The 57,671-nt window shown below is 47.6% G+C and carries 39 protein-coding genes (1 of these 39 running past the window's edge); 17 read left to right on the forward strand and 22 right to left on the reverse strand.

The genetic code is table 11. The features are described 5' to 3' along the window. The first annotated feature begins 73 nt into the window (after positions 1-73). On the forward strand, positions 74-388 hold the full coding sequence (locus SFV55_RS02350; protein WP_320027844.1) for a YbaB/EbfC family nucleoid-associated protein: 315 nt from the start codon (positions 74-76) through the stop codon (positions 386-388). Between the two features lie 103 nt (positions 389-491). Further along, positions 492-1,721 (forward strand): LamG-like jellyroll fold domain-containing protein, encoded by a 1,230-nt coding sequence (locus tag SFV55_RS02355; RefSeq protein WP_320027845.1) that lies wholly within the window; start codon positions 492-494, stop codon positions 1,719-1,721. A gap of 41 nt (positions 1,722-1,762) precedes the next feature. Here the strand turns inward: SFV55_RS02355 and SFV55_RS02360 are convergent, their stop codons facing one another. The 3 genes from SFV55_RS02360 to SFV55_RS02370 form a co-directional block, all read right to left on the reverse strand. Then, positions 1,763-6,439, reverse strand: coding sequence for a gliding motility-associated C-terminal domain-containing protein (locus tag SFV55_RS02360; protein WP_320027846.1), 4,677 nt, complete (start codon positions 6,437-6,439; stop codon positions 1,763-1,765). Between the two features lie 310 nt (positions 6,440-6,749). After that, positions 6,750-7,592, reverse strand: a complete 843-nt coding sequence (locus SFV55_RS02365) for a thioredoxin family protein (RefSeq protein ID WP_320027847.1) — start codon at positions 7,590-7,592, stop codon at positions 6,750-6,752. An 82-nt stretch (positions 7,593-7,674) separates the two neighbouring features. Beyond that, positions 7,675-8,199, reverse strand: a complete 525-nt coding sequence (locus SFV55_RS02370; protein ID WP_320027848.1) for a helix-turn-helix transcriptional regulator — start codon at positions 8,197-8,199, stop codon at positions 7,675-7,677. A 333-nt stretch (positions 8,200-8,532) separates the two neighbouring features. On the opposite strand from SFV55_RS02370, the gene SFV55_RS02375 reads away from it, so the two are divergent. After that, complete coding sequence (locus SFV55_RS02375; RefSeq protein WP_320027849.1) at positions 8,533-9,057, forward strand: RNA polymerase sigma factor; 525 nt, start codon at positions 8,533-8,535, stop codon at positions 9,055-9,057. A 122-nt stretch (positions 9,058-9,179) separates the two neighbouring features. On the opposite strand, the gene SFV55_RS02380 is transcribed toward SFV55_RS02375, so the two are convergent. The 10 genes from SFV55_RS02380 to SFV55_RS02425 all read right to left on the reverse strand — a co-directional run bounded on the left by SFV55_RS02380 (position 9,180) and on the right by SFV55_RS02425 (position 23,486). After that, a complete protein-coding gene (locus SFV55_RS02380) occupies positions 9,180-10,505 on the reverse strand; it encodes a TolC family protein (protein WP_320027850.1) in 1,326 nt (441 codons plus the stop codon). Further along, positions 10,480-13,554, reverse strand: a complete 3,075-nt coding sequence (locus SFV55_RS02385; protein WP_320027851.1) for an efflux RND transporter permease subunit — start codon at positions 13,552-13,554, stop codon at positions 10,480-10,482. The genes SFV55_RS02380 and SFV55_RS02385 overlap by 26 nt, the downstream gene beginning before the upstream one ends. Next, positions 13,551-14,657, reverse strand: a complete 1,107-nt coding sequence (locus SFV55_RS02390) for an efflux RND transporter periplasmic adaptor subunit (RefSeq protein WP_320027852.1) — start codon at positions 14,655-14,657, stop codon at positions 13,551-13,553. Before SFV55_RS02390 ends, SFV55_RS02385 begins: the two co-directional genes overlap by 4 nt. 284 nt (positions 14,658-14,941) lie before the next feature. Further along, on the reverse strand, positions 14,942-15,817 hold the full coding sequence (locus tag SFV55_RS02395; protein ID WP_320027853.1) for a LytTR family DNA-binding domain-containing protein: 876 nt from the start codon (positions 15,815-15,817) through the stop codon (positions 14,942-14,944). Positions 15,818-15,871: 54 nt separating this feature from the next. Continuing rightward, the gene (locus tag SFV55_RS02400; protein ID WP_320027854.1) at positions 15,872-17,062 is read right to left on the reverse strand and encodes a serine hydrolase domain-containing protein; all 1,191 of its coding nucleotides are present in this window, start codon (positions 17,060-17,062) and stop codon (positions 15,872-15,874) included. Between the two features lie 5 nt (positions 17,063-17,067). After that, positions 17,068-17,634 (reverse strand): hypothetical protein, encoded by a 567-nt coding sequence (locus SFV55_RS02405; protein WP_320027855.1) that lies wholly within the window; start codon positions 17,632-17,634, stop codon positions 17,068-17,070. Positions 17,635-18,066: 432 nt separating this feature from the next. After that, positions 18,067-19,308, reverse strand: a complete 1,242-nt coding sequence (locus SFV55_RS02410) for an amidohydrolase (protein WP_320027856.1) — start codon at positions 19,306-19,308, stop codon at positions 18,067-18,069. 84 nt (positions 19,309-19,392) lie between these two features. Continuing rightward, complete coding sequence (locus tag SFV55_RS02415) at positions 19,393-21,102, reverse strand: AMP-binding protein (RefSeq protein WP_320027857.1); 1,710 nt, start codon at positions 21,100-21,102, stop codon at positions 19,393-19,395. Between the two features lie 247 nt (positions 21,103-21,349). Next, on the reverse strand, positions 21,350-22,120 hold the full coding sequence (locus SFV55_RS02420) for an SDR family oxidoreductase (RefSeq protein ID WP_320027858.1): 771 nt from the start codon (positions 22,118-22,120) through the stop codon (positions 21,350-21,352). 49 nt (positions 22,121-22,169) lie between these two features. Then, the gene (locus SFV55_RS02425) at positions 22,170-23,486 is read right to left on the reverse strand and encodes a flavin-containing monooxygenase (protein WP_320027859.1); all 1,317 of its coding nucleotides are present in this window, start codon (positions 23,484-23,486) and stop codon (positions 22,170-22,172) included. 135 nt (positions 23,487-23,621) lie between these two features. On the opposite strand from SFV55_RS02425, the gene SFV55_RS02430 reads away from it, so the two are divergent. Beyond that, a complete protein-coding gene (locus SFV55_RS02430) occupies positions 23,622-24,059 on the forward strand; it encodes a DUF1761 domain-containing protein (protein WP_320027860.1) in 438 nt (145 codons plus the stop codon). A gap of 122 nt (positions 24,060-24,181) precedes the next feature. Here the strand turns inward: SFV55_RS02430 and SFV55_RS02435 are convergent, their stop codons facing one another. From SFV55_RS02435 to SFV55_RS02450, 4 genes are all read right to left on the reverse strand, one after another. Beyond that, complete coding sequence (locus tag SFV55_RS02435) at positions 24,182-26,980, reverse strand: insulinase family protein (RefSeq protein WP_320027861.1); 2,799 nt, start codon at positions 26,978-26,980, stop codon at positions 24,182-24,184. A gap of 127 nt (positions 26,981-27,107) precedes the next feature. After that, positions 27,108-29,087 (reverse strand): OmpA family protein, encoded by a 1,980-nt coding sequence (locus SFV55_RS02440; protein ID WP_320027862.1) that lies wholly within the window; start codon positions 29,085-29,087, stop codon positions 27,108-27,110. 72 nt (positions 29,088-29,159) lie between these two features. Further along, the gene (locus tag SFV55_RS02445) at positions 29,160-30,752 is read right to left on the reverse strand and encodes a D-aminoacylase (protein ID WP_320027863.1); all 1,593 of its coding nucleotides are present in this window, start codon (positions 30,750-30,752) and stop codon (positions 29,160-29,162) included. A gap of 56 nt (positions 30,753-30,808) precedes the next feature. Then, positions 30,809-33,067: a TonB-dependent receptor gene (locus SFV55_RS02450; protein ID WP_320027864.1), complete on the reverse strand. Its 2,259-nt coding sequence runs from the start codon at positions 33,065-33,067 to the stop codon at positions 30,809-30,811. A 420-nt stretch (positions 33,068-33,487) separates the two neighbouring features. Here SFV55_RS02450 and SFV55_RS02455 point away from each other — a divergent pair, with 420 nt between their 5' ends. Further along, a complete protein-coding gene (locus SFV55_RS02455) occupies positions 33,488-34,900 on the forward strand; it encodes a Gfo/Idh/MocA family oxidoreductase (protein ID WP_320027865.1) in 1,413 nt (470 codons plus the stop codon). Between the two features lie 204 nt (positions 34,901-35,104). On the opposite strand, the gene SFV55_RS02460 is transcribed toward SFV55_RS02455, so the two are convergent. Both SFV55_RS02460 and SFV55_RS02465 read right to left on the reverse strand, forming a co-directional pair. Next, positions 35,105-35,326 carry a hypothetical protein gene (locus tag SFV55_RS02460; protein ID WP_320027866.1) on the reverse strand — a complete coding sequence of 74 codons (222 nt, stop codon included), beginning with the start codon at positions 35,324-35,326 and terminating at the stop codon, positions 35,105-35,107. Between the two features lie 60 nt (positions 35,327-35,386). After that, the gene (locus SFV55_RS02465) at positions 35,387-35,665 is read right to left on the reverse strand and encodes a hypothetical protein (protein ID WP_320027867.1); all 279 of its coding nucleotides are present in this window, start codon (positions 35,663-35,665) and stop codon (positions 35,387-35,389) included. 119 nt (positions 35,666-35,784) lie between these two features. On the opposite strand from SFV55_RS02465, the gene SFV55_RS02470 reads away from it, so the two are divergent. Together SFV55_RS02470 and rhaM are read left to right on the forward strand one after the other, a co-directional pair. Then, a complete protein-coding gene (locus SFV55_RS02470; RefSeq protein WP_320027868.1) occupies positions 35,785-38,514 on the forward strand; it encodes a glycosyl hydrolase in 2,730 nt (909 codons plus the stop codon). Between the two features lie 9 nt (positions 38,515-38,523). Then, a complete protein-coding gene (rhaM, locus tag SFV55_RS02475; RefSeq protein WP_320027869.1) occupies positions 38,524-38,853 on the forward strand; it encodes an L-rhamnose mutarotase in 330 nt (109 codons plus the stop codon). 172 nt (positions 38,854-39,025) lie between these two features. Here the strand turns inward: rhaM and SFV55_RS02480 are convergent, their stop codons facing one another. Continuing rightward, on the reverse strand, positions 39,026-40,348 hold the full coding sequence (locus tag SFV55_RS02480; RefSeq protein WP_320027870.1) for a polysaccharide deacetylase family protein: 1,323 nt from the start codon (positions 40,346-40,348) through the stop codon (positions 39,026-39,028). A gap of 147 nt (positions 40,349-40,495) precedes the next feature. On the opposite strand from SFV55_RS02480, the gene SFV55_RS02485 reads away from it, so the two are divergent. The 4 genes from SFV55_RS02485 (at position 40,496) to SFV55_RS02500 (ending at position 45,031) form a co-directional block, all read left to right on the forward strand. Further along, positions 40,496-41,311, forward strand: a complete 816-nt coding sequence (locus SFV55_RS02485; RefSeq protein WP_320027871.1) for a hypothetical protein — start codon at positions 40,496-40,498, stop codon at positions 41,309-41,311. 186 nt (positions 41,312-41,497) lie between these two features. Further along, the gene (locus SFV55_RS02490) at positions 41,498-43,372 is read left to right on the forward strand and encodes a CocE/NonD family hydrolase (RefSeq protein ID WP_413776683.1); all 1,875 of its coding nucleotides are present in this window, start codon (positions 41,498-41,500) and stop codon (positions 43,370-43,372) included. A 314-nt stretch (positions 43,373-43,686) separates the two neighbouring features. Next, positions 43,687-44,307 (forward strand): Uma2 family endonuclease, encoded by a 621-nt coding sequence (locus SFV55_RS02495; RefSeq protein WP_320027873.1) that lies wholly within the window; start codon positions 43,687-43,689, stop codon positions 44,305-44,307. A 223-nt stretch (positions 44,308-44,530) separates the two neighbouring features. Then, a complete protein-coding gene (locus SFV55_RS02500) occupies positions 44,531-45,031 on the forward strand; it encodes a hypothetical protein (RefSeq protein ID WP_320027874.1) in 501 nt (166 codons plus the stop codon). A 3-nt stretch (positions 45,032-45,034) separates the two neighbouring features. Here the strand turns inward: SFV55_RS02500 and SFV55_RS02505 are convergent, their stop codons facing one another. Continuing rightward, positions 45,035-45,883, reverse strand: a complete 849-nt coding sequence (locus tag SFV55_RS02505; RefSeq protein WP_320027875.1) for an aminotransferase class IV — start codon at positions 45,881-45,883, stop codon at positions 45,035-45,037. A 272-nt stretch (positions 45,884-46,155) separates the two neighbouring features. Here SFV55_RS02505 and SFV55_RS02510 point away from each other — a divergent pair, with 272 nt between their 5' ends. Then, positions 46,156-48,282 carry an elongation factor G gene (locus tag SFV55_RS02510; RefSeq protein ID WP_320027876.1) on the forward strand — a complete coding sequence of 709 codons (2,127 nt, stop codon included), beginning with the start codon at positions 46,156-46,158 and terminating at the stop codon, positions 48,280-48,282. 408 nt (positions 48,283-48,690) lie between these two features. Here SFV55_RS02510 and SFV55_RS02515 read toward each other — a convergent pair whose 3' ends face one another. Then, positions 48,691-51,696 carry an FN3 associated domain-containing protein gene (locus SFV55_RS02515; RefSeq protein WP_320027877.1) on the reverse strand — a complete coding sequence of 1,002 codons (3,006 nt, stop codon included), beginning with the start codon at positions 51,694-51,696 and terminating at the stop codon, positions 48,691-48,693. Between the two features lie 209 nt (positions 51,697-51,905). On the opposite strand from SFV55_RS02515, the gene SFV55_RS02520 reads away from it, so the two are divergent. From SFV55_RS02520 to SFV55_RS02540, 5 genes are all read left to right on the forward strand, one after another. After that, positions 51,906-52,505, forward strand: a complete 600-nt coding sequence (locus SFV55_RS02520) for a glutathione peroxidase (protein ID WP_320027878.1) — start codon at positions 51,906-51,908, stop codon at positions 52,503-52,505. Between the two features lie 151 nt (positions 52,506-52,656). Further along, positions 52,657-53,148, forward strand: a complete 492-nt coding sequence (locus SFV55_RS02525; RefSeq protein ID WP_320027879.1) for a DUF6702 family protein — start codon at positions 52,657-52,659, stop codon at positions 53,146-53,148. 98 nt (positions 53,149-53,246) lie between these two features. Beyond that, the gene (locus SFV55_RS02530; protein WP_320027880.1) at positions 53,247-53,894 is read left to right on the forward strand and encodes a DUF2202 domain-containing protein; all 648 of its coding nucleotides are present in this window, start codon (positions 53,247-53,249) and stop codon (positions 53,892-53,894) included. Positions 53,895-54,014: 120 nt separating this feature from the next. Then, on the forward strand, positions 54,015-54,422 hold the full coding sequence (locus SFV55_RS02535) for a hypothetical protein (protein WP_320027881.1): 408 nt from the start codon (positions 54,015-54,017) through the stop codon (positions 54,420-54,422). Between the two features lie 92 nt (positions 54,423-54,514). Next, positions 54,515-57,671, forward strand: the 5' portion of a protein-coding gene (locus SFV55_RS02540) for a CusA/CzcA family heavy metal efflux RND transporter (RefSeq protein ID WP_320027882.1). 1,193 nt of this gene lie beyond the right edge of the window; only the first 3,157 of its 4,350 coding nucleotides appear in the window; it begins with the start codon at positions 54,515-54,517; the stop codon falls past the right edge of the window.

Genomic DNA, 57,671 nt, shown 5'->3' on the forward strand with positions numbered 1-57,671 from the left:
GTATAAAATACTGTCATTTCCTGTACGTTCTGTTATATCTTCGCACATATTTTACCGACAAAAAAACCGTACCATGTTTGGACTTGAAAACATGTTTGGCGATATGGAGGCCCAACAAAAGGCCATGCGCGAAAAACTGGCCGATTTTATTGTAGAAAGTGAGGCGGGTGATGGGGCCATCAAAATCAGTGCCAACGCCAACCGCGAAATCACCAACATCAGCATTGACCCCACTTTTTTAAAAAATGCTGAAGCGGAGGAGTTGGAAGACTTACTCCTCGTTGCCATCAACCGAGCACTAAATAGTGCCTTGGAAAAAGAGGCTGAAGAAACCCAACAATTGCTCAAAGACATGATGCCCCCAGGGCTGGATGGTTTCTTCAAATAAGGATGGCCTAAAATAAGCCTTCTCTTCCTTCGTTTTTTACTGGAATCCGATCTGCCGTGGATGCGCGGCGATCAGCCATTATTTTGCCAATTCCAAAAATACCATGAGAATAGCTTCATTTTTATTCTGCCTGTGTTGCACTGTTGCTTTGTTTGCTCAACCCAAAGCGGGTTTAGTGGCATTTTATACTTTTGAGAACACCAATGCTGACGCTGCCGGAAATACCGCCAATGCATTCCAACCTGCCCTCAACCGTACCTATGATTGTGGTGTGGAGGGAAATGCCCTGGAATTTTCGGGAGCCAATGGAAATGCGGTGGTGATGGGGCCTGCCAACGATGAATTTACCACTGAAGACTTCAGTTTAAGTTTTTATTTTAAGTCAACCAATTCCAACGGCATTCAGTACCTGGTGCACAAACTCACCAGTAATTGCAAAACTGATGGCAATCAATTTTACATCCGTTTTCGCCCTTTCACCCGGACCATCAACGTATTTTTAGGCGAGGGTGCCAAAACCGTCAATTTGATTGGTGAAGTTCCCGCTGGAAAATGTTGGCACCACGTAGCTGTAATCCGGGAAGCCAACAAAGTTAAGTTGTACATCAATGGTGTCAAAATTCAGGAATTAAATACCCAGGGGCGAATCAATCTGTCCAATGATGGAAAATTCACTATGGGCAATTCGCCGTGTACCCCGGTAGCGAACCAGGCTCCTTTTGAAGGTTACCTGGACGAAGTAAGGCTATACAACCGGTCCTTAAACGACAACGAAATCAAATCCCTATACACCGTTGAACCCGATAACATCGTAACCCGCGACACCAGCATTTTTGTTGGCGGTGCCGTGAAAATCAAAATTGGGCCTACCTGTAATTATATTTTCAACTGGTCTCCTACTCTGGATGTAATTTCTCCATTTGAAAAGGAGCCCGTCATTCAGCCTTTGAGCCCGGGCATCCATTTTTTCACGGTTAATATGTCAGATGACAGTGGGGCTTGTACGGCAACTGATTCGATCAGAATTACGGTAATTGATCCCAGTACGTTGGACTGTGGACAGGTGCTTTTGCCAAAAGCTTTTACGCCCAATGGTGATGGTTTGAATGAAACCTTTGGCATCAGTAACCCATTTGTCATTCAGGAATTGCTGGGCTTTGAAATTTTTGACCGTTGGGGCAGTCGGGTATTTGGTTCAGCAGATCCTTTTTCGCGTTGGGATGGAAAATTCCAGGGGAAAGAGGTTAACCCCGGCGTGATGTTGTATAAAATTCGCTACCGTTGCAAAGGTGAGGAAAAATTGGCAACGGGCAGTGTGATGATATTGCGGTAACAAAAATGGTTCCAGGAAAACCTGGAACCATTTTTGTTGATTTACCGAATTAGTCCCACATCCCCGCGATACAACAACTTCACATCGTCGAGGAATTCCACTTCAATAATATATACGTACACGCCTTGATTGGCTAGTTTTGAAGAGGCTAAGCCATCCCAAACAATAGTCCCGCCTGCGCAATCCGGCACAATCCCTTCTGCTTGCATAATCAGGTTGCCCCAACGGTCAAACAACCGGGCATAATTGATGCTTTTTACACCCTTACAGCCATACACCCGGAATTCGTCGTTGCGTCCGTCTCCATTGGGCGAGAATGCGTTGGGAATGTAGAAATTGCGGTTGCGATCGAGCTCCACGAAGATGGTTCCTTCAGCTTTACAGCCACTGGTATCCGTTACCGTCAGGATGAACTCTGTGTCGTCGCGCATGTCACGTTCCGTGCGGGTGGCCGTGAGCACGTAAGGGCTTTCGATTCTATTGTCAGAGAGCCCTTTGGCAGGTAACCATTCGTAGCCAGTAATGGGTTTGGTACTGGTCACAATCGGGGTAAGCTGCAAACTATCGCCCAATTCAACTGTAACCTGATTGGGGTTGAAAGCCACCGTCAATTGTTCTGGTTGGTTCACCACAATTGTATCGATGTATTGACAACCCAATTGATCTTCAATCGCAATTACGTGTTGGCCTGCAAAAATATTCGCAGCTTGATTCAGCGGGAAGCTGATGCCATTGTTGTCTACGGTGAAGGTGAAATCCGTCAGGTCAACTCCATTTCCACCGTAGGCCGTATCCACTGTAAGTGTGGTGGCATCGCCAAAACAACGAGGTTCGGTCACTGGATTGAGCAGGCCAATTACTGGTGGCGGCGATACTACGGTATAACTGGTGGAATCTGTGCAGTTTTTAGTGTCCGTAACGGTCACAGAGTAGGTGCCTGGTGCCAGTTTCTCCGCAAAAGGAGAATTCGCACGCGAAATCCCACCCGACCAGGTGAAGGCGTTTTCAGGCAATGGGTTGATCCCTTCATCGGTATTCACCACTATGCCAAAACGCCCATCATTGGTATTGCTACAACTGGAAGCCCTGGAGAAGGATTGATCCACTTCTACTTTGAGTTCTGCTGGTTCTTTAATTTCGATTTCCTGCGTTTTGGGGCAATTGCGGCTATCCGTAATGACCGCGGTGTAAGTACCTGCCCGAAGGTTGCTCAAACTATCCTGGGTAGAACCAATTCCTTGCCAGGCGATGCTAAAAGGTGGCGTTCCTCCTCCTGGCGTGAGTTTTGCTTTCCCATTAGCCAGGCCAAAACAAGTCACTGCTTCTACCACAGCCAAAATTTTGATCGCCGGTGGGCTGGTGATGAGCACCGAATCAGCAGCAGCGCAGGAATTGGAATCCACGACCACCACCACATTCATCCCAGCAGACAACATGGTTGCGCTTGAACTGGCTACTCCAGCAAAGGTTTCCTGACTGCCTTGCCAGGTGAATTCAAACAAGCCTGAGGCGCCATTGCTAAATCGTGCAGTTGCCGTAGCTCGTCCGTCTTTACTGCCTTCAAAACAGGCTACCCCGGTGCTATCTGTAAAGGTAATGAGGATACGCGGTGGGTCTTGCAAAGTCGCCGAGCCCGTTACAGATGGGCAGCCACTGGCGTCGAATACACTCACATCATAGATGCCCGCTTTCAATGCCGGGCGCAATTGGAAGCGAGAGGTATCGGTCCCTTGATCCTTCCACAAGAATTTGTAAGGAGCAGTGCCACCGCTCACATTCACCGTCAGCGAGCCATTGGCATCTCCCGGGCAACGGGGTGCCACAGCCGTAATGCTGTCCACACTAATGGGGGTTGGGGCAATGACCTGGGCGGTGTCCACCGAGCTACAAAAATCGCTACCCGTTACCGTTACGATGTAGCGTCCGGCAGGCAAATTTGTAAGATCCTGGCCACTTGACTGGTTGTCCCAGGTATAGGAAGTAATGGTAGTACCCGGAACTGGCGTAGCCCTTACCGACAACCGACCATTCGCATCCCCAAAACAACGCAAAGTAAAGTCGTTGAGCTGGGTAATTTGAGGTCCAGCCGGAGCATTGATGTCCAACATAAAGGTGGTATCACACCGGTTGCTGTCGATCACTGTGACGATGTAATTGCCGGAACGTAGGCCAGTGGCCAGTGAATCGGTTTGCGCCGTGAGCAGTGTGGTATCCAGGCGCCACTCGTAGGCATAGGGTTTGACACCCCCACTTACTTTGATTGAAGCCAAACCGTCGTTGCCGGGGCGGCAGGTTTCGTTTTGCAGGCGACCTTGGGCAACGGAGAGTGCTGTTGGTTGTTTGACAACGATAGTATCGGAAATGCGGCAACCAGCCGGATCTTGATCTTGCATCGTAACGATGTAAGTACCTGCAGGCAAATTGCCCAGTGTACTATTGGTTGGTTGATTGGTGGGAGTATTGGTTGAACCAGTCCAGGTAAACTGGTATGGCAATTGGGCCTGGGCACCATTGGTATTACCAGTAACTGTAATCTCACCATTAGACAGTCCAAAACAGGTCACATCCGTAACAGCAGTATCAATTTCCAATACTTTAAAAGGCGCTACAGGAAAGCTAAATTCTTTTACACATTGTTTACTGTCGGTTATCGTTACCGTATAGTTACCTTCTGCCAGGTTGGAAATCGTCGAGGTAGTAAGGGTGTCTCCAGCTTGGTTGGGCCATTGATAGAAATATCTTCCACCACTAAATGGCAGACCACCGTTAACACTCAATTGAATCCGGCCATTGGCCACACCAGAACAGGTGTTTTGAGTAATCACAGGAGTAGGCCTGATTTCAGTTGGGGCAGTTAGCGCAGAAGTGCCGATGGCCACACAACCTTTTGCATTGGTTACAGTAACCGAATAATTGCCAGCCCTTAGCGAATCAATACTTGCGGTCCTTTCACCTGGAATATTCCATTGGAATTTATAGGTGGAATCAGGATTGGTCAGAGGAATAGCATTGATAACAATTACTGCTTCCAAAGACCCATCTCTTGAATCATGGCAAGAAAGGTCTTTTGCCCCTTCAACCCGCACCACAAAGTCATCGGGGGCGAGGAAAACTACCGTATCTCTTTTTGTATTTGGTGTACCAGGGCTACTATCTTGAATGAAAATAGTATAAGTACCTACGGGTAAATCCTCAAATCTGAAACTTCCTCCAGCAATGGCAATTGTTTCATCTGCAAAACTCTGACCAGGTAAAGGTAGTGTTCGCGCAAGTCTGACCAGATACGGTGCTCTTCCTTTATCGACAATCACTTCGATCACCCCATCGGTGTCCCCTTTACAATTCAAACCAGAGGTTCGTACACTGGTAAACAACACATCATCCGTCACATTCACCTGCCCATCCCGGAACACATACCCCAATTTCGCTGGATCTGGGGTACCTACTGTTTCAGATGGGTCCCGCGACCCGACAAAACGAAGTGGACTTGTTGAGCCCAAGGGCCCTTTTACTCTGAAGCAAAAAGTAACCAATGTAGAACTATCAGAAAGGCTTATCCCTTTCAAGGTGTTGTCCGACCAGGACAAAGCCAAACCTAGTTTGTCCGAAGTTTGGCCGATACTACCTGCGCCAAAGCCACCCAAAGCCGCATTAAAATTCTGGGTGCGTATAAACTCCAATACCGCTGTGTCCCAACGGATGTTCATTTCAAATAAACCTACTTTATTGAAATTGGTGGTTTTTAAATCCACACAAATTTCATCACCTGTTTTTGCATTTAGGTAAGGCAATTGAAAACCAACCGCCTGACACCCCGCCATGTTCACAGGGAAAGACATATTGCAATTGCGACCATCCGTAATGGTTACGATGTAACGACCAGGTTCAGGTACAAAAAAAGAAACAGAATCGAGGTGCTCCGCAGTATTGTTATTGGTGCTTGAGGCTTTGGCTACACCTTGAACTGTAGGATCATCTTCTTTGACTATCGAAATGGTATATCGTTCATTGGGGTCAAACTCTGGGACCCCACCACCTACGATAAACGAACCAGTACATCCTGCATTGTCGACTCGAGTTCTGACCCGGACTGTGTCAATTGGTTTCAGAAAAGCAATACGGAATGCAGCATCAGGGTTAAGGTTTACACAACCTCCTGCTTCATATTTATCTCCTGCAAAGTTGTCCAGTGTAATAGGTGCGAAATGTAGTGCAACTGGTTTATTTTTACCAAAGGCTTGAAGAAATACTCCATCATTTCGAAAAGTGATATTCCCATTCCGCTGTCCGGATACGGTCCAAAACAATCCCTTGGGAATAACCGAGTTACCAACTGTCACAGTCGCATCGGGAAACAAACAAGGCTGTTTCAAAATATCAGTTGTATCAGGCCCGGTAAACTCCGCAGAAGGAGCACACGTCGTCACCAGATAAACAATCCCGGATGGAGTAGCAAAATTAGGATCATTGATCACAAAATTCCCGTTATGGGTAATCCGGATAGAGTCCCCAAAACAAAGGTAAATTGTTTCACCCCCAGAAGTATTGCTTTGCCCCTGAATGGCCCCGATCGTCACCGTACCAGCTTGATTGGTACAAGCACGGCGCAATTGGCTGGTTTTGCCTCGTGGATCGAATTTGATGGTGTTGATATTTTGCCCTTGTAGCACTACTACTGGCAAGAAAAATACGATTAGATAGCCGAAAAATCTGCTCATTTTGCTCATCATTCTGTTTGTCCTGAACGAACTAAGAGTGTGTCATTTATCATTTGTAGCGTGAAGCATAAAACCGGACACACTCCTTAAATACTTCGACAAAGAAACGAAACAGAATGACAAATATTTGATGTGTTGATGTGCTAATTTGCTGATTTGCCAATTAGCTGCTGTATTGAATTGACATGTTGATGAAATCAAAAAGCGCTAATGTGCTGATTTAGCCTTCAAAAAACACCGTTACAGATTTACATATCAAGCCGCATGCTTTTCTACAATTGGCCAATCAGCACATTAGTAAATTAACACATTATAAGGTGACTATTAATCCTTTAAGTCCATCTCGCTGCAAGGCATTGAGGTACGTTTGCATTTGAGCTGGCGTTTCAAATGGACCGGCAATGAGGTGGTAATAGGTTTGTCCGTTGTTGGTTTGGGAAGAGATGTGGACCGTTTTGTAAAATTTTTTTTCAAAATACTGTACCTGCCGAATCACATTTTCATAACTGCTGTAAACGCCCACTTGAATCCCCATTTTGCGCGAAGTTGGCAGTGCAGGAGTTGCGGTGCTTGAATTGAGTGGTCGGCGTTGAGCGTCCAGATGCGCGGGATCATCTTCTACTTCACCAGCAAGGGCAGCCATTTCATGTTCTCCGATTTGAGCAATCATCGTATTGGAAGTGGTCAATTTTACCATTGGTACAGTAGAAGCAGTGCGGGGCGCGACGCGGTTGGCGGGTGTATCGTATTTGCGCAGCACCTCCAGCATTTGGGCAGCATCAAGGGTTTCTTCGTAGCGGGAAACCACTATCCCCCTTGCATTAAAGATCAACAGGGAGGGCAGGTATTTTACCCCACAAGCTTCCTTGTCGGCGTAGCCTTGCACTTCATCCACGTCGATTTTTACGGCCAGATATTGCTGACTCAGGTAGCTGGTTACTTCCGGATCGGCAAAAGTGTTTTTGTCCATCCACTGGCAAGGCAGGCACCAGTTGGCGGCAAAATGAACCAGCAATGGACGTTGTAATTGGGCTGCTCTAGCTTTGGCTTCCGCCAGGGATAAGCGGGCGAATTGCACAGCGTGCAACTTTTGGCTTGCTGTAAATAGGCTCAATGCCAACAGCAAGCCCTTGAGAAGGGACAATTTTTTCATGGGACTATGGGATTATATTGCAACTAAAACACTGCAATATATCCCTATTTCCCATGCAGTGCAACCATTAATCTGTTAAAAATCACTCGTTTGCAGAAGAATCTTTGCAATTGAGGCTTTTGAGCAGTGAAAGGTGTTCATCCATGAGGGAACGGGCGGTGCGGTACAATTCTTCAAAGTTGACGATGATCAATTGTAGCTCAGGGGGAATTTGAGTGTGAACCTGTTCGAGCTTCAGGCGGCTACAGGTTACAAGGCCTTCCATCATCTGCAATTTGCGTTGAGCATTGCTGTGGATGATGTTCAAAACTTCGGGATTTTGCGGCTCAACCAGTTGGGCTTTTTTGGCGTGGCCATTGCCATTTGAACAAGGCACCTCATCCCCACTTAAATCCCGTTGTGCCAAATCACAAATGGAAACCCCAAACAATCGGGATAACCTGAGCAGGTTACACACCTTTGGTTCGGCAGTGCCATTTTCGTACGAGGCAATGTTGCCTCGATTCAATCCGATCTTTAACGCAAGTTCTTCTTGACTCAAATTCATCTGCTTGCGCAAAAAACGAATGTTTTTGTCCAAATAAGTAAAGTCAACCATTGGTTCCATTCCATCCAAATTAATCATCCGAAATAAAGGCGAAAGAAAAATATAAAAAGTCCTTCGTAATAAATTAAGCAGTTGAACGACGAATCAATTCCATTCGTCTGCTCCGATTGGTGGTTCAAATCTCATTATTAGAATACAAATTTAAGCGCTCATTGTTTTATGGGTGTTAATTTTTTTAACAAAATTCCTTATTTTTGGAAAAAACTGTCGCGTTGCGACTTTTTTTATTAAAAATGAATCTAAATAGGCAAAAATAATTGCACAAATCCCCGGCATTCTTTATTTTTGTAAAAATTTATTACAAGTACGATAACCCAAATAAATCACCGGACCATGCTTTACGCGATTCAAAATCCGATCTACGAGCAACTTGACAAGGTGAGCAATTCATTGCGCGCCTTTTCACTCAAACTGACCGGTAACTACAACGATGCTGACGACCTTTATCAAGACACTGCGGTAAGGATCATCACCAATGCAGACAAATATAACCAGGGTACCAACTTCAAAGCCTGGGCAGTGACCATCATGCGGAATATTTTCATCAACAATTACCGTAAGAAAGTACGCCGCAACATGATCGTGGATCAGACTCCCAACAATTTCTACCTCAATTCCGGGGAAGAAAGAGTGAACAACGATGGGGAGCACGATGTGTCTTTTGGAGAGTTGATGCTCCTGGTCGACACTTTGCCAAGCGATTTTCGCGAGCCATTTTTGATGGCTTACGATGGGTTTAAGTACGAGGAAATTGCGGAAGAATTGGGCTCCCCGCTGGGAACCATCAAAAGCCGGATTTTCTTCGCCCGTAAAAAATTGCAAAAACTGTACGAAGAAAACTATCGGGAGCGAGCATAAGAACTTGTTTGCGGATTTTTATAAAATAGGAAAAGGCGCTGGGAGATGATCTCCGAGCGCCTTTTTTGTTTTACGTTTACTAAACTTTAGAAATTTAGTAAACGTAAAAACGTCGAACTAGTCTACTGAAACATTTTCATCCCCGCCAAATCCAACAGCTCAATCTCCGCTTGTTTCAAACGAAAGCCAGCCTGGATGGCTCTATCCCGTGCTTGAACCTCCAAAAGGGTCGATTCCCGCACCTCAAAATTGGTAATTTTACCCAAACGGTACAATTCACGCGCCAGATTAGCCTGATCCACGCTTACCTTTAAGTTCGCGTCTTCCAGATCGCGCAATTGTTTGAGCGATTGGTAATCGGCATAACGGGTGCGAATTTGTGCTTCAAGGGTATACAAAAGCTCATCTTGCCGCAATTTGACACTCTCCTCCGCTATTTTGGCGTTGGCTAAATTTTGTTTGCGCAAATGCCCATCGTAAATCGGGTACCGGGCAGTGAGACCTACCGTCGGCCCCAAGTTGCGGTTGGACAATAAAAAGCCAATTGCGTTGCGCTGGTACGAATAGTTAAGGTTGGCAAAAAGATCCAGCTCTGGCTTAAAAGAGCCTTTGATTTCTTTGGTGTTCAAAAGCGCAACTTGTTGATCCATTTTACTCAGAATCACTTCTGGGTGAGCTTGTTTTGCATTTTGAACCAACTCTTCTACGCCGATCACCATTTGAGAAGCAAGGGTAGTATCCACCCTAAACTGTTCATCCACGGGGCGATTCAACAATTGATTAAACGACATGTAAAGCCTTCTGATGTCGGCTTCTTGTTGGACCAAGCGGGCACTATCTGCTGTCAGGCGCGAACGTGATTGTAGCAATTCCAACCCGGTCGCACTACCAATGGTCTTTTTAGCTTGTACCAAATTAAGCAAGTCGCGATCCAGACGTACAGCGTAGCGCAGATTTTCGGTCGTGCGCTCCAATTGGACAATGTTGTAATAGGACAAGGTAATATTGGCCGCAAGTGTTTGCATTTGAGCCGTTGTAATTGCCCGACTTTGTTGCTCGAAGGCGGTAAGGCGATCCCTGGCTGCATACATGCGCCAACCGTCATAGATGGTCCAGAGTGCTTCCACCCCAAAACGGGTGTTAAAGGTGCCCGCATTGGGGGCGCCTCGTGATTCCCCGGTGAAGAATTTTTGTTCAGTGCTATTGATGGCGTACGAAACGGTTCCCGTAGTATTTACCGTTGGTGTCATTCCTGCCCGAGCTGGCGTATTGTTGTTGATGGCCATTTGCTCTTGCTGGCGCAGGATCTGGATGTTGAAATTTTTCTCCAAACCCACTTTTACAGCATCCTCTACGCGCAGCATGGGTGGCTGCGCGTAAGAGAATGAAATAGCAAATAGGATTAGTGAAAAACAGATAATATTATTCAGCAACTGCGATCGCTTCATGCTTTCCTACTTTTTGTCGGTTGAAAAAGGTGTAAATGGCTGGAATCACGTAGAGCGTAAGGATCAAGGAGAAACTCAGGCCGCCGATAATTGCAACGCCCATCGGGATCCGGCTCGTTGATGCAGCTCCCAATGCTAAGGCAATGGGTACAACCCCCAGAATGGTGGCGATACTGGTCATCAGGATGGGGCGCAAACGCAAGGTTGCCGACTCTACGGCTGCCTCATAAGCACTCATGCCTTCTTCCATTTTTTGATTGGCGAATTCTACAATCAAAATCCCGTTTTTGGTTACAATACCCACCAAGACGATGATGCCAATCTCGCTAAAGATGTTGAGCGTGTGGTTGAACCACCACAGCGACAACAAAGCCCCTACCAGCGCCAGTGGTACTGTGAACATGATGATCAATGGATCAAAGAAACTTTCAAATTGGGCGGCGAGGGTAAGGTAAACCAAGGCCAAAGCCAAAATGAAGGCAAACATGATCCCGCTTGAGCTTTCTTTAAAGTCCTTGGAAGTACCCGTTAATGCTGTTTGGAAGGATTCATCCAGGACTTTTGCCCGGACTCTTTCCATGGCTTCAATCCCTTGGCCAATGGTGAACCCGGGATTTAACCCTGCAGATACCGTAGCCGACAGATAGCGGTCATAACGATAGAGTTGTGGTGGACTGGATTGCTCAATGATCCGAACAACGTTGCTGATCGGGATCAATTCTCCCGGTTTGTTCCGAACATACAAGGAGGACAGATCTCTGGGATCGTCCCGATAAATGCGGTCTGCTTCGCCAATAACTTCGTATTGCTTGCTGTCTTTGATGAAATAGCCATAACGCTGACCAGCGTAGTACAATTGGAGGGTTTCCGCTACATCCCGGACATTGAGTTGTAATTTGCGGGCACGTTCGCGGTCAATTTCAAGGCGTAGTTCAGGTTTGTTGAATTTTAAGTCCAGGTCGGTTATCGCAAATTCAGGTTGTTTGGCCGCTTCTTCCATAAAAAGTGGCATTTTTTCCTTCAAGTCGTCAAAATTCGGCGCCTGAACCACAAACTGTACGGGCAAACCGCCAGCCCGGCGATCCGTTGCGATGGTCTGTTCTTGAGTGATCAGTGAACGTGCATAGTTCAACTGGGCTATTTTTGGGAACAGAAATTTGGCCAATTCATCCTGGGTCCGGGTACGCTCTTCGGGTTGTTTGAGGATAATGTTGACAAACGCAGAATTCACTGCACCCGATCCGCTAAAGCCTGGAGCAGTTACCGCAATAACCGCCCGCTTCTCTGGCAGAGTATCCACTATCTTGAGCACTTCCAGTATGTAGCGATCCATGATCTCAAAGGAAGTACCTTCTGGTGCAGTCATTTGTACCCGCAAGCTGCTTTTATCTTCCATCGGGGCCAATTCGGTAGGAATCTTTTTCATCAAAGTGTAGATGCCAAAACCAGCCAGAATGGTAACAAGCCAGGCGACGCCCCGTACTCGCATAAAGCTTTTTAAGGTGCGGTTGTACAAATTCGTCATCCCATTGAAAAAACCTTCAGTGAGGTTATAGATGTAACCATGTTTTTGTTGTTTCAAAAAACGGGCGCTCATCATTGGCGTCAGGGTGAGCGATACGATCATTGAAATGAGGATGGCTCCCGCAACCGTGATCCCAAATTCCCGGAACAGACGCCCCGTCAAACCTTGCAAAAACACAATGGGCAAGAATACAATGATCAAGGTGATCGAAGTAGAAATGATGGCAAAGTAAATTTCTTTGGAGCCTTCATGGGCTGCTTCATAGGGTTTTTGCCCTTCTTCAATCCGCCTAAAAATGTTCTCCATCACCACAATGGCATCATCCACCACCAAACCTGTTGCCAATACAATCCCCAGGAGGGTCAGGATGTTGATGGAGAAATTAAACACATACATGATGAAGAAAGCTCCAATCAAAGAGATGGGAATGGCGATAACTGGAATGAGGGTAGTGCGCCAATTGCGCAGAAACATAAAGATTACCAATACCACCAGACCAAAAGCCAGCAGGAGGGTTTCTTCCACCTCTTTGATCGCTTTGCGGATACTGATGGTCCCATCAAAAGCATAATCAAGGGTAATGTCGGAAGGGATGTTCTTCTTTATTTCATTGACCCGGTCGTACACCCGGTCAGCAATATCGATGTAGTTGGCTCCGGGCAGTGGCGTGATGGCGACCCCTACCATGGGAATGATGTTGTTGCCCCGGAGAATGGACCTTTTGTTTTGCGGCTCCAGATCTACGGTAGCTACATCACTCAATAAAATTGTACCCGAACCATTGTCACGTAGCACAATATTGGAGAATTCTTCTGGCGTAGAAAGTTTACCTTCCGTACGCAATGTCAACTCAGTGCGGTACCCTTCTACCCGACCTGATGGCAACTCAATATTCTGGGTGCGCAGGGCTTCCCGAACATCAAGTGGAGTGAGCTGGTAGGCCGAAAGCAGAGTCGGATCCATTTTAATCCGAATCGCGTAACGCTTTTCACCCCAAATCCGAATATTCGAGATTCCCGGAATGGTTTGGATGCGTTCCTTCATCACATTATTGGCAAATTCACTCAGCTGCATCAGGTTGCGGCGATTGCTCTGCACGGTAATGGACATGATAGGGTTGGAGTTGGCATCCGATTTGGAAACGACGGGGGGGTCGGCATCAGGAGGCAGGTTCCGCATCGCCTGGGATACTTTTTCGCGCACATCGTTGGCAGCAGCTTCCAGGTCGATTCCCAATTCAAATTCAACCCTGATGTTGCTACGACCATCCGAACAGGTACTCGACAGGGAACGAATCCCTGCAATCCCGTTGATGCTTTCTTCCAGAGGCTCCGTAATCTGTGATTCAATTACATCCGCCGCAGCCCCCGTATAAGTGGTTTGGACCGACACCACAGGTGGATCCACACTGGGGTATTCCCGCAAACCCAAGGAACGGAAACCAATGTATCCAAAAAGAACAATCACTATGGAGATCACCGTAGCCATTACCGGCCGGTCGATGCTCAAAGAAGACATATTCATAGGCCATTCGAATTTGGAGATTCAAGCAATTTGGTTGGAATCACTGGCATACCTTCCTTCAGCGCCAATAAACCCGAAAGGATCACCGTATCGCCGGGGGCCAGGCCGTCCAAAATGGCCATGGCAGATTCCAGGCGTTGCCCCGCCAAAACGGGCTGCATTTTTACTTTACCCCCCTTGATCACCAATACTTGCTGGCCATTCAAAATGGGAATAACGGCATCGGTAGGTACCAAAACTGCCGCTTTGTTCTGGCTGGTGATCACTTGTACTTTGGCGAAGTTACCTGGCTTCAAAGTGCCATTGGGGTTCGCACAACGCGCGCGAGCGGTAAGGGTACGGGAGGCAGCATTTACTTCATTGCTCAAGGCATAAATGTCGGCACTGAAGTTTTCATTGAGCCCCTCCACTTTGAAGCGAATGCGTTGACCTGGTCTCAAGTCGCGGGAAAAACGCTCGGGGACTTCAAATTCCAGCTTGATGGGGTTGGTTTGTTGCAAACCTACCAAGATGTCGTTGGGAGATACATAAGCACCTTCACTCAATTGGCGCAAGCCCAATTTTCCACTAAACGGTGCCCGAATGCGGGTTTTGTCGAGTGCAACCTGAGTAATGCGCATATCGGCCCGAGTTTGATCCAGGGTGAGACCAATCCGGTCGTAATCCTCCTGCGAAATCCCGTCGATGGCCAAAAGGTCTTTGGCTCGTTTGAGCTCCCGCTCGTTGTAAGCTTCGCTGACTTTAAGTTTGGCATATTGGGCCTCCAACTCGTCACGATCCAGTTCAGCCAGAAGGGTTCCTTTTTGAACCAATGCACCTTCTTTGAAGAGCAACTTGGTCATCCGCCCGGAGCGTTCTGGGCGAATGTCGACTTGTTCGTTGGGGACAAGGTTGCCCGTTGTGAACAGCGTGTTTTCCAGTACTTGCGTGTTGACGATCATGTAATCGACCGGAGTGGGAGGTGGAGGTCCACCGGGGCCACCGGGACCACCTGGTTTTCCACCAGGACCGGCAGCCATAGCCGTTTCAGCTTTTTTTCCACCACAGGAAGTCAATAGAATACTGACAAGAACCAGACAGAGCAGGGAAGAAATGTACTTCATAAAAATTGCAGGTTAGTAAAATCGAACAAATATTGTTCACGTGCAAAATGGACTTTAAATGTAAGAACTCGTGTAAACAAGCTCTATGCCGGAAAAATACGAAACTTTATTGGGTCAGTTACTTGAAGTTTAAACAATTGCGACCGAGTGCGGGTTGAAAGGGAAAAATGTCGTCTAGCGACGGGGAAAGGTTGTTGGTCGTCGGTAGAAAATGGATGGAAGGGTAAAAAACTTTTGGCTGTCGAAAAAACGATTCAAATTGGTTCCAATTATCAGGTAAACTGTTATCCCTGTTGGCCAATCATCCAAGCCCTAAAGGTGTTTGCTTTTTTTCTACTCACCGTCACCTCCTCCGAAAAAGCCGGATTCAACTGCAAAAGCAAACGCCCCGAACCTTCCGTTTCCACCTTGCGAATCGCCTGTCGATGGGCGATGATTTGTCGGTTGAGGCGAAAGAACTCACTACCTGGCAGACTTTCTTCCAGTTGCTCCAAAGTTTGATCAATGGTAAAAGATTGTCCTTGCAAATTGCGGATCACGCATAAATCTCCCGCCACACTGAGGTAGGCAATTTCCTCCAGGTTCAAAGGCACTTGGGCTTTGCCTTGATTGACCAACAAACTGCGCAAAGCCCGAACAGTTGGGGGCATATTCGCATTCAGAGGACTCGAGTTTTCCAAACTGCTGATCTGCTCTTGCAACCCTTCCACTACCCGCTGATGATAAACCCGCAGCCACATCCCAGTGTACAACAAGTGCATCACCAACAAAAACATACAAGCCATCGGGATATCGGTCATAAAAACGATCTCGATGTTGAACAGCGGATGCCGTTGTGCCAGGTAGGTGTTGTATACAAAAGTAGCCATCAATACCATGAAGCTGGAGAGGCCAAAACAGGTGGCACCCTGGATCAATGCGCGTGGAAAGGCCTGATCTACCCAGGAGTATTTTTTGTCAAAACGGAGGATAAAAAAACGGTTGAGTTCCCAAATCAAAAAGGTGACCAAAATGGCTACCCCCAAATCCAGATAGTACTGTGGGTCCTTCAACAATTGGCCAAAAGAAGCAACCTCCCCAATGTTGCGGTACAGGAATCCCCACAAGGGAATGGCAATCAAACGAAGGTTACGGTCAGGATAGGAAATGGATAAAAGCATAGCTGTACGTTCGGTGCAAAAGTACAACTATGCTTTTATAGTCTAAAACGTTAATCACGGCAACTTAGACAAAACCTCCGGTACCCGATTCACCAGCACACTGCTCAAAAAAGCAAAACGCCCTCCTCCTTCCCGACCCACATTGGTGGAAGTAAACACCGTTATTTTTTGTTGGGGCAAATAAATCAAGGAGCATTGCCCACCAATTCCTCCACCGTAATGCCCAAACTCCGGCTGCCCACCGCCAAAATTCACCCACACCAAGCCCAGCCCATAATCCGGTTCAGTCGATTGTTTGCCCTGTACCCAGCTCGTCATTTCCTTCCAGGATTGTGCGTTCAACAATTTGCCACTCGCCAGCGCATCCATAAAAGTGACCAAGTCTAGTGGTGAGGCGATGATTCCATCTTCTCCATACCCGGAATAAGCGGCGATGTTGAGGTTGGTTTGGGTACAGTTTTCCAATACCCCATTGGCGTAACGATCCCAGTAATGGTTGGGCAAGGTTAGATTGCCGGGATAGCCATTTTGTAGTTTGTAATAGGTGTTCTTCAGTTGCAGGGGCTCCAGGATTTCCGCTTTGATGACCTCAGAGTGGTCTTTGCCACTGGCTTTTTCCAGCACATAGGTCAGGAGCAAATAATTGGTATTGGCGTAAGCCCAGTCTGTCCCTGGTTGGAAAAGCAGAGGTTTCTCAATGACGTATTCCAACAGCTCCTCCCTCGACCAGGGGCGGGTAGGCCGATTGAGCAAGTCCGAAAGTCGCTTCAAGTCATCATGAAACTCCCGATAACCCGAAGTTTGATTGAGCAACATGCGCACCGTGACGCCCTTTGCCTGGGTAAGGCGATTGGCGATGGCCGTGGGTAAATAATTGGAAATCGGGTCATCTAGTTTCAACAAGCCACGTTCGGCCAGGCGTAGGGTAGCTACGGAAACAAACGTTTTGCTGACACTGTACGCATGTTGAACCTGGCAGGTCTGCATGGGGGTATGGTCTTCCAACTTGGATAAGCCGCTGGCGCCAGCCCAAACCCCATTGGCATCTTTGACCGCCACCACTGCGCCGGGTATACCTTCGGCGACAAAGCTGTCGATCAACATTTGTAAACGCCCCGCCAAAGGATGGGTAGGATTGATGCCCGGCGCCACACAGTTTTGCTGGGGCGCAATGGCTTGTTCGGTACTCTCACAGGCACTCAGCAGCCCGAGTACCAGTAGGAATAAAATGGGTGCAATTTTCATGGGAATTAAAATTTGAAGGTTTGCCCTACGGTGATCAAATGGATGGGGAAAACAGGAAAGGCTTCGTTGTAGCCGAGCAGCGCCTGTGCCTGATACTGCACAAAAGGCCGCCAATGCTCGCTAACTCGGTAGCCCAAATGCAGGCCAGCTGGTACAAAAAAGAGCGCCTTTTGGTTCTTTTGGGTTTGCCATTGCCCTTCTGCGTCCCGCACCAAACCCGGTCCAGAGCCCAGATTCAATTGGTAACCCAGACCTAAATCAAATCCAGCTTCCAGCTTGCCGATCCGAGGGTGATAACTGAACTGGCTTTGCAGGTAAAAACTGCTGCCCTGTGAACGGGTGCGGTAATGGCCTAAATCCAGCCGCAAACCAGAGGTCTCGGATTGATTCAAGGGGTAAGTAATGCCTGCACTGAGGCCCATGTTGCGGAAATTTTCACTGAGTCGATAGCCAGGCATGCCAAAAGCCGGGAAATTCAACGAGACTTGATACAGGAGTTTGGACTGCGCCCTCCCCCAGCCTACTACGGCCAGTACGAGTAAACTTGCAGCCAGCATTTTGTACTTTTTCATGATCCTTCATTGTTGGATGATCGAATGATTTCGTTGGCTAAAGGATGCAAAAAACACAGGCCAGGCCGCAGGATTGGCGGGGCTTTTCGGCTGAAGTGACGGAAATGAGGGGGTGAAAGAGCGGGAAGTGGGGGTTGAGGGAACGGGTAAAATGTCCTGTTTAGCAACTCACATTATGCAGTTAGAATGCGGCTTCGCTACTTTTTTATAACCACGACGTACACGACGAGCACGACGAATGGCTACCGCCACGACACGACGCAAATCGTCGTGCTCGTCGTGTACGTCGTGGTAAAATTAATCATGAGCAGCGAAGCTGCGAAAAATATCAATATCTCTTCTTATTACTCGTTGCTATCGCAAAATCCAATCAAGGCTGACACTTTTGAATTTGGGGTAAACTTGAACCAAGCGAATATTTTTCAACACCCCCTACCCATTTTTGAACAACTCAATCAGCGCTGCAGTCATTGCCGTAATCCCGGTACGAATCGTCCCCGGCGGATACGGATTAAACACTGAACTATGCAGCGGCGGGTAGCTTTCTGTGGGTTTGGGCTGGAGGTTTTCGTCAAATTTATTCGGGTTGACCGAGCCCAACCAAACAAAGCCCAGCGGGATTTTGCCATCCAGCCCATAACTTGAAAAATCCTCCCCGAAGGTGTAGCACTGTTCCTGGCGCACCTTATCTTCTCCAAGGGTTTGTTCAAAACTGGATTGCAGTTCATCCATCAACGCTACATCATTGATCACGGGTTTGGTAAAAAAGCCGCGCTCAATGACTTCGGGGAACAGCTCCTTCGGCAAACCCGAGGCGATGGCTTCACCCTCACAAATCTGTTTGATTTCGGCCATAATTTTCTCATAAACGGGCACACTGAAACAACGTACCGTGAGTTTCAATTCCACCTGATCGGGTAAAATATTGTGCGACGAGCCCCCATGGATGCTACAAACCGACACTACAGTGGGTTCAAAAGGCGACATCACCCGGCTGACTATGGTTTGCAAACGCACCACAATACTCGCAGCCAGTACCACCGCATCTTTGGTCGTTTGGGGATAGCCCCCGTGGCCGCTGATCCCCTTGACGATGATTTTTGGCATTTCGATCAAAGCCATCGCTGGTCCACGCACTACTCCGATGGTACCCGCAGGCAAAGTTGGTGAAACATGGTAGGCCAAAGCTGCTTTCGGCAATGGAAAATGATCGAACAAACCCGCTTTGATGAGTTTATCGGCTCCATTGTCAAATTCTTCACCGGGTTGGGTCACAAAAACCATCGTACCCGCCCATTCTGATTTCAATTTAGCCATTGCTCTGGCCACCCCAACCAAATTTGCGGAATGTAAAGAGTGCCCGCACTGATGTCCGATATTGGGAATTTTGGAAGCCCAGGCTTCGCCGCGTAAGTCGGGTTGGGGCAAGGCGTCACAATCGGCGCGAAATAAGTAGGTCGGGCCTTCACCATTTTTCATCACCCCTACAACTCCCGTTTCGCGCACCATCTGGACCACATCACAACCGGCAGCGCGCAGCTCTTCGGCCTGGCGTTGGGAAGTATTGAAGGTGTCCATCCCGAGTTCGGGATTTTCGTTATAGTGGCAAAAGAGTTGGAAAATATGCTCGTAATCTGTTTCGACGTGCTGGCGAATGGTGTCAATTAATGGCATGTTTGAGGAAATCTGGTGATGCAATTGGTGGCAAATTTACTGAAGTTGTGACTTAGGTGCTTAAGAAATACCTTAGAAGAAAAACTACTCCCATATCACCCGCTCCCCCTTTTCAAACCAATGCTCATACTGCTCCGCATACTTCCGATTCAGCGCCTCCCGCCGAATTTTCAAAGTAGGTGTCAACACTCCATTCTCTACCGCCCAGGGCTCCCGGGTGATGACTACCGCCTTCACCCGTTCGTAATGCGCCAATCCGGCATTGACCTCTTCCAGGGTTTGAATCAAAGAAGCCTGGACCATTTCCAGCGGCGTTTTTTGACCAATTTCAGAAAGCACCGCCAGCGCTAAAGGTTGGGGGATGGAAAAACCCACCACACACAATTGTTCGATGTAGCTGTTTTTGGCAAAACCCCATTCAATCGGCGCGGGGACGATGAATTTCCCTTTGGCCGACTTAAAGGTATCGGACACCCGGCCGATCAATTTCAGGTAACCATCTGGGGTGATTTCCCCTTGATCGCCCGTATGAAGCCAGCCATCCTGAATAACTTGTGCCGTGCGTTCGGGGTCATTGTAATACCCGGCCATCACCCAGGGCGCCCGCATGATCACTTCCTGGGTTTGGGGATCGATGCGAATTTCAACATTGGCCATCGGTTTGCCCACCGTGCCGGGACGAATGTCGGTGCGGGGCATCAAGGTGCAGCCGCCAGTATTTTCCGTCATGGCGTAAACTTCCTGGACAGCGAGGCCCAGTTTATTGAAAAAAGCCTTTAAGGAATCGGGCGTAGGTGCCGCTCCGGTCAGTAATACCCTGGCTTTGCTCAAACCCAATCCTTGAATGATTTTTTTCTTCAAAAATGCCCCCAGTACCGGAATTGAGAGCAACAAATTCAGACGTTTTTCCGGCAAACGTTCCAAAATGGCCAATTGAAACTTGGACCAAATGCGGGGAACAGCCAGGAATAGCGTAGGTTGCGTGCTTTGTAGATTTTGGGCAAAAGTGTTAATCGATTCACTGAAAGAGACCGTCCCCCCAGTGGCCATACTGGCACATTCAATGATGATGCGTTCGGCAATGTGATTGAGAGGCAGGAAGGAGAAAAATCGATGGTCTTCAGTAGAAAAATCGATCAGGTTGCCGTTGACTTTTTCGTTGTGAATCAAGGCTGCGGCGTGGTAATAATTCAGCATTACGCCCTTGGGTACGCCGGTGGTGCCCGAGGTAAAGATGACCGTCCACAAGTCGTGAAGTTCAGGAAGTGGGTTGCCTTCGATAGGTGTGACATTGGCCAGTAATTGATCCCAATCCTGGCCTTCCTCAACCAATGAATTGCCTGGGTAGTGAGGGAAACGAATCAACTCCACTCCTTCCATTACTCCCGAACGCATGCTAGGCCAATCGTCCAGTTTGCCTACGAACATAAGCTTTGCTTCACTTGCTACCAAGACCTGATTGAGCTCTTTGGCGGTCAGATTGGGGTAAAAAGGCACAGAAACAAAGCCCCCCATCATCAGTGCCAGATCGGCAACGATCCAGTGGTAGCAGTTTTTGGATACGATGGCTACTTTATCACCTGACTCCAGGCCCATGCCTTGAAGCACCCGAACCAGGCGGCGCGCCATTTGCCCAACTTCACGCCAGGAGTAGGTTTTCCAGACACTGCCTTCTGGTTGACGCAAATAAACGGCGTCTCCTTTTTTTTGTTCCCATTCATAAAAATAGGTCAGGATGCTCTTTAGGTCGGCTTCATTTAGGCCTGTGAATTCTTGTTTGTCTTGCAGCGCCATGGACTGATGTTTTCACAAAGTATACGAGCTAAGTTAGCAATAATTTAGCACCTCGCCTTCGGCGAAGCGCGACAACATTTTTCAGCCACAAATGACACAAATTTTCACAAATAGGGCACGAACTTCGTTCGTGTCGGGAGCACAAACGCTAGTTTGTGCCCTATTTGTGAAAATTTGTGTCATTTGTGGCTAAATTTCAAAAAAACACTCCACCGGAGGTGGGGTTCTAAATATTCACCTTTTTTACTCAAATCTGAAATTGTTGGCCATGCAAACGTTGGCCACCATCCACATACATCGTCTCGCCCGTGATGTAGGAGGCAAAAGGAGAAACCAAAAACACACTCAACCAGGCCACTTCATCGGTAGTGCCGAGGCGTTGCATCGGGATAGTTTCCGCCAGGCCGTTCAACATTTCCGGGGGATAGTTTTCAAGCCCAGAAGACTGGATGATCCCCGGCGCCACTGCATTCACCCGGATGTTGTATTTGCTCCACTCCACGGCCAGGGTTTTGGTCAGGTTGTCCACTCCAGCGCGGGCAGCACCAGTGTGGGCCATGCCAGGAACGCCCCGGTAAATATTGACGATGATGTTGAGGATAGACCCTTGTTTTTGAGGAATAAAAAAAGCTTTGGCCATCGCCTGGGTCATGTACCAGGTGCCATTGAGGTTGTTGTTGATGACGGCGTTCCAGCCTTTTTCAGCCATATCTTCGGCCAGGGAAGGGAATTGCCCTCCGGCGTTGTTGACCAGAATGTCCAGGCGACTGGCTTTTTCCCGGATAAATTCCACAAGTTCCTGGATTTGAGCGCTATCGCGGATGTCGCACACTCTATAGTGGCAGGTGCCCAATTGGCTCAGACTCTCCTGCGCTTTTTGGAGTTTTTCTTCCTTGCGCCCGGAGATAAAGACCTGGGCTCCTGACTTCAACAATTGGCTGGCAATGGCATATCCGATGCCACTACCGCCGCCAGTAACCAGGGCAACTTGTTGGGAAAAAACGTTGGCTTGCAGCATGATGAAATGGACTAATGGGTGAATGTGCTGAATTGCTACTGAAAAAATATTAATAAACGGAATTGCTCGTTTCTAACGCCCAGACCGGTGCATCCCTCGGAATTTGTCTTTTCAAGTCCCGCTCAAATTCATGCGCGTGAACTTCAATGCTATGGCGTTTTGCCTTGAGAAATTCTCGACTGACGTGCTCCGCATCCTTTTCTGCCAACTCCGCCAGATTTTTGGGCAAGACCCAGCGCCCAGCAATATAGTTGGCAGCCAACTTAGCCTGTAAATCACTGTACGGCCAAACGGCGCCTTGCGGTTGAAAAAGGCCAATAAAAATCAGACTGGGGTGTTCGGGATGGAACATGCGCAGGTAAAGCGGAACCCGATCTGCTTCCTCATAATTGATAAAATCGGGGGCAAAAAAAGGCGTGCTGATTTTGTACCCCGTTGCCGCAATGATGGTATCGTACTCCTCCTCTACCCCATCGGTAAAAAACACCTTGCGACCTTCCACCTTAACCAGGCCCTTACGGGGATGGACTTTACCGTGGCGAATTTTGTACAACAACTCCGAATTTACAGTAGGGTGCGCCTTGAGTACCGGAAAATCCGGATCAGGCAGACCATAATCCGAATATTTACCCACCTGAATGCGTAGGCTTAGTTGGCGCAAAAATGCTGCAATTGGCTTGGGCACCCACAGCATCTGGCCGTTAAAGGTATCGGTGGGTTTGCCCATAAAAAACTTGGGTACGATGTATTGTGGGCCGCGGGTACTAATGGCCACAAAACTGGCTACCCTACTGATTTCCACCGCACAATCACAACCGGAATTGCCCGCTCCCACGACCAAAACCCTTTGATCTTTGAATGGCTCGGCCATTTTGTAACTGTGGGAATGCAGGTATCGCCCTGCAAACTGCGCTGGCCAATGTTCAGGATGTCGGGGCACATTGTGGTGCCCATTGGCAACCAACAAATAATCAAAAGTTTCTTGTTGGCCGTCGCCAAGGGTAATCAACCATTTTTCGCCAGCTATTTTTTCCGCTTTTTGCACTTTGGTGTTAAAGCGGATGTAGGGATACAAGCCAAAATGCTCCGCATAAGCCAGAAAGTATTTCAACAATTGATCGTGGGAAGGATAATCTGGGTACTCAGCAGGCATGGGAAAATCGACAAACTGCGACATTGTCTTGGAGCTGATGATGTGGGTGGTTTCACATACACTGGAATGCGACTCTTCCGCTGAATACACCCAATTGCCCCCAATCTGGTCATTTTGCTCGTAACACACAATTTCAGTCAATCCCGCTTGCAGCAAATTTTTCAGGGTGGTAATGCCCGAACAGCCTGCGCCAATGACACAAATTCGCTTCATGATCCGATGTAGTTTTTTTCAACTCTGAAAGTAAAATAAAGATAAAAATAAAATTGTTTTGTTATTTTTTTACTAAAAACAAAATGATTATTTTTAAACATTAAAACAAATTTTTCACCTAAATGACTCTGCATTATGGAAACAACTAAAACAAATTGGCTGGCAGTAATCGTTGCTGCTGTAGGAGGGGTCCTGATTGGATTTCTTTGGTATGGATTGCTATTTCAGCAACAGTGGATGGCCGGCAACGGGATTACGATGGATGAAAGCCAGGCGAAATTGTTCAAAAACGGCGTAGAACAACCCGGCTCAAGTGTGCCGATGATCGTCAATATGATCGCTATGGTGTTTTATGCTTTGGTTATGAATTGGCTCCTGAAACGCAGCGGTGCCAATACTCTAAGCACAGGTTTGATGACCGGGGGAGCAGTGGGATTGATCATGGCTGTAGGTGTATTTGTGGCCAATCTTTTTGCTATGGCGCCATCCAGTCTTTCTTTGGTTGATGGTAGTTATTCACTGGTTTTGTTCGCGGTGATGGGGGCGATATTGGGGGCTTGGCAGAAAAAGTGAAAAGTGAAAAGTGAAAAAATATAGGAGCATTTCTATCTCTCCAAATTTTTGGGCAGGAAATAATGGCCAACAGTTGTAAATCCTATGGTACCTGCTTTTCACTTTTCACTCTTCACTTTTCACTACTTCGCCGGATACAACACCGCCGTAGCCCGATTCGACCCACCAAAAATAATTTTGGCTACATTTTGGATGTCTTGGGCGGTCAGTGCAGCCAGGTGTTTATCGTAGTTGAGCATGAGTTGAGGGTCGGCCTTGAAGATCTGGATGTTGTTCAATTCATTCATCCAATATCCATTGGTTTTGACTTGTTCCCGGTGTTGTTCGGTCCATTGCGTTTTGATTTTGGCCAGGTCTTCTTCTTTGGGGCCATTGGTTTTGATTTGTTCAATTTCCGCCAGAGCCGCAGCAATGAGTTTGTCCACGTTTTCCGGGCCGCAGGGAAAGGTCAAGGAGGCACTAAAGTTTTCATAAGGCCGCTTGTTGACCGAACAACTCACATTACCACCATAAATGCCGCTCATTTCTTCCCGCATTTTTTCGATCACCCGAATATTGAGGATTTCCGCCAGTGCGTCCGCCTGAAAATCCAGATCGGGCGTGTAGGCTACCTCGCCATGCCATGCAATCAGCACCTCACTTTTGGCATCAGCGCCACGATATACCTTGAGTTCCTGTACCCCAGCAATGTTGCGCAGGCCATTGTCTTTCCAGTTGCGCTCTTTGCCACTAACGGGTAAGGCTCCGAGGTATTGAGCAATCAAAGGTTTCATTTTGGCCTCATCCAGGCTGCCTACAAAAATGAAATGTTGTCCCGTAGCGTCTCCAATACATTCCTTGTAAATGGTCATTGCTCTATCGAGGTTGACCTTTTCATAATCGCTGGGTTTAGGGAGGCTAAATTGCCAGGGGCTATTGTTTGACATCCAGTTACTGACCGTGTCATAAAAGGCAAATTGAGGATTGGAACTCATCATGGCCCACTGTGATTTTTGTTTGGCTTTATACCCAGCAAAAAGGGCTTCATCCCGCCGGGGAGCAGTGGCGTACAGATAAACCATTTGTAGTGCGGTTTCAAAATCTTTGACGCTGCTACTTCCAATAAAACCAGCGCTCAGGTTACCAATCGAAGGGCGGGCATTGGCAATTTTTCCAGCGTTGATTTTGCGTAAATCGGTAGGCGAAAAATTCGCTAACCCCATCTCCCCAACAATCCCGCCGATCAGAGAAGCGTTGCGCAAATCTTCAACCGGGTAATTGTTGATTCCACCAAAACGAGCTGAGCGGAACATGATTTCGTCGTTTTTAAAATCGGTGGTTTTTAAGGTGACTTTTACGCCATTGCTTAGGGTTAACTCAGTGATGCCTAAGGCAGGGTTGGAACTTTCATTGACAATTCTGCCACCACTGGGAGGGGCGGCCATTAAGCTACTGGCCAGGGCTTTTTCCTCATAGGGTTTGACCACTTGTTTGCTGGCTTTGGTATACATGGCCAACAATTGAGCTTCAGTAGGCAGGGTATGATTGCCTTTTTCCGGCCCGGTTAGCAAAATGAACTTGTGGCCATCCATTTTAAAACCGCTGAATAATTTATTGACGTCCTGCACCGTAGCTTTTTGCAAAAAGTCCTGGTGGTATTTCAATTCCAATTCAATGCCTGGGGCAGGTTCCTTATCCAGGAAGTGACTGAGGTATTCCTGAACATAATCTTCAGATTCGGTCTTGTTCTTCTCCTTGGCCATACTTTCCATGGAATTGAGCATGCTCTTTTTGGCGCGTTCAAATTCGGAGGGTAAAAAGCCATATTTCCGGGCTTGTTCCAAAACGCCCAAGGCTGCAGTCAATGCCGTATCGATGCCCACCTTGCCAATGCCACAGGAAAGGGTAAAGCTTTTGTAGCCACGGGCCATTCCCCCATCAAAAGCACCTGCTCCAAGGAAGGGAGGATTGGCAACTTGTGAGACCTCCCGAAAACGGGCACTCATCATGCTGGTCAACAAACGCCCCAAAATGTATTGCTGGTAAGCCCCCAGAGTGTTGGCATCTGCACTTTTGATGTTGTCGTAATAAATTTGCAGGCTGTAATTGGTTGCCTCTTTATCGCTGACCACCCGGACTTCGGTTTTGCTCCGAGCAGGCAATGGAGTGGCAACCCGAGGTACAATGGTAGCAGGATTGGGAATGGCCTCAAAATGTTTTTTGATCAGGGCCAAAGTGGCATCCGGATCAACATCCCCTACCACAATCACTGCCATCAAATTCGGCCGGTACCAGGTGGTATAAAAACGTTTGATGGTTTCAGGTTTGGCGTTTTTGATGATTTCATCCTTACCAATGGGTAGGCGACTGGCGTATTTGGAGCCTGCAAAAAGTTGGTTGCGGTATTGCGCAAACATACGATCCCAAGCCCCTTTGCCCAGGCGGGATTCCTCCAGGACAACGCCACGTTCTTTGTCAATTTCAGCGGGGTCATACGTACAGTTGTGCGCCCAGTCTTCGAGGACTTGCAAACCTTTTTCCAGGTTACTGGGGTCTTCCAGCGGTACTGGTAGCATGTAGACCGTTTCGTCGAATGAGGTGTAGGCATTTAAGTCAGCACCAAAACGAATGCCCATTTTTTCCAAAAAACCAACCAATTCGTTTTTAGGGAAATTTTTGGTTCCATTGAAAGCCATGTGTTCACAAAAGTGGGCTAACCCGAGTTGGGTATCATCTTCCTGTAAGGAACCCGCATTGATGGCGAGTCGCAGTTCTACTTTTTTTTCAGGTTTGGCGTTTTTGCGGATGTAGTAAGTCAGCCCGTTTTTGAGCTTTCCGGTTTGTACTGCAGGATCTAGCGGTAAGCGATCGGTTAGTGCAGTCTGAGCCTGGTTGCTGAGGGTGTATACCAGCAAAACGGCAAGGAGAAATAAACGTTTCATATAGGTACGAGGTTTTTTACAGTGTAAAGATGCAGGCAGGCACAAAAGTGGCGTATGTACATTGCTATAACAAAACGTTTTCAATAAATTGATATTGCTTTATTCTACCTCAAATCGTCATTTTTTTTTATTCCAAAGTAATGATTTTCAACTCCACTTTGCGGTTCAGTTTTTTAATGGCTTCGTCCGTACTTTCACCATACCCTTTGAGCGCTATCCGCGTGACGGGGTAACCTTTGTCCACTAAATAAAGTGCGATTTTTTTGGCCCTTCTTTCAGACAATTCAAGGTTGTAACCATTATTGCCAACATCATCTGCATACCCGTCTATTTCGATGCGTTGTACTTCCTTGCCTGCAATGGTTGCAATAAAGGCATCCAGTTTATCCTGTTCACTTATCTCCATTTCATCACTATCAAATTTGAACAAAAAACTTTTGTTGTACCGCTGGGGTTTGCGCACCTTCATGCTGGTCACGGTAGTGTCGGGATTCCCAATGTTGGTATTTTTGATTTTTGGAACTTCTGCTGGTTTTACATACACTGGTTGCAGGCGAAGTTCAAGTGAATAAAAGCGTTTGTTGTCCCAGACGGGGATATTAAAATTGCGGCTATAGGGCAGGTATCCGTTCACATTTGCTTCGGTTTTCAAAAGGGATATGGAGGGCAAGCAAATGAAAAACCTCCCATCCTGGTCGGTTTGAATGGATTCGCGATCAGTGATTTTGACAATGGTTTGAATTGGTTTTTCAGATACGGAATCTTTCACAAATCCCTCCACAAAAGTCATGGGTTCACTGTACAATGGCTCTTTGAATTGTACCTGATAAATGTCCATCCCCCCAAAACCTTCTGGTCGGTTGGAGGCAAAATAGCCTGTACGGCCATCTGCAGATAAGTAAAAACAACGCTCGGTAAAAGGAGAATTGATCTCCGGCCCCAGGTTGGTAGGCAACTCCCAAACTCCTTTTTCATTCAAAAAACTCATAAAAATATCCTGATCGCCAAGGCTGAGGTGACCTGTGGAAGTAAAAAACAAGGTTCGCCCATCGTTGGAAATAAAAGGAGACTCTTCATCCTGGGCGGTGTTGATGTTGGGGCCCATATTCTTGGGTGGGCTCCAGGAACCATCCAACATTTTTTTGCTGTACCAAATGTCGGCGCCGCCAAGTCCTCCTTCGCGGATACTCGAAAAATAAAGGGTGCGGCCATCACAGCTGATCGCGGCTTGAGATTCCCATTTTTCAGAATTGGGATGCCCCTGAATTGGCTTCACCTCCTTGATTTCGTAACCCTCAATTTGGGCTTCCCAAATGTCACATACCCCAATCACATCCTCCCGTTTACAGGCGGTAAAAAACATCCGGCGCCCATCGCGTACCAGGGTACTCATGCCCTCGTCCAATTTAGTATTGAAGGTGCTGCCTACATTCTCGCCCCTGCGCCAGCCATTCACTTCGTGGATACTGTAGTACAAATCTTCATCACGCCCTGTAGCACTCATCCGGGTGTAAAACAAAAGAGATTGGTCGTTGGTCAGACAGGGAAAATACTGGTCGTGTTTATCATTGATGTTGGAGCCCAGGTTGTACACACTCACATCTTTGAGCAACACGTTCGTATCCTGGGAAACGGTACAAGCTCGAATGTTGTTCGGCAATTTTTCGAGGTAGCCAGCCTCAAGGGTTTGTTCATGTAAGCCATTGGCCGTAAAAGAAAGGTCTTCGAGCAATTGCAGGCGTTGAAACTGCTGAAAATAGGTCACTGCCCTCATTTTTTGCCCCATTTTATAATACAATTGTCCGATCTCGTAATAAACGGCTCGTGAAAACTTGGGGCTGAGTTCCACCACCTTGAGGTAGGCGTTGAGTGCTTGTTGGTAGTTGCCCAACTGCTCAAATGCAGCTCCCATTCCACGCCGGGCAGCGTGTAGACTGTCACTGATGGCCAGTGCTTGCTTGTACAGTTTGATGGCCTTATTGTATTTTTTTTCGGTAAAAGCTATGTCGCCTTCTTTGGTGAATTGAGCGGCCATAACCAGGTTTTGCCCGGAAAGTTCAATCCAGGCAAAGCAACAAAAGCTGAGGAGGAGTAGGAGTTTATGCATAACATGAATAGGTTTTGGGGGCGAACAAGATTAGGGGATTGGGGAGTTCCAGACTCGGTGTCTAAAATGGCACTATGGCCTTGCGGTTCCCTGATTCCCTTTTAAAATAACCCCTGGCTTTTTCCCGGTCAATTGACCTGAAGCTATAACGGCAATTCCATTGACAAAAACGTATTCCATACCCGTAGAATAGGCATGGGGTTGATCATAGGTAGCCGGAGCACTGATTTTATTGGGATCAAAGATTAGAATATCAGCGGCTTTGCCGGGGCGCAATTGGCCACGATCGCTCAGATTGAAGCGGGTAGCGGGCAGTACGGTCATTTTGCGGATGGCTTCTTCCAGGGCCATGAGTTTTTGCTCCCGCACGTAGGCGCCCAGGACCCGCGCGTTGGTGCCGTAAGCCCGAGGGTGCAACATGCTGCGGCCAAAACTGGCAACCCCCGCATCAGAGGCGATCATACAATAAGGGAATTGCATGATTTTTTTGACATCCTCCTCCCCCATTTTATGGAAAACCATTTGGACCCGAGGGCCGCGAGAACAGAGTTTGAGCACGGTTTCTATTTCGTCGTCCAGGCTGAAGGTTTCACCTTTCTGCTTTTGGGTAACCTGTGTGATGGATTTTCCATTCAGGGTGGTATCCCAGGGGCAATTGGCGATCACGGCGAAGCTGTAGTTTTCAGCTCCACTTTCTGCCAACATTTTTTTCATTTCGCTTACAATTGTCGCTTTGACCTTTGGGTTGGCCAAGCGGATATTGAGCGAATCATTGCCGCCGCCCAGGGCCCATTCCGGAATTTGGGTGCTTAAAGTGGTGCTACTGGCAGTGTAGGGATATTGATCCACCATGACATCAATTCCCGCGCTGCGGTATTCGTACAACTTGTTGATCAGGGCCTCACTTTTCCCCCAGGAGGCTTTGCCAGCTACTTTGAGGTGGGAGATTTCAACCGGAATTTTGGCTTCCCGGCCAATCGTTACAGCCTCTTCAACCGCATCGAACACCCGGTGATCCTCGTGGCGAATATGAGAAGCATAAACTCCTTTATATTGTGCTGCGATTTTTGCCAAAGCAACAATTTCGTCGGTTTTGGCAAAAGTACCCGGAATATAGATCAAACCCGTAGACAAGCCCAAAGCCCCATCTTTCATGGCCTTGGTCATCAGTTCCTGCATTTGGGTCAACTCCTTGGAGCTGGGTGCCCGGTTGACGGAGCCCATCACTTCGCTGCGGATGGTATTGTGCCCCGCCAGTGCGCCCACATTGGCGGCGATGCCGAGTTTTTCGAGTTCCTGAAAAAACGCATTTAGATCCTGGGCTGAATTGCCACAATTTCCCGTAACCAGGGAGGTCACGCCATCAAAAAGGAAATTGGCGGCGCTGGGATTGCTTTGAATGCTGCCTTCGATATGGGTATGTACATCGATAAAACCGGGGCAAACAATTTTACCCGTAGCATCAATAACCTGCGTAGCAGTAGCGGCCCCCAAACCTCCGATGGCCGCAATTTTACCATCACGCACACCAATATCGATTTTAATTCGCGGCTGGCCAGTTCCATCCACCAGCTGGCCGTTTTTAATGAGCACATCAAAGTTAACCTGCGCGGAAAGCGCAGGTACCAGCATAAGGCAGGAAAAGACGTATAATAGTTGCTTCATAGTGTTCCAGTCTGATAATACACTTTCAGACTGGAAAATTAGCAGATTTTTTGGAATCAACGTGACCAACGGACACCCAAATAAAATTCTCTTCCATGAATGGGGCTAAATGCATAGGCCGTATCAAAGTAATTGCTAAAGCCAGGCTGGGTTTGGGGATCATTGAACCCGACCAATGGGGAATAAGCCTGGCGGTAATCAAACAGGTTTTGTACCCCGGTGAATACCTCCAGTTTACCTTTCGACAGGCTTTTGATCAGCTGAAGGTTGTGTATCGAAAAAACTGGTGAGCGAGTGGGTCGGGGTGTCGGAAATGGTTGCCCGTTGGGGTCCAGATCAAAAACTTCTGGCAGGGCCATCCTGCCGGTCCAGTTGGCAGTGTAGGCCAGGGTGATGGCCGCCTTTTTGAAGCGGTAATTGACCACCGTCAAACCTGTCCAGCCAGGAGCAAAGGGAATAGCTCGGGTTTCAAAATTGCCATTTTCGACTGCATCATACTGGGTACTGCGCAAAAAACTGGCCCCCAAAGTGTAATTCAGCGGAAACCGAAACTGATGCTGCAAAGAAATATTGATGCCCCTGGTTTGGGCATAGCCATCGGTATTGGCGTAAATGATTTTGCCGGGAGTATCGTAGCTGGGGATAATTTTGTTGAGAAAATGGGTAAAAAAGGCGTCGACGTCCAATGAGCCCTGGCTTTCGCCAAGGGTAAAAATATGGTTGTAGTTGATGGAAAAATTGTAGGAGCGCTCGGGCTCCAAATCTTCAGTGATCACTACTTCCCGCTGCCCGGTGACAAAAGCGTGATCTTCGGTGAATAAATTGACCAGCCGAAAGCCAGTTCCTGCATTCAAACGCCAGGTGGTCCAGTCGCCAGTTTTGTATTTCAAATTGAGGCGAGGGGAAAAAATGGGGCCATTGCCTTTGTACAAATCCAGTCGAGAGCCCAACAAGAGGGTCATTTTGGGCTGGATGGTCCACTCATCCTGTACAAATACGCCTGGAATGTATTGCAGGTCTGCACCGTTGGGCGTAGCAACGGTATTGTCGTCGTAGCGTTGCAGGCGATTGGTCAGCCCCAGCAGCAGGTCGTGTTTGTTCAATTTCGGATTCCAGATCAGGTTGGTAAAACCGATTTGTTGCTCTGCCTCGTACAAATCGGCACCGTAATAACTGTTTTGCTGGTGGTTGTTGAAAGCAAAATCGATCCACATGCGGGTAGCGGTGGCCAAATCGTAAGTACCAAACACTTCAGCTCGTTGGGTGTAAATGCTTTCACCATAATGTTGGTCACTACCCCGAATCTCCCGATAAGCCCGGTTTTTCAAAAAAGCTTCTACCCCGTTGCGGCGATCCTCGTAATACCATTTGCCAAAAATATTGAAGCGCCGATTTTCTGGCCGGTCCATCGACCATTTGCTGAACAGGGTGTAGCGGTCCAGGTGGATGCGGTCGCTAAAACCATCCTTATTGGCATCAGAAAAAGTATTGCTGTGCCCCCAATCCAGTCCCCAGTAGGTGTTCCATTTGCCTACTTTAGGTGCGAAACTCAACGTTCCGTAGGATTCACCATGGGTGGTCAACATGGTGCTCAGGCCTAGTTTAGGCTGGCGCGCCGGATCTTTGGTGATCACATTGATGACTCCAGCTACCGCTTCGGAACCATAAAGGGTAGAATTCGGCCCTTTGATCACTTCGATACGTTCAAAAAAGGTGGAAGGGATGCCATTCAAACCATAAACCGCCGATAAATTGCCATATAAAGGTGTACCATCAATCAACACCGCCGTATAGGCCCCCGGCAAACCATTGATGCTGAAACTATTGGTAAAACAGACCCCACAAGCCACCGTTTCTTGCACTCCATTGATCATCTTGATGCTTTCGGTGAGGTTGGTAGGGGCACTATTGCGCAGCAAAAACTGATGGGTGATCACGTCTATTTTAACTGGGGAATCTTTGATGAAGGTTTCTTTCATGGCTCCGGTCACCACTACTTCCTGCAAGCCCAATACATCTTCTCGCAATTCGATGCTACCGAGGTCAAGGGAGGCTTCTTGTACCTCAATCGAGCGAGAAAAGGCCTGATACCCCAGAGCGGAAACCTGGAGCTCGTATTGGCCTTTGGCCATATTTTCGATTACAAAGGAGCCATCTTCAGCGCTGATGGCACCCCAGGCAGTGCCCTTCACTTGTACATGGGCGTATGGAAGTGGGTTGTTTCCATGCAAGATTTTACCTTGCAAACGCGCCGTTTGGCATAGGGCAAGTCCCGGAAAGAGCAGGATGAACAGAAATGTATAACGAGCCAACATAGGATTGAGTGATTTTAAGGTAACACAACACTAAGGTAAGTAGAAATTTTTATTTAGGCAAGTCTAAATAAAAATTTCGCCTCGTCTTTATTTTAATGCAACAATGTTGCATTTTATACAAAAATAATAAAAACTCAAAACTTAGTGCACTATTTCGGTATAGGCTCATTTTTTTTCTCTGCAAAAAATAGTGCATCAGGACAGCACAGGAGAGCTTACCAAAAAAGAGACTTTAAACTTGTCTGCTGTTTTTATATTGCACATCTACTACTGCTACTTAAAAAAGGAGGCCGGACTGCCAGACAGAATCCGGCACACAATTATTAAATTTGTTGGAAACAGGAGTCATCTCGAATTATCGGGATAGCTCAGGTTTCCTCAACCTCCATCAACCTCCATCAACATTAAACTATAAGCACTATGCAAAGAAGAGAATTCATCCAAACAGCCTCGGTAGCAGCCGGAGGTGTATTGGCAGCACCCAACCTCACCGGTATGCCGAATTTAGGAGAAAAAAAACGCCTCGCTTTGGTCGGCACCGGAGACCGTGGATCTGGTTTTTGGGGTAAAACGGTTTTGAGCAATTATGGCGACCTGGTTGAATTTGTGGGCTTGTGCGATTTAAACCCCGGACGGGTGGAAGCCGCCAAAAAACACATCGGAGCCACTTGCCCAACCTATACCGATTTTGAAGAAATGATGCGCACCCAAAAGCCGGATGTGCTCATTGTAACAACGGTAGATGCAACTCATCACGAGTTCATCATCAAGGGCTTGGAAATGGGGGCAGATGTGATCTCCGAAAAACCCATGACGACGGATGAAGTGAAATGCCAGGCCATTTTGGATGCAGAGCGCCGTACCGGACGCAAGGTCACCATCGGTTTCAACTACCGCTACGGCCCCCACATGACCAAAATCAAAGAATTGTTGACGCAGGATCGAATCGGAAAGTTGGTGTCGGTGGATTTTAACTGGTTCCTCAATGTGTACCACGGCTCGGATTATTTCCGTCGCTGGCACGGCATCAAGTCGCGGAGTGGCTCCTTGTGGGTGCACAAAGCCACGCACCATTTTGACTTGTTGAACTGGTGGATCAACTCCGAACCCATTGCGGTGACTGCCTTTGGCAGCCTGGATCACTACGGGTCCAACAATTCCTTCCGGGGGATCAAATGCCGAACCTGTAACCATAAGGACAAGTGTAAGTTTTATTTCGATGTGACCAAAAACAAATATTACACCACGCTCTATACTGACAATGAAGCGCACGATGGCTACTTCCGCGACGGTTGTGTATGGCGCTCCGAAATCGACATTTACGACAAGATGTCGGCGCAAATTCAGTACGCCAACGGGGTGCTGGTCAACTACTCACTGACCACTTATTCACCTTACGAAGGCTGGCGCATTGCCTTCAACGGTTTCAAGGGTCGCCTGGATTCCTGGCAGGACATTCCTTATCAAAAAGGGGTGTTTGAAAGTGTGGATCAGGCTACGCGTCATGCTCAGGAAATGACCCAAAACTCCAATGAAGTACCTACTGATTACGAAGAAATCATCGTGATGGACAATTTCTCGCGCCAACATGAATCGGTCAAAGTGCCTAAATTCAAAGGTGGTCACGGTGGCGGCGACAAGCGCATGCACGACATGATTTTCCGTGATCCGAATATGGCCGATCCCTTTGGGTTGAAGGCGGGGACTCGCGATGGTGCGATGTCTTGCCTGATCGGGATTGCAGCCCGGAAGAGCATTGAGCAAAACCGGAAGGTGAGCATTGCGGAGTTGACGGATTTGAAGCCGCTGGCGGTACGGGGGAAGGCGTCGTAATTGGTTCTCAACGGGCTTTAGGCATATTGATTATCAATCAATTGATACAATTTTGATAATTTTGACTTAAGGCTTTTTTGAGTTAAGAGTGAAGAGTGAAGAATGAGTTTTGAGTTTAGAAGTGAAGGGCGAATTTAGAGGTGAGCTGCCGCAGCGACTTAGACGCAGCCTGAGTCAGAGTCGCTGCGGCAGCCCACTTCTAAACTATTGGTTTTGATCACTATCCCCTATTGCCAACCATTCCTGTAATTTTTCGGCATCGATTTGAAGAAATCTACAAATATCCTCATCCTCCACGCCTGATCCCTTCATCAAGCGCGCAGCGCTAATATTTTGCTGAAGCATGAGTTCGATCGTCCGCTCAGCATCCATGGCTCGGCGCTCCAGGATTTCAAATTCTTCCAAAATGGTATCTTCCATTTCCATGTTATCCCGAATTTCTTGGACCTCAACGGCCTGTTGCAGTCTACGAATAATTGGGCGAAATTATTCAGGAAAATCTTCCTCTCGCACATTTAAGATGTGGTGATTGTCGGTTCGATTGGTCTGGTCAAAAACACTCAAAAAGATTTCGAGTTCATTTCTACGTCGCGCCTTCAGGTCTTCAATGGAAATAACATAACTGTCGTGAGTAAGGCTTTCGATGAATTGATCCCGCTGGTTTATTTCTGTTTTTGAATAGACATCAATGTATTTTCTGTTCACATGAATCACTGGGATACCCTGAATACTTTCCAGATTGTGCCCTTCAAGTTCTATTTTCAAACAAAAAAGTATTCATTTTCTACATTTGCGACCTAATCCCGTACCAACCCGCAGGACAGCACAGGAAAGTATCTTACCTTTACCCCCCTAACTTGTTCAACAAAAATTACCTATAGCGCATGTCCAAGTCATTTTTCCGCTCGCAGAACTTATCCAAGCTTTTCGCTACGATCTCCTTACTCCTCATTCTTCCCTTTTTCCTCCACGCCCAAGCCAATTCCGCCAAGCCCTGGGCCTACTGGTGGTGGATGGGCAGTGCCGTCAACAAAGCCGACCTCAAAAAGAACCTTGAAGATTTTTCGGCAGCGGGTTTTGGAGGTTTGCACATCATTCCCATCTACGGTGTGAAGGGCGAGGAAGCCAATTTTATCCCCTACCTCAGTCCACAGTGGTTGTCCATGCTGGACTACACCTGTACGGAGGCCAAAAGACTGGGCCTGGGCATTGACATGACTCTGGGCACAGGTTGGCCCTTTGGAGGTGCCAAAGTTAAGCCACAGGATGCTGCCCAAGCTTTTCAGGTGCAAAAAATCCCGGTGAAGGCCAAAGAAAAAATCACCCAATTGCCCGCCGTTCCTGAAAAGTGGAAAAACGCCAAACTCATCGCAGTATCTGCCTATTCCTACAATTCGTTCATCCAAAAACTGGACATCAGTAAAGGCATCAGTTGGGAACACCCACGGGAAAGCGATCTTTATGCACTGTACCAATTGCCTACCGGCCAAAAAGTGAAGCGGGCTGCTCCTGGTGCCGAAGGTTGGGTGCTTGACCATTTCAACGCCACGGCCATCAAAACCTATTTTCAAACCTTTGCCCAGGTGTTTATGGCCAAAAACTATGGTGTGAGGGCTTTTTACAACGATTCCTACGAAGTATACGGCGCCAACTGGACCAATAATTTTGTTCAAAAATTCCAACAACTGCGCGGTTATGACCTGCTGCCCCACCTGGACGTACTGGCCCAGGATACGACCATTACAGATCGGGAAAAACGGATCTGGGCCGACTATCACGAAACCATTTCCGACGTTCTGCTGGAAGATTTCACCAAACCTTTAATGGCCCTGGGCAAACAGTTTGGCAAAATTGTACGCAACGAAGCCCACGGTGCCCCTGCCAACCTTCTCGACCTCTACGCGGCCTCTGATGTACCCGAAACCGAGTTTTTTGGCAGCAAACCCTATGGCATCCCTGGCTACCGCGTAGATCCCGATTATGAAGTCAAACGCTTTGGCGAACCCGATGCTTTTGTCATCAAGTGGGCTTCCTCAGCAGCAAATGTGGCCGGGCGCAAAATGGTTTCCTGCGAAACGGCAACCTGGCTGGGCAACCACTTCAAAGTAGCCCTCTCCCAAGTCAAACCCATTGTGGACGAGTGTTTGGTATCCGGTGTCAACCATATTTTTTACCATGGCGTACCTTATTCTCCGCCGGGTGCAGAGTTTCCGGGTTGGTTGTTTTATGCCTCCACCAATTTTAATCAACAGAGTCATTTTTGGCCATTTTTGCCACAACTGAACGCCTACATCGAGCGCAGCCAAAGCCGCTTGCAAGCCGCCAAACCTGACAACGATGTGTTGCTCTATTTCCCCATTTACGACGTATGGCATGCAGCTGGGCGTAAGGGCAAAACCCACCCGATGGAGGTTCACTCAATGGTTCATGACATAAAAGACAGTCCTTTTGGGCGAATTTCCGCCTGGATGACTGCACAAGGTCTGGCCTACGATTTTATTTCTGATCGGCAAATTCAGGCTTTGAAGGTAGAAAATGGAGTGCTCGTTTCTACAGGCGGAACTCGTTACAAGTCCTTGGTTTTGCCCGTAACCGAATACCTTCCCCTGGCTACGCTTCAGGCTTTGGTTCGGTTAAAACAAGCTGGGGCCTCAATTATATTTGAAGGCAGGTTGCCTCGCAGCGTGAACGGTTGGAACAATGTTACCGAGCGGCAAAAAAACATGCAAACTTTATTGGCCAATTTCCAAGTCACCTTTGTCAGGGATATGGGGACGGCCTTGAGCAAGGCTGGTGTACGCCGGGAAATGTTAGTGGAAAAGGGATTAGCCTTTATTCGTAAAAAAACCGACAAAGGTACCTTATACTTCATCAGCAACTTATCCGGACGTTTCCGGGAAGGCAGAGTTCGTTTGGCGTGCGATGCCAAAATGCTGAAGTTGTATGACCCTTTAAGTCAACAAAGTGGTTGGGAAGGTTTCAGAACCTTGGGGCCGAATAATCTAGAAACGTTTTTACAATTGGCTCCTGGCTCCAGTATCTTCCTGGAGGCACTAGATAAAGCTGATAGCACCCTTACTCGTTGGCCACTGCCTTTTGAAGAGGCAGATGTGAAAGATTTTACTGGGCCATGGAAAGTGGAGTTTTTGAATGGCAAACCCTTCGTGCCAAAAGGCTATCAAGCTGACACCCTGGCTTCCTGGACCCTCGCTCCAGATACCCTGGCCCAGTACTTCAGTGGAACCGGACGTTACAGCCTGGACTTTTCATTGCCGGAATTTCAGGTAGGAAAACCAGCGCGCCTGGACATGGGTGATGTGCGAGAAATGGCCAAAGTCAGCATAAATGGCCGCGAACTGGGTGCAGTCTGGAGTTTGCCTTTTGTACTTGATGTGCCTGAAGGGGTATTGCAAAAGGAAAATACCATACAGATCGAAGTGACAAACCTCTCGGCCAATCGGGTGCGCTACCTGGATCGGCAAAAAATACCCTGGAAAAAATTCTACGACATCAATATTGTAGACATCCGCTACCAACCCTTTGATGCTTCCAACTGGGCTCCCCTGCCCTCGGGGTTGAAAGGGCCGGTCAAATTGATGTTTCAACGTTTGTAACCATCCATCATGGCAAACACTGAAGAAATCGCTTTTGTACTCTACCTCATCAAAGGCAATGAGGTAGAGTATCAACGTCGGCACGACGAAATCTGGCCGGAATTATCTGCGGCAATCAAGAAGGCAGGGATTTTGGACTACCAAATCTTTCTGGAGCCCCGAACTGGGCACCTTTTTGCTTACCAAAAGCGCCGTACCGATCACACTGTAGACCTGTTGCCGGGCCTGCCGATCATGCGCAAATGGTGGGATTATATGGCAGATATCATGGAGGTCAATGCGGATAATTCGCCAGTGGTGCAGCCTCTGGAGCGGGTTTTCCGGTTTCTTGCGGACTAATTCTAATGCGAACGCTCAGATGCCTTAGATGGTGAAAGCAAGCGACATTTTTAATTGAACCATCAAAGGCATCTAATGGACATCTTAGAGGAGCAATACCCCTGAGGTGTCTCTTAGATGGTGAAAAAAAGCGGCGAAGCCGCACCATAACAGAAAAACAAACTCTTAAATTCTAGATTGTGCCTGTTTTTGCGAGTTGGAGCACCTGCTCATACATTTCTCCCCAGCCAGCCCAGCCGTCTTCGGCATAAAAGGAACTGTTGTGCCATAACAAGCAGAATGGCCCACCCACCAGTTTTACTTCCTGGTGCAAATCCTTAAGGCGGGAGTAAGCTTCTTCAGCGGTCAAACCCAGGTATTGTTGCAAGGTGACATCCATGGCTACAAAGGGATAGATCATCAACTTGGTGCAGGTCTCCCGTTCCAGGTCATACCAAGGAAAAGGTACAGCAGTCCCTGCCCGAAATCCAGTATCGTCGGCATAGCCCATCGAATAATCCGCCTGAATCCCTGCATCAATCAAACGGCGATAAGTCTCCGGCAAGTGCAATTTGAGGAAATGCTGACGGCTGTGGGTGATGGGTTGATCTGCTATTTTTTCCAAACGTTGTTTTTCCATAGTCAGCCGATCAGGCTCAATATTAGATTGGTAGGAAGGGTGAATGCCCAGAGGGTAATGTGCCGCCAAGTCCCGAATCAGCGCCTGTTGGGCCGGCAAATCGGGGGATGGATTGGTGTCGTATTCCGCAGCATCGCCCATGAGCAGGAAAAAACGGGGAGTGAGACCATATTTCTCATGCCATTTGTGCAATTGGGGAAAAGTGTAAAACGGATCAGTTGCAGGGTTTTTAAGGGCTCGCCTGCGGTCTTGCCTGCGTTGTTTTTTACCAAAAAGCAAATCCTTCAGGCTGCCCCCCCATTGCTTCCACCAAGGCCGATAACAAAAAGCCCAGGGCATGTCCACATCATAAGTAGGTGCGAAGTGATACAGCAGTGATGTGGATGCGAAGTCAGGATATTTTTGCTGTAAAACTTTCAGCACTGCGTTCAACCAGCGCTGTCCCACCGCCATTTGTAAAAAGCCTTCCCGCATGGCCAAACTTTGCGCGGCAGTGAAGCGACCATGTTTATCCGCCTCAAAAGGCAAGTACTCTTCATAACGGCTAAGTAGGTAAAAACTGCTGGCAAAAGGATCAGCGGGTAAATCTCCCCCTTTTTTTTCTTCAAAACTCAACCAGGGGCAACCCTCCACCCAGTTTACCTGTATGGGATATTGTTGCAGACTGGTTTGAAACAGCAAAGTTTCCGGAATGACCCGCAATTCATTGGAGTCAAGTGAAACTTTGCTGTAATTTATCTTGGCTCCAGCAGATCTGAGATAAGTGCTTTTATCGTAAGTGAGCATATACGTATGGGAAGAGAGGTGCTCGAAAAAAACTTTGAGTACGTAGTTCAGACGAGGGGAAGGATTGGTGCTGAAAATGGTGATCTGCATACAGAAATTTGTCTTTTTTGGAAAAACAGGGGGCAAAATGTATCCCTTTTCTCAAAAAATCGTACATTTAAATCAAAGGCGGAGCAAACATTTTGCTGCTGGTTTGTTTAAAGATAATTCCTTCTTGGCGAATTTAACCTTAAGAAAATGAAAAACATCAACATACGCTACATAAGTCTGGGCCTGGCCCTGATTTTGCCTCTTTTGGCAAGCGCTCAACAAACACTTTCTCTGGGTCAAAACAATTACCAAAACCGCAAAGGTGTGGTATACAACAAGGAGTTTGCCTTCAATTTCAAACCACACACCAATGGCATTGCTGCGGGTGTTCAGTTTGGCAATATTCGAGCTTACAACCGTACCTCCTATTGGGGCATTGAGTTGGGTGAACTCAAACACGTTCGCGAAACCCGTCAAAACAAAAGCAACCAGATTGCGGCCCTTGAAGGTGCATTCCGGGGCTTTGTGTATGGCAAACAAAATAACTTTTATGCCCTGCGCGCTACTTTTGGCGAAAAGCGCTACCTCTCCGAAAAAGCACGCCGCAAGGGTTTGGCATTAGGCCTGGATTATTCGGCTGGGGCCAGTTTGGGAATCCTCAAACCTTATTATCTGTTATTGCGCTACGTACCTGAAGATTTTAACCGCAATTTCCGTAGTGAAAAATACTCTGCCGAAAATGAAACCCGATTCCTCGACATCAACAGCATTTATGGTGCTGATGGTTTTTCAAAGGGACTGGGTGAATCCCGTTTTCTCCCCGGCGGTCACGCCAAAGTTGCCCTGCACTTTGATTGGGGTGCTTTTGATGAGTTTGTCAAAGCTTTTGAAGTAGGCATCATGGCCGATTTTTACTTCCAAAAAGTGCCCATCATGATTGAAACCGAGACGGCGCCCAATGTAAAGAACCAACCTTTGTTTTTGAATTTGTTTTTGAATGTGCAATTGGGTAAACGTTCTTAGTAATCAGCTTTGAGCTATCAGCCACGCACGATGAGCTGAAAGTTTCCAATTTTGTCAGCTATTTATCACTGAACTGCAAAATGGTCACCCATTTTTGCCAGCTATTGCTTAGCTTTCAACTTTGTGAAACCAGATAGCTTTAGTATGAAAAATCAACTATGGTGTATGCTCTTGGGCTTCGTGCTCATGACGCCAAAACTTTGGTCGCAGGCAGCAGCCCCGCAGACCGACGTACTCAAACAATTACAGGAGATCGCAATTGTTGATCAAAAAGTAATGATGCCCATGCGCGATGGCATCCGCCTCGCCACCGATATCTTCCGCCCTAAAGGAGACAAAAAAGTACCCGTCATTTTTTCCAAAACCCCCTACAATTTCAACTCCTGGAGCGATGGCGAGCAACGCAATGGCACTTATCAAGCAGCATTGGAGGCCGTGAAGCGGGGTTATGCGTATGTGGTACAAAACGAACGTGGTCGTTACTTTTCGGAAGGTGACTGGGATATCCTGGGACCGCCTACCACCGATGGGTACGACGCTGTAGATTGGCTCTCCAAACAAAGCTGGTGCAATGGGAAAGTGGCCCCGATTGGTTGCTCTTCAACTGCCGAGTGGCAAATGGCGGTGGTTGCCTTGAATCACCCTTCACTAACCACCTTTATTCCTCAAGGGTTTGGAGCAGGGGTTGGCCGCGTCGGTAAATTTTACGAACAAGGCAACTGGTACCGCGGTGGAGCGGGACAAATGTTGTTTACAGCCTGGCTTTACGGGGTACAAAACGATGTGATCCGCCCGATGTTTCCCAAAGATGCCACACAGGAGCAACTGATTCGTGCTTCACGGGCTTTTGATCTCGATCCTGAACGGGCTCGGATTGATTGGAGCAAAGGCCTGGCTCACCTACCCATCCAGGACATCATCAAAAATGCCAATGGCCCGGTGGGGGTTTACGAAAAAATGATTCGCCGCAAGCCCAATGACCCCGACTGGTACAAGGGTGGACTTTACCACGACAATATGCCGATCGAGCGCCCGGGGTTCTGGTTTGTTTCCTGGTACGATGTGTCGAGTAGCCCCAATATCGCCTTGTATAACCACGTTCGCGCTACGGCCAAAGACCCCAATGTGCGCAACAACCAATACCTCGTGATTGCGCCCGTGTTACATTGTTCTTACAAGCGAGCCACCGAAAACACCATCGTGGGTGAGCGGAGTGTAGGTGACGCCCGCCTGAATTACGATGAAATGACTTATGGCTGGTTTGATTATTGGCTAAAAGGGGAACAAAACGGGATTTTGACAAAAATGCCCAAGGTGCAGTACTATACCATGGGGTTGAACAAGTGGCAATCTTCGGAGGTATGGCCGCCAGCTAATGCCCAGATGACCACCTATTTCCTCAACAGTGGCGGCAAGGCCAATAGTTTGTACGGCGATGGCAAATTAAGCACAACCGCTCCTGCCAAAGATACTCCAGATGCCTTTGCCTACGATCCTCAAAACCCCGTTCCATCTTACGGCGGCAACGTATGCTGTACGGGCAACGCGGTTCAAGGTGGCGCTTTTGACCAGCAAAAAATGGAAACCCGCAACGACATTCTGGTTTACACAACCGAGCCCTTGGCCGAAGGTGTAGAAGTGAGCGGTTTTATTGAAACAACGCTTTACGTTTCTTCGGATGTCAAAGACACCGATTTTACCATCAAATTGATCGATGTGTACCCCGATGGCAAAGCCTACAACCTGGATGAAACCATCCAGCGGGTGCGTTACCGCGAGGGCTACGACAAGGAGGTGTTTATGGAAAAAGGTAAGGTGTACAAGCTCGAACTGAGTGCCATGTCGACCAGTAATTTCTTCCAAAAAGGGCACCGCATCCGCATCGAAATTTCCAGCAGTAACTTCCCCCGTTTTGACCGGAATATGAATACTGGGGGGAACAATTGGGATGAAGCGGTTGGCGTGGTAGCACACAACAATGTGCACCATTCGGCGCAATATCCATCGCAGGTGAGGTTGCCGATGGTCAAGAAGAGTTCTGTGTCGATGTCGGAGAAGTAAGTGGAAAATATATTTTTTGGCCGTAAAAGTTTAGCACCTCGCCTTCGGCGTTGAGCCACAACTACTGGACATTTTGTATTTCAGGAGCGAAGGATATGAATTGCCACGTGCTTTAGCTCGTGGATCGAGATTGCCTTTTTGATGGACTTTAGTCCTAGCATTAATTTTTAAGCGAGGGCTAAAGCCCATTTTTACAACATCCTGCTAACCACGCGCTAAAGCACGTGGCATTTAATGTCCTCCGAGTAAAATGTCCAGTAGTATGGCTTTTGATCACAAATGTCCTTAAATTTGAATTAGAAAAACAGAACTGAATGTCGAAGGAAGTAAATGAACCTACGGCCACTTACGCTACCGCAAACAAAGCTGAAGCTGACTTGCTGGTACCTGAAGGGCTCATTTACGAAATGGTAGATGGCCAACCCATTTATTATCGAGGCTGGCGTGAGGTATTGAACAATGAAAAAACGATAGAACAAATTATGCCTAGTAGCCTTTTGCAGGCGTATTTGGTAGGAGAAATCTTTGCCATCCTCCATGCGCAACTGCGCAAACAATACATTTTGACAACCAATGAAATCGGGCTCAAATTTGATAAAAATGACTGGCGCGCTGCGGATATCGCAATTTTCCCCAAAGGCACCCTGACTTCATTGTACAACAACTACGCCAACGAACGCCCCAGCATTGTAATCGAAGTGGATACCAAAGCGGATGCACAAAATCTGGCTACTTATTACCGCGATAAAACCAAACATCTTCACCAGCATGGCATTCAAAAAGTGATCTGGGTGTACACCGAAACGGAACAAATCATGATTGCGGAGCCAAATAAACATTGGGAGATTTTTGATTGGACAGAGACGGTGGAGGTAGTTGTAGGTGCGGGCTTTAATGTTGGGGAGATTCTTGAGGGGTTTGAGGAATCAAAATAAAGGATAAATGAAAATTATATTTTTTCCAATATTGCTTCACCTCATGTTAATTAACTGTCAACCCAGGAACCATCCCAAGCAGGTTTCAAATTCAATAACCGCAAAAAACGCCCTGTCAGTTAAAACCAGGTGGACTCCACCAGATATAAAGGCTAAACTACTGAATGATCCTACCTTACAACCGCGCATCAAGCAGTATATCGTCGACTCAATGGTGCTCGTCATGGCAGATTATTTGTTGAAAAATCTAGCAGAGTTTAAAAAAGTCAAAGTCATTGGCGACATCAATGGAGACACACGGATTGATTCTGTACAATTGATGCCAGAATTGATTTATTCAACCGAATATGGTTATGAAGAAGGCATCTCCGTAATTTTTTCAGATCCAAAAATTCCCAGAATCAAGGTCAATTCAATGTGTGTAAGCTTCGACTTTTTGTTTCCAGTCGGAGATATTGATGAGGATGGGTGGATGGAATTGGGGCAATATTATACTTCCTGTGCCAGTAGATACAAAACCCTAGTCTTATTGAGGTGCAATAAAAAACACACTTGGAAAGAGGTAGAATATTGTAATTATGATACCTACTTCCCAGAACCACATTATTCCACCCGCATCCGCAAGATTAAAAAAAACCAATACGAGATGATTGACATTACCAATGATAATCTGGATGACTTTGGTAAATTGAAAAAAATTGCCCGCTATACGATCGCTGATTAGCCATCAGCTGCGCGTCGCCAAATACCCCTTCACCTTCTCCACAAACAAATCCTGCAATACCTTCGTCACCTTCCCAATATTCCCATCCCCCAATACCAGCTCATCAATTTGCCCAATCGCCATTACCCCTTTGATGGTACTGGTGAAAAAAGCCTCTTGGGCCTCAGCCAGTTCGCTGACGTGAATGGGGCGTTCTTCTACTGTGTATCCCGCCTCGCGAGCCGCGTCAATCACCTGACGGCGCGTAATGCCCCAAAGGATTTTTTCATCTGCGGTGACAATGCGGTCATCCTTGAGTACCAGAAAAAAATTGGAGCGCGCCGATTCCCGGATCCATTCACCTTTATCCACATAGATCAGGTCAGAGGCTCCCCGTTCTTTGATGGTTTTGAGCATGCGGATGCCCGTAGAATAGTTGATGGTTTTGACTTCTGGTAGCTCGCGCTGAAACGGATGGGTAATGATTTTGATGCCCTGTGCCGAAAACTCCCAGGCACTGGCCGGAAGCTCGTACATCATGATCAACAAATTGGGGCTGACCGGGGTGTAGCCGTCGGGAGAATAACCGCCTGTGAGCACCAGTCGAATGCCCGCTTCCTGTATCTCATTCGCCGCCAAAAGGTCGTAGATGTGCTGCCTCAGCGCAGCCTTATCGAAGGGAATTTCAAGATACAATTCCGCAGCAGAGCGGTAAAACCGATTCAGGTAATCATCCAAGAAAAGGGGATGCCCTTCCCGGGCCAGAAAGTAATCAAAAATGCCGTAACCCCGCAGGATGCTGAGGTCAGATACATGGAGATAAGCGTTTTCAACGGGGGTTTGTTGCCCATTGATGTTGTAGTATTTGATCATCGCTACGAATTTGCCCGACAAAAATCATCAATTTCCCTGATTTTTCTTTGCAAAATCCCGCAATTCTTCCAGTAATCTCGTTGAACTTTTTGGCAAAAGTGGAAAATATTGCAGATTAAACGGTTTTAAAACCAAATAATCCAAAGGTCATTGCAATACTTTTAAAGGGTTATTTTTGAAAAAATCAAAAAATTCAATATATTCCACTCTATTTAAGTCTGAAAGCAAAATTTTTGGTTTGTTTTCTTTTTTTTCATTTAAACACTAACCATATGAGCTTCGACAGTAAACAGATTCGCAACGTGGTACTCCTGGGCCATTCCGGCGTCGGGAAAACCACTCTGGCAGAAGCCATGTTGTTTGAGGGAGGCGAGATTAGCCGCCGCGGCAGCGTGGAAGAGGGCAACACGGTATCCGACTATACCGACCTCGAACACGAACGCGGCGGCTCACTTTTCGCTTCGCTTGAACACGTCTCCTGGAAAAACTCCAAAATCAACCTCATTGACACACCAGGACTGGATGACTTTATTGGTGAGGTGGTTTCTTCCCTACGGGTAGCAACTACGGCAGTTCTCATCCACAACGCCAAGAGTGGGGTTGAAGTAGGTGCAGAATTGCTCTGGGAATACATCGAATCTTTTGACGCACCTGCCATTTTTGTCATCAATCAGGTTGACCACGAAAAAGCTGACTTCGACGCTACTTTGGAACAAGCCATTGCCCGTTTTGGCAATAAAGTAATGCCCTTTCAATATCCTCTCAACCCGGGAGTAGGTTTTAATTCCATCATCGATGCCCTGCGTATGGTGATGTACTACTTCCCCGATGGTGGTGGAAAGCCCGAAAAACGTCCTATTCCCGATGCTGAAAAAGCGCGGGCAGATGAAATGCACCGCATCATCGTAGAAGCAGCTGCTGAAAACGATGAAACCCTGATGGAACGCTATTTTGAAGAAGGAAACCTGAGTGAAGAAGAATTGGCGCAGGGCTTGCGTATCGCGATTGCCCAGGGCCAGATCATTCCGGTTTTTTGTACTTCCGCCAGCCGGGATATGGGCTCAGGTCGGATAATGGGTTTCATCAACGATGTATGCCCATCGCCTGTAGATCGCAAACCATTGCCCCTCACCACCGGAAAGACCCTGGCTTGTGATTCCAGTCTTCCTGCAACAGTTTTTGTGTACAAAACCATTTCAGAACCCCGGGTAGGGCTGCTCTCCTACTTCAAAGTCTGTAGCGGCGTACTCAAAGCGGGGGATGAACTCACCAATTTCTCCAATCGCACCGTTGAACGTTTTGGCCAGCTTTTTATCGCCAATGGCAAAGAGCGGGTCGCTGTCAATGAACTGAAAGCAGGAGACATTGGGGTGACTGTCAAACTTAAAAATACCCACACCAACAATACGCTCAATGCCAAAGGTGCCGATCATGAAATCGTGCCGATTTCTTTCCCGGAACCACGGGTGACCGTTGCCGTTGAGCAAGCCAATAAAAATGACATGGAAAAACTCATGAAGGCCTTGCACACCATTCATGAGGAAGATCCTACCGTAAGTGTGGAGCTGAGTGCATCGCTCAAACAAACTTTGTTACACGGCCAGGGGCAGCTGCACCTCGACCTGATCAAACATCGGGTGGAGCAGGCTCAGGGTGTGAGTATGAGTTTTGTAAAACCCCGCATTTCTTACCGCGAAACCATTACCAAATCTGCCAACGCGCAATACCGCCACAAAAAACAAACGGGTGGTGCCGGGCAGTTTGGAGAAGTACACATGCGCATCGATCCCTATTTTGAGGGTATGCCCGATCCTTCCGATCTGAGCGTGCGCAACCGGGAAGTAGAAGACCTTCCCTGGGGTGGTAAGCTGGCTTTTTATTGGTGTGTAGTTGGTGGTTCCATCGATACCAAGTACTCCAGCGCCATCAAAAAAGGCATCATGGCTAAAATGGAGGAAGGACCACTGACAGGCTCACACTGCCAGGACATCCGGGTATGTGTCTACGACGGTAAAATGCACCCGGTAGACTCCAACGATATGGCCTTCATGCTGGCTGCCACCCATGCCTTCAAGGATGCTTTCCGCGATGCTGCGCCCCAAATCATGGAGCCGCTGGTAGATCTGGAAATCCTTTGTCCTGACGAGGTCATGGGCGACATCATGAGTGACCTACAAACGCGCCGCGCCATGGTATTGGGCATGGACTCGGATGGGCACTATCAAAAGATCATGGCCCGGGCGCCACAAGCGGAATTGTACCTGTATTCCAGCACGCTGCGCTCGATTTCACAAGGTAGGGCCAAGTTCCATCAAAGTTTTGCGGAGTTCCAGGCAGTGCCCGTGGATATTCAGCAGAAATTGATTGAAGCGCACAAACACGAAGAAGTAGAAGCATAAATCCGATGCTATTTGTTTAAGAATTTGTCCATCAGGTGGGGCTGCTTCGGTGGCCCCATTTTTGTTTTTTGGGGTCTATTAAATACTACTTGAGGGGCCTATCTTAAAGCTTTGATCTGTTTTTTTTCCAGGTTGATGACAGCATCTCTAAGGCTTTTTAAAACTCGCAACAAAAACAACCATTGCCAAGACCAGAATTTGGAGTTTCATTTCGCGAGGATTTTTGTTGTTAAAACGTATTATTCTTTTTTGTCTTGTCCAAGTCAAAAAAAACACGAATCGCCTAGCGTTTCTACCGCTCCAAATTTTGCCTACAAAATTAGACCCCATTGCCCCTCGAAAGGGCAATGGGGTCTACTCTCTGCGCGAATCATCAATTAACCTGTTTTTTTACCATGCTGATTGCCCCTAATTTGCTGTATACTGTCGGGTAGCTACCCGGCTAACTTTACCATTGGGATAATAAGCTCGGGCCCGTATGGTAGTAGTGGCATTCAATACAATCGGCTTCTCAAATCGAGCCGACTGCCGCCCAGGTTCGGTTCCATCCAGAGTGTACCGGATTTCCACATTTTTGGGAAAAGCTTTGATCGCTACCTGAAGGGTACCGCGGAAGCTAGATTGAATGGGATCAATAAATGGTGCGAAAGGGCTGGCTTCCGCAAAGGCTTTGGCGGCTTCCTCACTCATTTGCTCCATCAGGGGGACATTGTCCATTTCTGGCGATTCCGCTATCGAAGCCCAATCAAATTCCCGATCGAAAGGCCCTAGTGCAAGCTCAGGGTTGAACAATTCAGGGTCAACTGGTGAAGCTTCATAAGGGCGAAAATCAGGCTTATCCGTAAATAACTCCGCCAAATCACTGGCACTCGCATCATATTGATTGAGGTAAGGGACTCCCAGACAGTTCCAAAAGGTCTTGAAAATGCTGCCAAAACTACTGTGCTGGTGGCCAATATATCCCCGCTTGATGTAGGGGGAAATGGTCATCAACACGCTGCGGTGAGCGTCGACGTGGTCGGCACCGCCCTGAGCATCGTCTTCTGTGACAACGATGAGCATGTTTTTCCAGTAGGGTGTATGACTAAGAAACTCAACAATTCTGCCCAGAGCCAGGTCATTGTCGGCCATATAGCTTTGAAAATAAGGATACCCTGCATTGGGCCGAATTCCGGCACCGTGGTCATTCCCCAGGCGGATCGTGGTGAAAGCTGGCATTTTTTCGGTGCCACTCATCCATTTTTCACGGAATTCTTCCATCAATACATCCGCCCTAAACTGATCGGGAATACTCGTATTGTAAGAAGGGTATTTCATAGAGGTGTATTCCAAAAGCCCCACTGAGGCCGGTACATTGAACGCGGTGCTGACTTGGGCGGAATCAAAAGCGGCTTTTACTGTGGTAGGAATATTGTTTAGGGTCATCCCAAAATTGTAAAATGGTTTTTTCAAGCGATAGAGGTGATCCCAAATTGAACCCGCTTCGTTGATGTCCTCTGGACTGCCTGAACCGCTCAAAATCCGGGCACCTATTGCGGAGGAATCCTTTTTGTAGGCACGTCCACCACCATATTGAGCCATCACATTGACTTCCACCCATTCATTCGGATACAAACCGACCAACCAACGGTGGCCATCGGCCGATACATCCGAATCAACGTAATAATTGTCTGAAATGGCAAATTCCTTGGCGAGTCGCAAGTGGTTGGGTGCGGGGGTAAGTCCGGCGATTTTTTCCCCTGTTGGCGTGGTAACTGTAGCCCCACCGTAGCCAAAACGGGCCATTGCCGCTTCACCATTGCCCTTGGGCAACTGACCGAAGATTTCGTCGTAGGTTCGGTTTTCCTTGATGATGAATACCACATGTTGGATCGGTGATGCCTTCTGGCCTGGATACAGTGGAATTGGATTGGTGCTGCGGCTTTTGAAAGCAGCGTCGGTGGCAGGCCGGATCAGGTAATTGTTGCGCAGCACTTGCTCGGTGTGTTTGGCCAAATCGGCATCTTTGGGAATGTCAAAAACATTCACAATACCTTTCATCAAATTGCCAATGTAACTGCCTTCGCGGTCCACATTGAAAGTTGAGCCACCATTGGGGCCACTGCCGAGTCCCTTGGCACAGGCAACAATTAGCTTACGACCGTCGCGACTGGTTTGCAGTTTGGAGGGAAACCAGCCAGTAGGAATATGCCCGATTACCTTGAGGCTCGGGACATCGATAACCCCTATTGCGTTGATCCCTGCTTCAGCTACAAAGAGTCGTTTGTGATCGGGCGAACAAGCCAGCCCAAAAGGGATCATCCCGCGCAAGTTCTTTAAGCGGCTTTCGGGGTTGAGAAAAATTTCGGTTTTTTTGGTCAATGAACGGGCATCGATGACCGATACACAATCGCTGTGTCCATTGCTGACAAAAACATAATCGTCGGTAGCTACCACCGAATTGGGGCTAGCACCACCCACTGCAGGAACGCCCTCTAATACTTGCCCGATTTGATTCCCAGTTTTGATTTTGGCCAAAATGGCATCGGTTTTTAGATCGATGGCAAAGACCGAAAGTGCATCTGGTGACAGGGGGTCACCCAGTGGCGGAATCGTCTTGTCTCCAATCTTTTTGCCATTGACAGCTTCGGGGCTGCCGTAAGCAACCTGGGTGCGCCCGTTCAAGGTATTTCCTTTGGGATTACCCGGGGTGTAGGTATAGGCATCCTGATAGGCATAAAGCCCAACATTGACCACATAGGCGCGGCTTTCGTCGGGGGATAGTGCCAATCCAAAGGGATAACGCCCCACACCAATGCTGCGGCTCACCTGATTTAGTTCGGTATCGATGATGAGCAGACGGAAGTTGATTTGATCCAGCGCATAAAGCAAGCGGCCATCTTTGCTCAACGCCAATTCTCCGATGTAACTGCTGGAATAACTGCGGTTGTTGACCGTAGTATTGCAGTTGATCTCGGCCAATTTGGCTTTGTTGTTGGGATCAAAAACAAAAATTTTGCCCTCCTGTCCCCCAGCAACATAAATTTTGCGGTTGTTTGGGGCAATGGCAACGCCCATGTACACTGCGGCCAAAACCCCTTTATCGGTTTCCACACCTTCGGGAATTTGGGTTACTACCGGATTGACCTCTGTGACGTTGCGAATCATCGTAACCGAAAATGGCCGAATCCCGGTATTCGCAGTTGCGGCCATGGTTCCATCTTGGCTAAGCACCAGGCCATAGGGGTGTGGAGCCGTAGTGATGGATTTGCCCAAGGGAGTTACGATTCTACCGTTGGGAATGACGGTTTGACCACCCTTGATTAGCTGCGTTGGCCGGCTACCAGCAGGGGCATGAATAATCCATTGGTTGTTTTGTGCAGGTAAATTTGCAAACAAAACCAGGCAAACAAAAAGATAAATTAATTTTTTCATGGTGCGAATGCTTTGACGATTGTAGTAGGTTTGTTGACACCAGAGTTAAATTGGTGTACCTATAAATCAAATGTAAGCCGGGCGTATTAAGCGGGTATTAGCCCCAGATGAGCATTAGGTTATTTTTTGAGTTGGAGTTCTTGCATCATTGGCGCAACCATTTTTCAATTTTACTGTTCAAAAACCTAGGATTTAAAATACAATCAATTATGCATACAAGATTCATCTTTGCCATCTTGCTCAGCATCCCCGCTTGGGTGTCGAGCTGTTTCAATGCCAACAAAGTTTCTTCATCTTCCAGTTCTACTGATGCTAAGCCCAAACTTATGTCTTCAGCCACTTCTTTCCACAATTTAAGTGCCACTACTTTGGATGGACAAACGGTGTCCATGGCCCAATACAAGGGCAAAAAAATCATCGTACTCAATGTCGCTTCAAAATGCGGGTACACCCCCCAATACGCGGATTGGCAGGCATTCTACGAGAAAAATAAAGACAACGTAGTCGTTCTGGGTTTTCCTTGCAACCAATTCATGGGCCAGGAACCTGGTACAGCAAATGATATTCAGGAGTTCTGTCAAAAAAACTACGGCGTAACCTTCCAAATGTTCGAAAAGGTGGACGTTAAGGGGGACAACCAAAGTCCAGTGTACAAATGGCTGACTGACCCAGGTCAAAATGGTTGGAACAGCGATGTCCCCTCCTGGAACTTTTGCAAGTACCTCATCGACGAAAACGGCAAGCTTACCCATTTCTTCGCTTCCGGGATAACGCCTGAGAGTACTGATTTTAAGAAGGCAATGGATTAGTAGTTGAGGAGTTGAGGCTACCGCAAGGATGGGTGTGTGATAGTGTGCGTGTGCCAATGGCATTGTCAAAATCGCTGCGGTAGCCTCAACTCCTCAACTTCTTCGATAACTTTTCCGTCCTCCCAATCGTTTATTGGAAAAATGGACGATGATGAAATTATTGCTTTTTTTCCTTTTCTCCAGCGCTCTATTTGCCCCTCACCCTATCCACCTCACGGTGATGGAAATTTACGGGACTGAAAAAAGCAAAAACCTGGAATGCTCCGTCACTTTTTTCTCCGACGACTTCGCCCGGGCCATTCAGTACGAGACTTATGCACCCCAGATTCAGAGTGGCAAACTCAAGACGGAGGACCTGATCCTCAAATACCTCCGCAGCAAATTACAGCTTAAAATCAATGGCAAAAGTGGCAACTTCAGTTTGCAAAAGACTGAAAACACCCACGAAACCATCACTTGTTATTTAAAACTCAACGTGGTAGCCGCTGAAACCCAAAAAATTGAAATAGCCAGCAAACTGATGCTTGAATTGTTCAATGACCAGCGCAACCTGGTACAAATCCGAATTCCTGGTAAAAAAGAAGGCGCAATGAGCCTTGACAAAGCCAAAACAAGTGCAGTAGCCACTTTAGCGGCGGACTGATTATTGTCAGTCGGATCGAAAACTTTTGACAGGGCAAATCCTTTGAAATAACTGCAATTTTGTTGGCGTAACCGATTAACAGAAAAAAATCAGCAGTTATGAAAAAGATATTGGTTCTTTCCATCCTCATCAGCGCTGCTTTCGCGCTTAATGCCCAGTCTCTCATTGGCAATCAACTCAAGAGCAAAGAGTCCATTATTTTGTATCTCGTGGAACAAGAAAAGCTGGCTCACGACTTCTATCGCGCCCTGGATACCATGTGGGTAACCGATATTTTTAATCGGGTAGCCAATGAAGAATCGGAACACGTTGGCAAATTGAGCGCAGTAGCTGCCGAACTGATGATCAATGTGCCCAATCACTTCAATGAATACCCATTGGGACAATTCATTGACGTTAAGTTGCGCCATTTGTACACCGAGCTGATGATTGCAGCTAATTTTTCGCTGGAAGATGCTTATCGCACCTCTGCCAATCTCGAAGAACGTAAAATGTACGACCTGAAAGTGGCGCTCAAAGAGCCCAATTTCGAATTGGAAAACCTCACATATAAGGCCTTACTAATTGGTAGTGAGGACAATTTTAAAACCTTCATCCGGGCTCTGAATGAAATGAATAGTGGCTACTCTCCCATTCTGTTGAGCCCTAGTGATTTTGAAGCCTTAACCAAAAATATCTTGGCCAACGATGCTTGGCCAAATTTTGATTCCAATGCCAAAAGTCAAAATCGGATCGGCCTGTTTTGAGGGTTGTTTTGACTGAATAAAAAAATTTCATTGCCTATCCACATAAATTTACTGACTTTTGTGCAATCTTTACTCCGCGTTGAAGTTCTCTTCAGCGCGGAGTGTTTTATTGGATCAACCATGAGAGTTTACCTGAGTCGATTTATGCTTGCTTTTTACCTGCTGCTGTCGCTGGCGCCACAGTGGGTGGAAGAGTTTGCTAAATTTCCCGCACTCATGGCTCATTATCAAGATCATCTCCAGGAAAATCCAGCCACAACCCTTGGTGAATTCCTGAGCCAGCACTATGGCAAAGATTACGCCAATCACCGCAATCAACACGACCATTCCAAGTTGCCGGGCAAAGCCAAACACCATGATTCGTGCCTGCACATGAATATGACTGGCGACTCAGTGCTTCCACTTTACACAGACTTAATTGTATCTCCACATCATTGGGAAGAGCCTCAAAACTCCTCGGTTTTTCAACACGATCAAAACCCGGGCGCGGCTCACCTATCCTGCATTTGGCAGCCGCCCCGAGCCTGATCTCCCCTTTTAAATGACTAGCCTCTAGTCATGGCTCATTGCTATTGAGCCAATTTTCCTTTCTTTTATTTTTTTCTATAAATCAACAGTACATGTTGACTCAAATAATCCGTTTTTCCATCCATAACAAGTTTATGGTGGGATTGGGGACATTGGCGATGGTCATTGCGGGAATTTACTCCTTTGCCCGACTACCCATCGACGCCATTCCCGACATCACCAACAACCAGGTGCAGGTGCTCACGGTATGCCCTACCCTGGCTACCCAGGAGGTAGAGCAGTTTGTAACTGCCACCATCGAAAGTGCAGTAAAATCAATACCCGGCGTAGTCGAGTTGCGCTCGATCTCCCGCTTCGGGCTCAGTGTCATTACCATTGTTTTTGAAGAAGACATCAACGTGTATCTGGCCCGCCAAATGGTGAATGAAAAACTCAAAACGGCGGAAGAGAGTATTCCTCCCGGATTTGGAAAGCCTGAATTGGCGCCTATTTCCACAGGCTTAGGCGAAATTTTACACTATCGCATTGAACCTAAAGCAGGTTATGAGCACAAATATTCCGCTGCCGATCTACGGGAAATCCAGGATTGGATTGTCAAAAAACAATTGACCGGAGTACCTGGGGTTGTAGAAATCAACAGCTTTGGCGGCAACCTGAAACAGTACGAAGTAGGCGTGAGGCCCGAGCGTCTGCGCAGTGTACAAATTGGCCTACCGGAAATACTCACTGCGCTGGAGGGTGCCAATGAAAACACCGGTGGGGCTTATGTCGAAAAACACAGCAGCGTCTACTTCATTCGGGCACGGGGCCTGGTCAAAAGCCTGGACGACATTGGTCAAATTGTGATCAAAAGCGTCAATGGCCTGCCTGTACGCATTGCGGATGTGGCCGAGGTTCGTTTTGGCAAAGCCCTCCGCTACGGTGCGGTAAGCCACAACGGCGAAGGCGAAATTGTGTTGGGTATCGTGATGATGCTCAAGGGTGAGAATGCGGCCAAAGTCATTGAAAGGGTGAAAAACCGCCTCGAAGAAGTCAAAAAAGGCTTGCCCGAAGGCATCACCATCAGTACTTTTTTGGATCGGGAAAAACTGGTTAACCGTACCATTGCCACTGTAGAAAAAAACCTGATTGAAGGTGCCCTCATCGTCATTTTTGTACTGGTGCTTCTGGTTGGTAATTTTCGGGCAGGTCTGATCATTGCTTCGGTGATTCCTTTGTCCATGCTTTTTGCCATTTCCATGATGCAACTTTTTGGCGTAAGTGCCAACCTGATGTCGCTTGGTGCCCTGGATTTTGGCTTGATTGTGGACGGTGCCGTTATCATTGTGGAAGCGACTTTGCACTACCTGCACGTCCGCTTTTTGGCAAGGCCTGAAGTGCCCATTGAACCCGGCCAAACGGTACATTTGAGCAAAAACCAAATGAACGAAAGTGTACTGGAAGCCGCCAGTCGCATCATGCGCTCTTCCATTTTTGGAGTGGTGATCATTCTGATCGTCTATTTGCCCATTTTATCTTTGGTGGGCATCGAAGGCAAGATGTTTAAACCTATGGCTCAAACTGTATCTTTTGCCTTGGTCGGTGCACTGCTCTTGTCTTTGACTTACGTACCTGCGGTTTCTGCTTTGACTTTGAGTCGCAAATTGCACCACCACCATAACCTGGCAGATCGAATCATTTTAGCCATTCAACGCATTTACCTTCCGGTTTTGAATTGGGCCTTGGCTTGGCGCAAAACGGTAATCGGACTCAGTTTGGGTTTATTGGCTATCTCTTTGTGGTTGTTTTCCAGGATGGGGGGTGAATTCATTCCTACTTTGGACGAAGGCGATATCATGATGCACGGCTTTTTGCGCCCGGGTACCTCCCTGGATCAAACCCTGGAAAGTCATCGCCTGGCGCAAAACATCATCCTGAAAAACTTCCCCAACGAAGTCGAACAGGTAATTTCCAAAATTGGGAGTGCTGAAATTCCTACCGACCCCATGGCCATCGAAACTGCCGACAACATCATCTTACTCAAACCCATTGAAGAATGGAGCAAAGCCGAAACCAAAGATGAGTTGGTCAGCAAAATTGAAGAAAAAGTACACGAAATTCCCGGCATGGCCTTTGAATTCACCCAACCCATCAAGATGCGTTTCGATGAAATGATGACGGGAGTGCGCTCGGATATTGCGGTCAAAATTTTTGGGGAAAACATGGACTCTCTGGCCCACGCCGGGCACCGGGTGGAACAACTCCTCAAAAACATTCCCGGTCTGGCTGATTTAAAAGTAGAACAAGTGGAAGGTTTACCACAAATTGTGGTCGATTACCATTACGATAAAATCGCCCGTTACGGCTTACACATTCGCGATGTCAATGCCACCTTGCGCGCTGCTTTCGCGGGTACTTCTGCCGGAGTCGTTTATGAAGAAGCCCGGCGCTTCGACCTCGTGTTGCGCCTGGATGACCAAAACCGCAGCGATTTGGAGGATGTACGTCAATTGCCCATCACGACTCCAAATGGCGAATTGATTCCGTTGAGTGAAGTTGCCGATGTAGATTACCGCCTGGGTGCCGCCCAAATCAGTAGGGACAACGCCCAGCGCCGGATCGTAGTAGGAGCCAACGTGCGTGGTCGCGATGTGGAAAGTGCATTTTTGGAGGTACAAGCCAAATTGGATGCCGAGCTCAAATTACCCGCAGGTTATTTTACCACTTATGGCGGCCAATTTGAAAACCTGCAAGCAGCCAAAGCGCGGCTTTCGATTGCGGTACCCGTAGCCTTGGCCCTCATTTTCCTGCTCCTGTTTTTCACTTTCAATTCCGTCAAGGAAAGTTTGTTGATTTTCACCGCCATCCCCATGTCGGCCATTGGAGGCGTATTTGCTTTGCTGATTCGTGATATGCCTTTTTCCATATCTGCTGGAGTTGGGTTTATTGCCCTATTCGGGGTAGCTGTATTGAACGGGATTGTGCTGATCACCTATTTCAACCAGTTGGAAAAGGAAGGTATAGAAAGTGTACCAGAGCGGATTCGCTCCGGGGCCATTGCCCGTTTGCGACCAGTACTCATGACTGCGGCGGTAGCTTCATTGGGTTTTTTGCCAATGGCCATTTCACATGGCGCGGGTGCAGAAGTACAACGCCCACTGGCTACAGTGGTCATTGGAGGTTTGATTACTTCCACTTTGCTGACCTTGATTGTCTTACCAGTGCTTTATGCCTTGTTTTTTGAGCGCAAACGATTCCTCAAAGTGCCGC

This window comes from Haliscomenobacter sp., assembly GCF_033763495.1.
In the GTDB taxonomy this organism is placed as follows: Bacteria; Bacteroidota; Bacteroidia; order Chitinophagales; family Saprospiraceae; genus Haliscomenobacter.

What these genes read in the sequence shown, in the direction of transcription:
- SFV55_RS02425 (WP_320027859.1), bottom strand. Translation starts at nt 23,486, where the DNA reads ATGAAGCGAATTTGTGTCATTGGCGCAGGCTGTTCGGGCATTACCACC.
- SFV55_RS02535 (WP_320027881.1), top strand. Translation starts at nt 54,015, where the DNA reads ATGAGAGTTTACCTGAGTCGATTTATGCTTGCTTTTTACCTGCTGCTG.
- SFV55_RS02495 (WP_320027873.1), top strand. Translation starts at nt 43,687, where the DNA reads ATGTCGAAGGAAGTAAATGAACCTACGGCCACTTACGCTACCGCAAAC.
- SFV55_RS02460 (WP_320027866.1), bottom strand. Translation starts at nt 35,326, where the DNA reads ATGGAAATGGAAGATACCATTTTGGAAGAATTTGAAATCCTGGAGCGC.
- SFV55_RS02390 (WP_320027852.1), bottom strand. Translation starts at nt 14,657, where the DNA reads ATGAAGTACATTTCTTCCCTGCTCTGTCTGGTTCTTGTCAGTATTCTA.
- SFV55_RS02510 (WP_320027876.1), top strand. Translation starts at nt 46,156, where the DNA reads ATGAGCTTCGACAGTAAACAGATTCGCAACGTGGTACTCCTGGGCCAT.
- SFV55_RS02430 (WP_320027860.1), top strand. Translation starts at nt 23,622, where the DNA reads ATGGAAACAACTAAAACAAATTGGCTGGCAGTAATCGTTGCTGCTGTA.
- SFV55_RS02440 (WP_320027862.1), bottom strand. Translation starts at nt 29,087, where the DNA reads ATGCATAAACTCCTACTCCTCCTCAGCTTTTGTTGCTTTGCCTGGATT.
- SFV55_RS02370 (WP_320027848.1), bottom strand. Translation starts at nt 8,199, where the DNA reads ATGGAACCAATGGTTGACTTTACTTATTTGGACAAAAACATTCGTTTT.
- SFV55_RS02350 (WP_320027844.1), top strand. Translation starts at nt 74, where the DNA reads ATGTTTGGACTTGAAAACATGTTTGGCGATATGGAGGCCCAACAAAAG.
- SFV55_RS02410 (WP_320027856.1), bottom strand. Translation starts at nt 19,308, where the DNA reads ATGCCATTAATTGACACCATTCGCCAGCACGTCGAAACAGATTACGAG.
- SFV55_RS02415 (WP_320027857.1), bottom strand. Translation starts at nt 21,102, where the DNA reads ATGGCGCTGCAAGACAAACAAGAATTCACAGGCCTAAATGAAGCCGAC.
- SFV55_RS02395 (WP_320027853.1), bottom strand. Translation starts at nt 15,817, where the DNA reads ATGCTTTTATCCATTTCCTATCCTGACCGTAACCTTCGTTTGATTGCC.
- SFV55_RS02400 (WP_320027854.1), bottom strand. Translation starts at nt 17,062, where the DNA reads ATGAAAATTGCACCCATTTTATTCCTACTGGTACTCGGGCTGCTGAGT.
- SFV55_RS02355 (WP_320027845.1), top strand. Translation starts at nt 492, where the DNA reads ATGAGAATAGCTTCATTTTTATTCTGCCTGTGTTGCACTGTTGCTTTG.
- SFV55_RS02455 (WP_320027865.1), top strand. Translation starts at nt 33,488, where the DNA reads ATGCAAAGAAGAGAATTCATCCAAACAGCCTCGGTAGCAGCCGGAGGT.
- SFV55_RS02500 (WP_320027874.1), top strand. Translation starts at nt 44,531, where the DNA reads ATGGCAGATTATTTGTTGAAAAATCTAGCAGAGTTTAAAAAAGTCAAA.
- SFV55_RS02525 (WP_320027879.1), top strand. Translation starts at nt 52,657, where the DNA reads ATGAAATTATTGCTTTTTTTCCTTTTCTCCAGCGCTCTATTTGCCCCT.
- SFV55_RS02445 (WP_320027863.1), bottom strand. Translation starts at nt 30,752, where the DNA reads ATGAAGCAACTATTATACGTCTTTTCCTGCCTTATGCTGGTACCTGCG.
- SFV55_RS02435 (WP_320027861.1), bottom strand. Translation starts at nt 26,980, where the DNA reads ATGAAACGTTTATTTCTCCTTGCCGTTTTGCTGGTATACACCCTCAGC.
- SFV55_RS02420 (WP_320027858.1), bottom strand. Translation starts at nt 22,120, where the DNA reads ATGCTGCAAGCCAACGTTTTTTCCCAACAAGTTGCCCTGGTTACTGGC.
- SFV55_RS02380 (WP_320027850.1), bottom strand. Translation starts at nt 10,505, where the DNA reads ATGAAGCGATCGCAGTTGCTGAATAATATTATCTGTTTTTCACTAATC.
- SFV55_RS02385 (WP_320027851.1), bottom strand. Translation starts at nt 13,554, where the DNA reads ATGAATATGTCTTCTTTGAGCATCGACCGGCCGGTAATGGCTACGGTG.
- SFV55_RS02505 (WP_320027875.1), bottom strand. Translation starts at nt 45,883, where the DNA reads ATGATCAAATACTACAACATCAATGGGCAACAAACCCCCGTTGAAAAC.
- SFV55_RS02470 (WP_320027868.1), top strand. Translation starts at nt 35,785, where the DNA reads ATGTCCAAGTCATTTTTCCGCTCGCAGAACTTATCCAAGCTTTTCGCT.
- SFV55_RS02520 (WP_320027878.1), top strand. Translation starts at nt 51,906, where the DNA reads ATGCATACAAGATTCATCTTTGCCATCTTGCTCAGCATCCCCGCTTGG.
- SFV55_RS02375 (WP_320027849.1), top strand. Translation starts at nt 8,533, where the DNA reads ATGCTTTACGCGATTCAAAATCCGATCTACGAGCAACTTGACAAGGTG.
- SFV55_RS02530 (WP_320027880.1), top strand. Translation starts at nt 53,247, where the DNA reads ATGAAAAAGATATTGGTTCTTTCCATCCTCATCAGCGCTGCTTTCGCG.
- SFV55_RS02405 (WP_320027855.1), bottom strand. Translation starts at nt 17,634, where the DNA reads ATGAAAAAGTACAAAATGCTGGCTGCAAGTTTACTCGTACTGGCCGTA.
- SFV55_RS02490 (WP_413776683.1), top strand. Translation starts at nt 41,498, where the DNA reads ATGACGCCAAAACTTTGGTCGCAGGCAGCAGCCCCGCAGACCGACGTA.
- SFV55_RS02485 (WP_320027871.1), top strand. Translation starts at nt 40,496, where the DNA reads ATGAAAAACATCAACATACGCTACATAAGTCTGGGCCTGGCCCTGATT.
- SFV55_RS02450 (WP_320027864.1), bottom strand. Translation starts at nt 33,067, where the DNA reads ATGTTGGCTCGTTATACATTTCTGTTCATCCTGCTCTTTCCGGGACTT.
- rhaM (WP_320027869.1), top strand. Translation starts at nt 38,524, where the DNA reads ATGGCAAACACTGAAGAAATCGCTTTTGTACTCTACCTCATCAAAGGC.
- SFV55_RS02515 (WP_320027877.1), bottom strand. Translation starts at nt 51,696, where the DNA reads ATGAAAAAATTAATTTATCTTTTTGTTTGCCTGGTTTTGTTTGCAAAT.
- SFV55_RS02365 (WP_320027847.1), bottom strand. Translation starts at nt 7,592, where the DNA reads ATGAAAAAATTGTCCCTTCTCAAGGGCTTGCTGTTGGCATTGAGCCTA.
- SFV55_RS02360 (WP_320027846.1), bottom strand. Translation starts at nt 6,439, where the DNA reads ATGAGCAGATTTTTCGGCTATCTAATCGTATTTTTCTTGCCAGTAGTA.
- SFV55_RS02480 (WP_320027870.1), bottom strand. Translation starts at nt 40,348, where the DNA reads ATGCAGATCACCATTTTCAGCACCAATCCTTCCCCTCGTCTGAACTAC.